The following is a 57671-nucleotide window of genomic DNA, read 5'->3' as shown; positions in this document are numbered from 1 at the left end:
TGCTGACGAGCCCCGCCGTGGCGCAGGACGAGGCGTCGCTCACTGCCGACGTCGTCATGCGGGTCGAGGACGCCCGCGCGCTGGCCACCCCCAGCCTGGTCTGGATGCTGCCGGCAATCTTCCTGTACGGGGACGAGCTGGGCTGGTGGAACGCGGTCGCGCTGGCGCTGGTGGTGGCGGGCGCGGTCACCCTGGGCCTGCTCCAGTCCCGGACCATCGCGGTCGGGAGCGCCGCCCGGCAGGCCCTGGTCGCCCGATGATCGTCATCGACGCCGCCTCGCCGACGCCGCCGTACGAGCAGCTCCGGGTCCAGCTCGCCCGGCAGATCCAGGACCGCACGCTCGCCGTCGGCACCCGGCTGCCGACGATCCGCCGGCTCGCCGCCGACCTCGGCCTGGCGGTGAACACGGTCGGCCGGGCCTACCGGGAGTTGGAGGAGGCCGGGCTGATCGAGACCCGGGGCCGGGCCGGCTCGTTCGTCACCGCCGCCGGTGAGCAGGCCCTGGAGCAGGCCCACCGCGCCGCCCGCGACTACGCGGCGGTCATCACCAGCGTCGGCATCGACCCCACCGAGGCCATCCGGATCGTCCAGGTCGCCCTGGGCCAACCGTCGACCCCCTGATACCTCGTCCGGATCGGCCGGTCTGCCCTGCCTGTTCGGCCCGTGGTGAATGTGCCGGTTGTGGACTGTCGCGTGTTGACGGTGTGTGCCAGGCTTCGTGCTCATGAGTGATGTCGCGGCGCTGGTGCGGCCGGTGCGGTTCGGTGATGTCGAGCTCCAGGTCGAGGCCACCCGGGTGGTGACGGTGGGCGACGAACCGACCGCTACGCCGTCGGAGCGGATCGTCTCCGCGTACGAGGACGCGGAGGCCGCGATCCTGGGGGTCGCCTCGTCGGTGGCGGCGACGATCGGCCGGATGGGGGAGGCGGCCCGGCGACCGCGTGAGGTGCAGGTGCAGTTCGGGCTGAGTGTCTCGGTCGAGGGCACGGTGCTGGTGGTGAAGGGGACGACGGGCGCGACGCTCGCGGTCACGCTGACCTATGACGCGGCCCGCTGAGGTTCCCGGCTACCTGGGCCGGGTGCTGCGCCACGACGATAGCGGTGCCGGCACCTGCTTCCAGGTGGCGCCAGGAGTGCTGGTCACCGCCTGGCACGTGCTCGACGACCTCGGTGCCGGCGGCGTGGGCGACGAGGTGCTTGTCGACCCGCTGGGTGTCGATCCGACGGCGGGCGGGCCGGTGCGGGCGCGGGTGCACGCGGTGGACCCCACCCACGACCTTGCGGTGCTGCTCCGCGACCAGCCGCTGCCGGCAACGGCCGGGGGGCTTGTCGAGTCGGACTCGGTGCGGCCGAACGAGCCGATCGCCGTGACCGGGGTGGCCCACGTCCCGAATACCGCCGGCTACCGCTACACCAGCACGACCGGCGCGTGGTCGGGGCCGGCGATGCGGGACAACCAGGTGCCGCTCGGCCAGTTCAGCGCCGGCGATCTGGTCCGCGGGATGAGCGGCGGGCCGGTGCGCCGGGTCTCCGACGACCGGGTGGTCGGGGTGGTCTCCGGTCGCTACAACAGCGCGGACAACTGGATGCGGAACGCGGTGTGGGTGGCGCGTACCGAGGATCTGGTCGTGTTGTTGGCGGGGGTCGCCGAGGTCGCGCTGACCGGCGGGGTCGGGCGCGGGGCGGCGTTCGACGTCACCCTCGCGGTGTCGGAGACCGAGGTACGGCTCTCCGGCGCGGGGGTGGACGTGACGGCGGCCCACGCCGGGGTGCGGTCGGGGCTTGTCAACGCCCTGCACGACGTACGCCGTGAGCGCTCCCGCCACGGGCATGTCGAGGTTCGCGACGAGGCGACGGCGACGGCGCTGCGCACCGACAGCGTGTCGCTGCGGCAGGCGGGCCGGCTGCTCGCCGAGTCGTTCCTGCCCGACCCGGTCGCGGCGGCGCTCGGCGAACTACTGCGGCGGGCTGAGCGGGCGGACACCCCGGTGCGGCTGGCGGTCCACGTACCCGGGTTGACGATGCTGCCCTGGGAGGCGATGCCGGACCCCGTCGGTCAGCAGCCGCTCGCCCTGCACCGGCTGGTCACCGTCTACCGGCACGGCCGGACCGCGTCGCCGCCGGCCGCGTTGCCGGGTCCGCTGCGGATCGTGGTGGCGATCGCCTCACCGGAGTCCGGCGGCGGCGCGGTGCTGGACTACGAGCGGGAGTTGGCCGCCGTGCTCGACGCGGTGAGGGGCGCCCGGCAGGGCGAGGCGCAGGTCGAGGTGGTGCCGTTCGCGACCACGGGGGCGATCCGGGCCGCCCTGGACCGGGAGGAGGGCGTGCACGTGTTGCACATCTCCGCGCACGGCGGCCCGGGTGTGCTGCACCTGGAGGAGGAGAACGGCGACGCCCGCGCGGTGTCGGCGGACGAGCTGCTGGCCGAGGCGATCCCGGCGGGCAAGCTGCCGCCGGTGATCTCGCTGGCCGCCTGCTACACCGACGTGGCCGGCGAGGAGCAGGGCAGCTCGTACGCGGCGCGGCTGGTCGAGTCTGGAGCCGGCGCGGTGATCGCCACCCAGACCTCGGTCACCGACGCGTATGCCACCCGGCTGTTCGCCCGCGTGTATGCGGAGCTGGCCCGGTCCGCGTCGGCCGATGTGGTGCGGGCGGTCGCCGACGCCCGCCGGACCGTGCAGCGGGAGTTGACCCGCTCCGGGCAACCGCTGGACCGGGTGCTGGCCGCCCTGGACGAGTGGAGCGTGGTGACGGTGCTGGCCGGGGCGCCGGCCGTTCCCGTGCTGGACCCGTCCCGGACCGTCGACGTGCGGCCCCGGCCGACGGTGGACTTGGGCGGCCTGCTGGCCCGGCCGGTCGGGCAGTTCGTCGGCCGCCGGCACGCCCAGCGGGTCCTACCGTCGCTGCTGGACACCGAGATCGGCGGGGTGCTGCTGCACGGTATCGGCGGGATCGGCAAGACCACCCTGGCAGCCGAGGTGCTACGCCGGGCGACCGCCCAAACTCCTGCGTGGCGGGTGCTGACCCTGACCGGGCCGCTGACCGTCGACGGCATTCTCGGGGACGTGTCCGCCGCCGTACGCCGGGATCTGCTGCGCCGGCAGATCCTCGACGGGCCGCAGTTCGTCGCGGCCCAGGTCTGCGCCCGGATGGACGTGCCGTGGCAGGACCGGCTGCATCTGCTGCGGCAGGACGTCCTGGCCGAGCTGCCGCTGCTGCTGGTGCTGGACAACTTCGAGGACAACCTCGCCGCCGACGGCGCCGGTGTCTGGCGGTTGTCCGATACCGGGGTTGCCGGCCTGCTCGCCGCCTGGTTGAACAATCCCGGCCGGTCCCGGCTGGTGATCACCTCTCGGTATCCGTTCGCCCTCCCGGAGCACGCCGGTGACCGGCTGCGCGGCTATCAGGTGCCGCCGATGAGCCTGGCCGAGACCCGCAAGCTGCTGTGGTCCCTGCCGCACCTCGACCGTTACGCGGTCGACCGCGACGCCCAAGACAAGATTTGGCGCTCCGTCGGCGGACACCCCCGATCGCTGGAGTACCTCGACGCGCTCCTCGGCGCCGGCCAGGGCCGGTTCCCCGATATCACCCGCCGGCTGCGCGCCGCCGTGGAGCAATGCCTCGGCGCCGCTCGGGTCGACACCTGGCTGGCCGAGGAACGCACCCTCGACGCCGCGATCGCGCAGGTCGCCACCCTGGCCGCCGACGACGTCCTGCTCACCGACCACCTCACCACCCTCGCCCAGGTGCGGGGAGCGATCCGACTGCTGGCCGGGATCAGCGTCTACCGCGAACCCGTCGACCTCAACGCCGCGCTGTTCCAGGTCGGCACCCCCGACGAGTCCGCCGGATCCGCCGCCGACGGGCCTCCCCGGCCGCCGCTGGCCGCGCCACCACACCTTCCCGCGCTCCTACAGCGCCTGCGGGACGCCAGCCTGATCGGCGCCAGCGCCGACGGTCGTCTCGTGATGCACCGGTGGACGGCCACCGAACTCCACGACCACTGGACCACCGCCGGCAGCCCACACCACGAGCCAGACCTCGTGATGCAGGCCCATCACGCCGCCGCCGCCTACTGGCTGTGGCGGGTAGACGTGTGGCCACAGAACCGGTTCGCCGACGTGCAAGACCTGCTGGAAGCCCGCCACCACCTCATCGCCGCCGGGGACCTCGACACCGCCGGCACCCGCACCGAACACATCTGCGACCAGCTACACCAGTGGGGCGCCTGGGACCGGGAAGCGAGCCTCATCCACGACACACTCCGCTGGCTGCCCGCCACGTCCCCCCGCCGGCCTGCCTGGTATCACCAGCTCGGCATTCTCGCCCAAGCCCGGGGTGACTACCCGGAGGCCGAACGCCGCTACCAGCAGTCCCTCACCATCTTCGAGGAGCTCGGCAACCGCGCCGGTGCGGCCACCGGCTACCACCAGCTCGGCATGCTCGCCCAAGCCCGGGGTGACTACCCGGAGGCCGAACGCCGCTACCAGCAATCTCTCACCATCAAAGAGGAGCTCGGCAACCGCGCCGGTGCGGCCAACAGCTATCACCAGCTCGGCATGCTCGCCCATGACCGGGGTGACTACCCGGAGGCCGAACGCCGCTACCAGCAATCTCTCACCATCAAAGAGGAGCTCGGCAACCGCGCCGGTGCGGCCAACAGCTACGGACAGCTCGGCATGCTCGCCCATGACCGGGGTGACTACCCGGAGGCCGAACGCCGCTACCAGCAGTCCCTCACCATCTTCGAGGAGCTCGGCAACCGCGCCGGTGCGGCCAACAGCTATCACCAGCTCGGCATGCTCGCCCATGACCGGGGTGACTACCCGGAGGCCGAACGCCGCTACCAGCAGTCCCTCACCATCGAAGAGGAGCTCGGCAACCGCGCCGGTGCGGCCAACAGCTATCACCAGCTCGGCATGCTCGCCCATGACCGGGGTGACTACCCGGAGGCCGAACGCCGCTACCAGCAATCTCTCACCATCAAAGAGGAGCTCGGCAACCGCGCCGGTGCGGCCAACAGCTATCACCAGCTCGGCATGCTCGCCCATGACCGGGGTGACTACCCGGAGGCCGAACGCCGCTACCAGCAGTCCCTCACCATCGAAGAGGAGCTCGGCAACCGAGCCGGCACGGCCACCAGCCTGAGTCAACTCGGCAACCTACGCTCGCAGTCTGGCCGCCCTGTCGACGCCGTCCCATTGCACTGCCAGGCTCTCGCGCTCCGCCTCGCCCTCGACGTCCCGCAAGCACGATACGACCTCACCGCACTACACAAGCTTCGCACCGAACTCGGACCCCGAACTTTCACCCAGGCCGCCGGCACCGTACTTGACAACGAATCCCTGGCGACGCTCGCCAGCATGCTCGACGAGTTGGAGCTGTCCGAGTAGGCGAGCCAAACAGGCTCGACAAAGGATCGTCAGGTCGATTGCGCTGGTTGGTTGATGCCGGTCGGGGTTGGCGACCCGCCCCCGGGGCAGCCGACGGCACGTGTGGCGGTCCCGGGGACGGGTCTGGGGTGCCCGTGGCGGACGCGGTTCGGCAGGGGGGTCGCGTACGCGCGGGGCCGGCAGAAGGGCTTATCGGCCGCCGCGCTGGTGTCGCTCGTGTTATTGTGCCAGTAGTGCCATCAACCCGCGCTGTGCCGACCGGCCGTACCAGCACAGCCCGGTCTCCTCGCCGAGGGCGGCGCCGCACACGCAGTGCGTGGCGCTCGCCGGCTCGTGGCGGGCCAGGATCATCCGGAACGTGTCCGCCTGGACACTGGCCGGGACGGCATCCGAGGTGGAATCGAGGCATGCGCCCGACAGCGTCCCGGTCGGAAACGGCGGTGCGGTCCAGCCGGCGCGGGGGGTGTCCGGTTCCGGCTGGTCGTCGTCCGGCGGGCCGGTCACGACGCCTGCTCGCGCGGGGGAGCGGCCCGCAGGACCTTGATGCCGGTGGTCCGGGCGAGGACGGTCCGGGTCTGGACCTCCCGGCCGCTGCGGGGCTGGATCTCGACGCCGGTCAGCTCGGTCCACTCGATCCGGTTCCAGAGGGCCTGGACGTTCGGCGTTGCCGTGAGCCTCAGCTGCAGGTCACCCAGGCCGTACAGGTAGTCGGCCTCGGCCAGGACGAGCAGGGCGTCCTTGTCGATGTCCGCCGGGTGGAACGGCAGGTCGGGGGGAGTGGTCATCGTCGCTCCTCCGCCGCTCTCGGATGGGCGTCCGGCGCCATGGCGCCGAGCCGATCGGGGTACGACGGGCCACGGTTCATCGGCCGGGGGTGCACCGGGTAGGGCATCCGGACCTCCGCCGGATAGCTGTCCGGGCAGCGCCAGCGCAGTCCGCAGCGGCAGTACCGCCAGAGCTTTCGCCAGTCCCTGCGGTGCGTCGGGGCAAAGGGGACCAGTGCCTGCCGTCGTATTCGCATTTCGCCTTCCCTGCTTTTCCGCTCGGCCGGCGCCCGGGGTGCGTCACCACCCATTGGCTGCACCCCGGGCGCCGGGGTCTGACCCGCCGGGGCCACCGGCCTGGTAGGGGAATTCCCCGGCGGGCGGTTCACGCGCGGCGCCCGGGGACTGATGGAACCGCACGGATGGACAACTCCCGGACGCCGCGCCAACTCCACCCTGGACTATCGAACGGCTTTCGGATGAGGATGGGTATGCAGTTCCGGAACCATTGAATTGGGGGTGGCCAGTTGGCGGACGCGAATGAGTTTCGGCATGCGCTCAGGCGGGAGCGGCAGGCGCGAGGTTTGTCGCAGGACGCGGTCGGTGCCGCAGTCCACATCAGCGGATCGCAGATCGGCAATTACGAATCGGGGCGTTCGGTCCCGCCGGACGACGTGGCGGGTGGGCTCGACGCCTTCTTCGGCACCGGCGACCAACTCCGCAAGTCCGCGACCACGGCACGCGGCGAGGCGGTGGCTCCATGGCTGCGCTCATGGAACGAGAACGAGGAGCGCGCGATCCTGCTCCGCACCTTCCAACACTCGGTGATCCCGGGCCTGCTCCAGACCGAGGCGTACGCGCGGGCGGTCATCTCCGTCGGCCCACACACCGAGGACCAGGTCGAAGAGGCGTTGAAGATCCGGATGGCGCGGCAGGCCGTGACCCTGGACCGGGTCAATCCGGTGGAATTGACCGCGATCATCTGCGAACCTGCTCTCCGGCATGGCGAGGACGTCATCATGAAAGATCAGCTCGAACACCTGGTTGACGTCGGCCACCGCCCGAACGTGCACATCAGAGTGATTCCGTCGCGAGCCGGCCTGCACCCCGGCCACGCCGGAGCATTCGCGCTCGCGACGCTGCCCACCGGGGCGCCGGTCGGCTATATCGACGACCAGTACGAGGGAAAGGTGATCGAGTCGGTCAAGGCGCTCCGGCACACATTGATCGTCTGGGAACGCCTCTGCGGGCAGGCACTAACCTGTGAGCAGACCCGCAACCTCCTCCTGAAGGTGTTGAATGACTACGAACAGCCCTGACTGGCGCAAGTCCAGCCGCAGCAGCTCGAACGCCGGAGAGTGCGTGGAGGTCGCCGACAACCTCCCCGGCCGGGTGCTGGTCCGCGACAGCAAGGACCCCGACGGCGGCACCCTGACGTTCGAGCCGGCCGCCTGGTCGTCGTTCGTCGCCCACGCCAAGGAGCGGTAGTCCCGGACCGCTCAACCGGGAAGTCGTCAGCATGTGTTGACGCGGACATGGCCGTCAGCATATGCTGACGGCCATGTCCGCGATCGTTGATCTCGACCACGCCGTCCACGGCACCGACCCCGACGTCGGACTGCGCGCCGTCGCCCGGCTGCGGCGGCTGGTGGAGCAGGTGGAGGCCGAGCAGGTCGCAGCGGCGCGACGCGCCGGCTGGTCCTGGCAGGACATCGCCACCCGGCTCGGCGTCACCAAACAGACCGTGCACCGCAAGTACCACCGCATCCAGGAGGGCTGATGTTCCGAGGCGAGCACCCCGAACTCGGCCGTGTGCTGGGCCGCGCGCTGGCCCAGGCCCGACAGCTCGGGCATCCCCGCGCCGGCAGCGAACACCTGCTGCTCGCCCTCACGGAGACCAGCGCGGTCGGCACCGTGCTGGCCGGGCACGGCGCGACGACGGCAACGCTGCGGGAGGCGGCCGGCCGCGCCGCGCCGGCCGGTGCGGGAGCCGCCGCCGACCGGGACACCCTGGCGCCGCTCGGGATCGACATCGACCGGATGCTCACCGGCTCCTGGCCGGCGCTGGCGGACCGGCCGCCCGCCCGGGAGCCGCTGCTTCCGTTCGGCGCGGCGAAGGCGCGGCGGCGATGCGCCCGGCTCAGTCCGCCCCTCGGGCTGGATGCGCAGGCGGCCTACGAGGCATCCCTGCGACTCGCGCTCGCCCGCCGTGAGCGCGAGCACCGGCCGGAGCACTTGGCGCTCGCGCTCGTCGCGCTCGATCCCGGCGCCGCCTGGGTGCTGACCACCGCAGGCGTGAATGCCCAGGCACTGCTCACCGACCTGGCGGCGGCATTCCCACCGCCGCACCGCAATTCGCTGCTGCGCGCCGAGCGGCGGTTCGGTAGGCGAATCCGGCACCATGACATCGTGCGGCGCTATCAGCACACGACGGGCCGCACCGCCACCGCCGGCGCCACCGTCGCCGCACTCATCAGCGGCTGACCGCGACGCCGGCAACCGGCCCGTCGAGCCGGCCGCCAGGGCGGCGTTCGTCGCCCTGGCGATGACGCCGCCGACCGAGCCGGCAGAATCGGGACCGTGCCCTTCGAGCAGATCACCGACCCCGGCGACGAGCGGATCGCCGACTACCGTGCGCTCACCGACGTGGAGCTGCGGACCCGGTGGGAGCCGCCGCACGGGCTCTTCATCGCCGAGGGGGAGCTGGTGCTGCGGCGGGCGCTGCGGGCCGGCTACCGGCCCCGATCGTTCCTGGTCGACGCCAAGCGGGTCGACCAGCTCGCCGACCTGGACACCGGGGCCGCGCCGGTCTACGCCGCCGGGCAGGACGTGCTGGAGAAGGCGACCGGTTTCCACGTACACCGTGGGGTGCTGGCGTCGTTTCACCGGGGTGAGCCGCTGACGGCGGAGGCGGTGCTCGCGGCCGCGCGGCGGGTGGTGGTGTTGGAGGACGTCAACAACCACACCAATCTCGGGGCGATCTTCCGGGGGGCGGCGGCGCTCGGGGTGGACGGAGTGCTGCTCTCGCCGTCCTGCGCCGACCCGCTCTACCGGCGCAGCGTACGGGTCAGCATGGGCGAGGTTTTCGCGCTGCCGTACGCCCGGTTGGAGCCCTGGCCGGGCGGGTTGGCGCAGGTCCGGGCGGCCGGGTTCACGGTGCTGGCGCTGACGCCGGCCGCCGACGCGGTGCCGATCCAGCGGCTCACCGCCGCCCAGCGGTCCCGGGCCGCGCTGCTGCTGGGCGCCGAGGGGGCCGGGCTGTCGGCGGCGGCGATGGCCGGCAGCGACGTCCGGGTGGTGATCCCGATGCGGCGCGGCGTCGACTCGCTGAACGTGGCCGCCGCCACCGCCGTCGCCTGCTGGGAACTCGGCCGCGACGACCCGCTCTGACCGTGCTCATGCGCGGCGATCCGGTCCAGCGCGTGACGGACCCATCACCGGGTCAGGGTCAGCAGCGGGGTGAGGCGGGGGCGGTTTCGGTGGGCGAGGCGGTGCGGGAGGATCAGGGTGGTGATGCCGATCGCCGCCGCGCCGCCGTCCTTGTTGGGGCGGTCGCCGACCATCAGGGTGCGCTCCGGCCGGGCCCGCAGCTCGCGCAGGGCGGCCCAGAACAGGTCCGGGTCGGGCTTCTGCCGGCCGTGCTCGTTGGAGAGCACGTAGCCGTCGATCAGGTCGCCCGCCCCGTGGAAGCCGAGCAACGGCCGCAGGTCCAGGTGGGTGTCGCTGACCACCACGGTACGCAGACCGGCCGCCCGCAGCCGGGTCAGCACGTCGAGGACGTCCGGGAAGAGCGGCCGGTTCATCGGGTCGCCGTCGAAGCCGTACAGCTCGACGGCGAGGTCGGCGTCGAGGCCGGCGCGGTCATACCAGAGCAGCTCGCCGAAGCGGTGCCGGTCGGCGTCGCAGGCGTGGTCGCGCAGCGCCTCGGCGACCTGCGGCGCCAGCGCGGCCCGCTGCAGCCGGTGCAGCAGGCCGAGCACCGTCCCGTCGTCCGGGGTCCGGCCCAGCCGGCGCAGCGCCCACCGCAACCGGTCGGCCGGCTCGGGATCGAGGACCAGCGTTCCGCTCCAGTCGAGAAGGACACCGTCGTATTCGGACACCAGATCATCTTGTCAAACCCGACCGGCCACCGCTTCCCGCCGCGCGCGGTTGCCTGTCGTCAGTCCGTCGCGGGCACCGCGAGATCGGTGAGGGCCTTGGCGTACGCGGCCGGAACATGGTGCGGGCCACCCGGGGTGAACACATCGGACTCGGCCGCCGCCGCCCACCCCGCCGCCGGAACCGCCGCCGCCAGCGCCCGGACCACCGGTGCGTCATTCCACTCCGGACGCTCGGTGAGCAGCCGCAACGCCACCACCGACTCCTCCACCTCGCCGACGCACTCGAACGGCTTGTGCGCGTCGATGCCGAGCAGCTCCAGATAGCCCGGAAGCTGCTCCGGGTCGGCGAGCAGGTCGGAGCCGAAGATCCGCACCACCCGCTCCCGGGGCATGAACGGCGCCATCGCCAGGAAGACGAACCGGCACTTCGGGCAGTGCCCGCACCAGCGGGCGGTCGGGTCGTGCAGCTTGAACGCGGCGTTGCAGCTCGTCACCACGTCGTCGTAGCGGGTGATCCCGGCGAACAGCCGGGCGATGTGCAGCTCCGACAGCGGACGCAGCAGCGAGAAGTACGGCTCGACCAGCCCGGCGTGCGCCCTCAGCGCGTCCCGCAGCAGCCCCTCGGCCACCACGCCCTTGGACCACTGGTGGTTGATCTCGAACCCGTGCCAGCTCAGGTTCGGGTCGCTCGCCGACCGCTCGTTCGACATCACCACCGGCCCCAGCCCGTGCAGCACGGCGGTGGCGACCGCGATCAGCGAGTTGATCGCGGTCACCGGGATGTGGCCGTTGCGGGCGCCGGCCGCGTTCAGCTCGAACAGCAGCGGGTCGATGCGGCGGCGGGCGGCCAGCGCGGTCAGGCCGCTGGCCTCGTTCACCGACCCGATCACCGGGTTCGGGTTCACCGAGAACGGCACCGGGTCGAACCCGGCCCGGCGCAGCGCCTCCAGGCTGACGATCGAGTCCTTGCCGCCGCCCACCGCGCTCAGCGGCCGACCGTCCCGGTCGTCGACCGGCGCCGGGTCGGCGACCTCGCCGGCCGGCACCTCAGGCACCAGCTCCAGTACGTGCGGCAGGTCGTTGCGGTACGCGTACTCGGCCAGGCCGTGCGTGTAGACGGCGGTGACCAGCTCGACGGCGGCCGACCCCAGCGGCGCCGGCAGCACCAGCCGGCGCGGCGCGGCGGTCTTGTAGTAGCTGACCCCGGCCACCAGGTGCAGCAGCTCCAGCACCCGGTCCAGGGTCGCCAGCGTGGCGGGAGTGGGCGCCTCGGGCGGCAGCGGGAGCGTGATCACCTCGGTGAACCGCAGCTCGCCGTCGGGGCCGGTCAGCGCGTAGTCGAGCGACACCGTGCCGGTGGCCAGGTCGATCCGTCGGCCGCCCGCCGGGGCGGGGAAGGAGAAGGTCTCCGCTGTCCGGAGTTGTCCGTTGAGCACAGGCAATACTAGGCCGCCCGGCGGGACGTCGCCGCCGGGTCCGCCGGCCGGTTCCGCCGCCGGGCCGGCCGCCGGGTCCGCCGGCGCGGTGCGTCGCCGGCCCACCGCCGGGTCCGCCGCCCGACCGACATTTCGGGTACGCGGTACGCGCAGCACGGCGGCGCCGACGAGCCACGCGGCCAGGGCGACCAGCGGCAGTCCGAGCGGTTCCGGCCGGTCCCGTGGCGCGGCACTGTTCACGATCAGCCCGAGGATCAGGGCGGCGTAACCCGCCACGGTGAGCGGCCCGGCCACCGCCGACACGCCGGCCGACCGGGTGCCCGCTCCGGCCCCGGCCGCGGTGCCCGCTCCGGTCCCGGGTCGGGTGCCGGTCGCGGTGCCCGCTCGGGTGCTGGGCGAGCGCCATTCGAAGCGGCCGAAGATCGCTACCAGCCCGGCCAGCACCACGGTCAGCAGGGCCAGCCAGGGCAGTCGCCACAGCCACCAGCCGGCGGTGCCGACCGGCGGGTCGGGCAGCAGGTCGAGCGCGGCCAGCCCGCCGGCCACCAGGATCGCGGCGGTGACGTGCCAGAGGAAGATCGTCAGCACCACTGCGTTCACCGCCACCACCGCGAGCCACGGTCGCCGCCGCCGCAGCCAGCGTTCGGCCGGCTCGCGCAGCAGCAGGATCAGGCCGAGCTGGGCGACGGTCAGGGCCAGTAGCGCCAGGCTCGGCGGCGACATGTTGTGCAGCCGCTCGCCGGGCAGATTGATCATGCTGACCGGGTACGGCCCCCACCGCGTGAGCGCCACGACCGTGACCAGCCCACCGACAAGCATCGCAACGGCGGCCCGCCACCCCATCGGCAGCGCCGCCGGGAACCGCGCCACCCCACCGGCCGCCGGCCCGGCCGGGTTGTCGGCCGAAGGTCCGGCGGTGTCGCCCGCCTGCCCAGTCGGGTTGCGGTTGGTAGGCGGCCCGGCGGTGCTGTCCGGCTGCCCAGTCGGGGTGCGGTCGGTAAGCGGGCCGGCGGTGCTGCCCGGCTGCCGTGCCTGGTTGCGGTCGGTGGGCGGGCCGGCGGTGCGGTCGCGCCAGGCGAAGCCGAGTTGGTGCACGGCGAGCCAGCCGAACAGGAAGTTGCCGGCCGCCAGCTCCGCCGGGCCGGTCAGCCGGGCCAGGTCACCGGCCGCGACCGCGCCGGCCAGCACCACCGGTACGGCGAGCCCGTAGCGCCGGTGCAGCGCGTACATGATCGGGGTGAGTGCGACGACGGCCAGATAGCCGGCGAGGAACCAGAGCGGGACGGTGGCGAACCAGGCCGCCGCGCGTACCTCGGTGGCAGGTGCGCCGAGCGCCCGGGCGGTGCCGGCGGCGCCGGCCAGCACCACCAGCAGGACGGTGGTGGGGCGGACCAGCCGGCCCGCCCGGTTGCGCAGCCATCCGGTGGCGTCGTCGCCGCGCCGGTACGCCGACGTCAGCGAGGCGGCGTTGGCGTACCCGCCGACGAGGAAGAAGATCGGCAGGACCTGGACCAGCCAGGTGACCGGTTGCGCCCAGGGCAGGTCCGGCAGGGCCGAGCGGCCGGTGAGCCGGCCGTCCGGGTCCCGGCCGATCACGGTGACCAGCCAGTGACCGAGCACCACGGCCGTGATGGCGACCGCGCGCAGCAGGTCGAGGTAGCGTTCCCGGCTGGCCGGGGTGTCCCTGGCGAGTCGCCCGAGCCGGCGCATAGGCCCAGGCTATGGGGAACGTTCGGGGCCGGTCCGGCGAACGGCCCAGGCCGTCCCATGACCGGAAAAGATCAGCGGGGGAGCGGCCGGCGACAGGTAACAGTTTGAAAACTTCACCCACCGTCTTGACAAGGACCGCCCTTTAGTAAGAACTTTTACCACTAACAGTTAACTTCCTTTCCCGAAGGCGGGCCAATGGTCGAGCACGAGGCGGACACCGGCGCGTACACCGCGGTGGTCGAGGCTGAGCCGTTCGACCGCCGGTCCCGCGACGGGCTCGGCGACCCGGAGAGCGTGCTGGTCCGGGTCCGCACCCAACTGCCGGAGTTCACCGGGGCGCTGCAGCGGGTCGCCGAGCAGGTGCTCACCGACCCCGCTGCGGCCGCCCGCGCCACGATCGTCGAACTCGCCGAACGCAGCGGCACCTCGCCGGCCACGGTCACCCGATTCTGCCGGGCGCTGGGCTTCGAGGGCTACGCCGACCTGCGACTCGGCATCGCCGCCGAGACCGGGCGGGCCCGCTCCGCCGGCTGGACCATCGACATCGGTCGCGAGATCCAACCGTCCGACCCGCTACAGCGGGTGCTGGACCAGATCATGGCCGCCGACACCCGCGCCATGCAGGACACCGCCAGCCTGCTCGACCTGAACGAGGTCGAACGGGCCGCCGACGCCATCGCCGGCGCCGCCCGGGTGAACATCTTCGGCGCCAGCGGCAGCGCGCTCGTCGGCGGCGAGATGCAGTTCAGCCTGCACCGCATCGGGGTGGCCGCCTGGGCCTGGAACGACGTACACGAAGGGCTGGCCAGCGCGGCTCTGCTGCGCGGCGGCGACGTCGCGCTCGGCATCTCACACACCGGCCAGACCCGGGAAACCATCGAGACCCTCGCCGAGGCGGGCAGCCATGGCGCCACCACCGTGGCGCTGACCGGCTTCCCCCGCTCGCCGCTGGCCGAACTGGCCGACGTCGTCCTGCTCACCGCCAGCCAGGCGACCACCTTCCGCCCGGACGCGCTGTCGGCCCGGCACCCGCAGATGGTCGTCCTCGATCTGCTCTACATAGCGGTCGCCCAGCGCACCCACGACCGGGCGCACTCGGCGTTCCAGCGCACCGCAAAGGCCGTCGACGGACACAAGGCCGCCCGGGAGGCGCGGTCATGACCGGGCGACGGCACCATGTCGCGGGAGAGGTGCCCCCTATCCACCTCTCTCCGGGTGCCCCGGGCCGCCGGGGCACGCACCCACTGAAACCCATTCGCTGCCTGACCGGATTCACCGACTGATCCGATTCCCATCGAGGAGACGCAGATGTCCGCAACCTCCGACCGCCCGTCCGACCGGGCCGACTCGTCGGCCCTCGACTCCCGCCCGACCGGGTCCGCCGAGCCCGGCGCGCTCGCCGGCCTGACCAGCCGGCGGACCGTGCTGCGGCGGGCCGCCGCCGTCGGATTCCTGGCCACCCCCGCCGTCGGACTGCTCGGCGCCTGCGCGACAAGCGGCGACGACGGCGGTGACACCGACCAGGCCGCCGGCGAGAAGACCGCCGAGAACCCGCTCGGCGTGGCCGCGGACGCCCCGCTCGAGGTGGTCATCTTCAACGGCGGCTACGGCGAGAAGTACGCCACCGACGTGCACCAGCCGCTCTACAAGTCCAAGTTCCCGGACGCCGAGATCAAGCACCAGTCCACCCAGGCCATCGGCACCATCCTGCAGCCCCGGTTCGCCGCCGGTGACCCGCCGGAGTTCGTGAACAACTCGGGCGAGAAGCTGATGGACTTCGGCGCCCTGGTCGGCGACGGCCAGCTCCAGGACCTGACGGAGCTCTGGGACGCCCCGTCGGTCGACGACCCGAGCAAGAAGGTCCGCGACACCGTGGTGCCCGGCACCGTCGACGTCGGCTCGTTCAACGGCAAGCCGTACGTGCTCTACTACGTCTCCACCGTCTTCGGCCTCTGGTACTCCGGCAAGCTGTTCAAGGAGAAGGGCTGGGCGCCGGTCACCACCTGGACCGACTTCACCGCCCTGCTCGACCAGATGAAGGCCAGCGGCATCACCCCGTACGCCTACGCCGGCGCGAACGCGGCCTACTACCAGTGGAACGTCATCCTCACCCACGCCGCCAAGATCGGCGGTAAGGACGTGCTGAAGAACATCGACAACCTGGAGGACGGCGCCTGGCAGGTCGACGCCGTCAAGCAGGCCGCCGAGGCGTGGGCCGAGGTCGGCGCCAAGTACATGGACAAGAGCTTCGAGGGGCTCAAGCACACCGACGTGCAGCTCCAGCAGAACCAGTACAAGGTCGGCTTCTACCCCAGCGGCGACTGGATCGAGGGAGAGCAGGCCAAGGACACCCCGGAGGGCTTCGAATACCAGCTCATGCCGGTGCCGAGCCTGTCCGGCTCGGACGCGCTGCCGGCCACCGCGGTGCGGGCCACCGCCGGTGAGGGCTACTTCGTCTCGGCCAAGAGCAAGAACCCGCGCGGCGGCATGGAGTACATGCGCCAGATGCTCTCGGTCGCCGGGGCCAAGGGCTTCACCGAGGTGGTCAAGGCACCGACGGTGGTCACCGCCGGCTCGGCCGGGTACGCCTTCCCGCCCGGGGTGGCCAGCTCGCAGGCCGCGCTCGCCGCCGCCGGGGAGAACGTCTTCAACATCTTCTTCGACGGCTGGTACAAGGAGCTGGACAACGAGGCCCGCACCGCCACCAACGAGCTGATGTTCGGCCGGATCGACGCGAACGCGTTCGTGGAGCGGATCCAGCAGCGGGCTGACGCCATCAAGAAGGACGATTCCGTCATCAAGTTCCAGCGCTGATCGGAGCCTGAAGGTCATGCGGCACGGCAAGTATCCGTTCGTCATCGGTTTTCTGGCCGCCCCGGTGGCGCTGTACGTGGTCTTCGTGATCGCCCCGTACGCCCAGGCGTTCCAGATCTCGATGACCGACTGGCGTGGGCTCTCCGCCCCGCAGTGGATCGGCTTCGACAACTATCAGCGGTTGTTCGACGACGACAAGTTCTGGAAGGCGATCCAGCATCACGGAGTACTGCTGCTTGCCCTGCCGCTGATCACGATCGCGATCGCGTTGTTCTTCGCCTTCCTGCTCAACGTGGGCGGCAAGAGCAGCGGCGGCGTACGGCGGGGGGTCTGGGGGTCGAAGTTCTACCGGGTGGTGTTCTTCTTCCCCCAGGTCCTCGCCGTGGCGATCATCGCGGTGCTGTTCCAGACCGTGTACCGGCCCAACGAATCCGGCCTCATCAACGGCGTACTGATGAAGTTGGGTTTCGATCCGATCCTGTTCCTGGTCCGGCCGAACCTGGCGCTCTGGTCGATCCTGGCGGTGCTGGTCTGGCAGGCGGTCGGCTTCTACGTGGTGCTCTTCTCCGCCGGGATGGCGTCGATCCCGGGGGAGATCTACGAGGCCGCCGAGATGGACGGCGCGACCCGGATCACGCTCTTCTTCCGGGTCACCCTGCCGCTGCTCTGGGACACCCTCCAGGTCGCCTGGGTCTACCTGGGCATCGCCGCGTTCGACGCGTTCGCCATCGTCGCGGTGCTCTCGGTGGACCGGGGCGGCCCGGACGGGGCGACCACCGTGCTGGCGATGGAGATCTACCGCAACGCCTTCGAGTACTCCCGGTACGGCTACGCCTCGGCGATGGGGGTCGCGCTCTTCTTCCTCACCATCACCTTCGCGGCGCTGACGCTGCGGGTGTCCAAGCGGGAAAGCGTCGAATACTGATGGGGTCACCGATGACGACGACGAACACCGCCCGGCCCGGCACCGACCGGCCGACCAGCCCTCCTCCGGGTGGGGCCGACGGCCGACCCCGCGGCAAGGGCCGCAAATCCGAGGTGCGGTTGATGTCCAGCCTCGGTCACGTGGCGCTGGTGGTCTGGGCGGTGATCGTCATCGCCCCGATCCTCTGGACCTTCCTCGCCTCGTTCAAGAACACCACCGAGATCTTCAGCAGCCCGTGGACGCTGCCGGCCGAGCTGCGCTGGGAGAACTACGTCCGGGCCTGGAACACCGCGAACGTCGGGCGCTACTTCCTCAACAGCGTGATCGTGGTGGCCTGCAGCACCTTCGGCACCATGCTGCTCGGCTCGATGGCCGCCTACGTGCTGGCCCGGTACAAGTTCGTCGGCAACCGGTTCATCTACTTCCTGTTCGTCTCCGGGCTGGCGTTCCCGGTGTTCCTCGCCCTGGTGCCGCTCTTCTTCGTGGTGCGCAACCTGGGTCTGCTCGACACCCACACCGGGCTGGTGCTCGTCTACATCGCGTACTCGCTGCCGTTCACGGTCTTCTTCCTGTCGGCGTTCTTCAAGACGCTGCCGACCTCGGTGGCCGAGGCGGGCATGATCGACGGCTGTTCGCACACCCGGCTCTTCTTCCAGGTGATGCTGCCGATGGCGAAGCCGGGCCTGATCAGCGTCGGCATCTTCAACATCATCGGGCAGTGGGCGCAGTACCAGTTGCCGCTCGTGCTGCTCTCGAACGCCAAGGAGAAGTGGGTGCTCACCCAGGGCATCGCGGACATCTCGGTCAACGCCGGCTACGAGGCCGACTGGTCCGGCCTCTTCGCCGCCCTCACCATCGCCATCCTGCCCATGATCGTCGTCTACGCCATCTTCCAACGCCAGATCCAGTCCGGCCTGACCGCCGGCGCGGTCAAGTAGGGATCTTGGTAGTTTTCGGCCCCCCGGGGGCCATCGGCTGCCAGGATCTGGTGCCCCTGGTTGTCGTACCCGGCCGGCAGAATTCGGTGGGTGCAGGTGCTGGTCGAGGCGGAGGCCGACGGGTCCGGGTGGCTGGTGCCGCTGGGGCCGGACGGGGTGCCGGCCGGCCCGGTGCGGCGGGTCGCCGACCTGGCCGCCGCGGTTGCCGAGCGGGAGGCCGCCGACCGGCCCCGCTGGGTCTGGCCGGCCACCGCCGGCAGCTATCCGGCGCTGCTGCGGGCCGGCGTCCGGGTTGCCCGCTGCCACGACCTTGAGCTGACCGAGGCGCTGCTGCTCGGCCACGCCGGCCGGTGGGGCGAGCCGCGCTCGGCCGCCGCCGCGTACGCCCGGCTGACCGGCACCCCGGTCCCGCCCGACCCCCCGCCCCGCCCGGCCGCCCCGCCGGGCACCAGCCAGGGCGCGCTGTTCGAGCTGGCGGCGGGTCCGCCGCCGGTCGGCCCGCAGACCCTGACCCGGGTGTACGCCGACCAGCTCGCCCGCATCGCGGCCACCGAGCACCCCGGCCGGTTCCGGCTGCTGGTGGCCGCCGAATCGGCCGGCGCGCTGATCGCCGCCGAGCTGGGCGTCGCCGGCCTGCCCTGGCGGGCCGACGTGCACGACGCGCTCCTGCTCGACCTGCTCGGCGAGCCGTCGCCGGTCGGCGGCCCGCCCCGCAGACTGGCCGAGCTGTCCGCCCGGATCGCCGCCGAGTTGGGCACGCCGGGCCTGCACGCCGAGTCGCCGGGCGAGGTGCTGCGCGCGTTCAACCGGGCCGGCATCCGGCTGCCGAACACCCGGGCCTGGGTGCTGCGCGAGGTGGATCATCCGGCCGTCCCGCTGCTGCTGCAGTTCAAGGAGCTGTACCGGATCTGGACCGCGCACGGCTGGGCGTGGCGGGACGCGTGGGTGCACGCCGGCCGGTTCCGGCCGGAGTTCGTGCCGGCCGGGGTGGTCTCCGGCCGGTGGGCCACCCGGGGCGGCGGGGCGCTGCAGATCCCGAAGGTGGTCCGTCGGGCGGTGCGGGCCGACCCGGGCTGGCGACTCGTGGTGGCCGACGCGGGCCAGTTGGAGCCGAGGGTGCTGGCCGCCGTCTCCGGCGACCCGCGGCTGGCGGCGGCCGGCGGCGCCGGGGACCTCTACACCGCGCTGGCCCGGGACTCCTTCGGCGGCGACCGGGCAAAGGCCAAGCTGGCCCTGCTCGGCGCGATGTACGGGCAGACCGGCGGCGCGGCGCTGCCGGCGCTGGCGGTGCTGCGGCGCAGCTACCCGACCGCGTTCGACTACGTGGAGGCGGCGGCCCGGACCGGCGAGGCCGGCGGTCTGGTCCGGTCCTGGCTCGGGCGCACCTGCCCGCCGTCCTCGATAAGCGTCCGCGCGGCGGTGGGGGACGGGGCCGGGTTCGACGCGGTGGTCGCGGCCGATGCGGGCGGCGGCGGGGCCGGCCCGGGGTCCGAGTTCGGTGCCCGGGGCGCCGGCGGTCCGGAGTCCGCCGCCCGGGGCGGGGACGGGTTCGGGTCCGAGTTCGGCGACCGCGCCGGTGGCGGACCGGACGGCGGTGCCCGGGGTGGGGCCGCCGCCCGGGCCCGGGGGCGGTTCACCCGCAACTTCGTGATCCAGGCGACCGCCGCGGAGTGGGCGTTGACGTTGCTGGCGGGCCTGCGGGGCCGGTTGGCCGGTGGCCCCGCCGAGCTGGTCTTCTTCCAGCACGACGAGGTGCTGGTGCACTGCCCGGCCGAGGTGGCCGACGCGGTCGCCGAGTCGGTGCACGCCGCCGCGGCGGAGGCCGGCCGGCTGCTCTTCGGCGACACCACGGTCCGGTTCCCGCTCGACGTCTCCGTGGTCGAGTGCTACGCCGACGCGAAGTGATCCGGCGGCGGTCCGCGCCGACCCGCCCCGGGATCCCAACGGCCGGGCGACCCGGGCGGTGACTGATCCCGCTTGGGATTGGTCCCCGGCAGCCGGGTGGGGCGATTCGCCGGATTGGTGGCTTTAGCCCGATACCTGATCGTCGGCCGCGTCGTTGGGTCCGTAGTGCGTGCGACGGGGTCGACGCCGGTCGGGGAGAGGGTGACGGAGCTGAGCCGGATCGCGGGAATGATCATTGCAGCGGGCGGTGGCCGCCGGATCGGCGGCCCCGAGGCGCTGTTGCGCCAGGGCGACCGCCCCCTGGTGAACCAGGTGCTCGACACCCTCCGGGAAGCGGGGTGCGGTCCGGTGGTCGTGGTGCTCGGAGCGGCGGCCGACGAGGTTCAGGAGGCAACCGACCTCTCGACGGCCACGGTCGTGGTCAACCGGGCCTGGGGGACCGGCATCGGCTCGTCGATGCGCAAGGGGCTCGACGCGCTGACCGACCCGCAGACCGAGGCGGTGGTGGTGGTGCCGGTGGACATGCCCGGGCTGACGGTGGCGGCGATCCGCCGGGTGACCGCCCTGCCGTTCTCGGACGCGCTGGTCTGCGCCACCTATGACGGGCTGCGGGCGTACCCGATGTTGTTCGGGCGCCGGCACTGGGCGGGAATCGCGACGCTCGCGAACGCCGACGTGGGCGCCCGGCCGTACCTGATGGCGCACAAGAACGAGATCGTCGACATCGCCTGCGACGGGGTCGCCGACGGCCGCCGGGTGGACACCCCGGAACTCATGGAGTTGTTCGGGCTCACCGTCCCGGCCCAGCGGGTGGCGGTCTGACGGCCGACTCCTGTGGGGGCAGGTCGCGGAGTCGGCGGATCGGCGAGGGCAGGACCCAGAGAACGCCGGCGAGCGCGCCGACGGTGGCGATCCAGAGCGTCGGCCGGACGCCGAGGGCCGCCCCGAGCCCGCCGCCGATCAGCGCGCCGATCGGCCGGATGCCGTAGTTGATCGTGCGTTGGGCGCCGGCCACCCGGGCCCGCAGCGCGTCCGGGATGACGGCCGTCTGCAGCGAGCCCACCGTGATGTCGAGCATCATCACCCCGAGGCCGGAGAGGAACTCCGCCGCGAACAGCATGGCCAGCACCACCGGCGTCGGTCCACCCGCGAGCGGCACCAGCAGCAGCGGTCCGGGGAAGGCCAGGAAGCTCAGCAGGACGGTCGGCCCGATCCCGGCGCCGCGGACCAACCGCCCGGTCACGGCCGCGCCGAGCAGCGCGCCGAACGCGCCGGCCCCGATCAGGGCACCGAGCACGCCCGGCGACACCCCCAACTCGGTGCTCACGTAGAGCACGAACAGTGCGGCGAACATGTAGTTGAAGAGATTGAGCGTGGTGGTGCCGACCAGCGCCGCGCGCAGGATGCCGGACCGGAAGATGAACCGCAGCCCCTGCCCGAGACCGAGCCCCCGGCCGCTGGCCGGCGGCGGCTCCACCGGCCGGATCCGGGCCAGGAAGACCGCCGAGACCAGGTACGACAGACCGTCCACGAGCAACGCGAACGGCGCGCCGACCACCTGCACCAGCAGACCGCCGACGCTGGGGCCGGCCACGAAGGACATCGCCCGGCTGCCGTTGAGCAGGGCGTTCGCCTCGACGTAGTCCCGCCTCGGCACCAGCGACACGAACAGCGTGCTGTGTGCCACCTCGAAGAGCACCGCGAGCGTGCCGGTCAGGAACGCCACCAGGTAGAGGTGCTCCAGGGCCAGGCCGCCGAGCAGGAAGACGGTCGGCACCGCCGCCAGCAGCACCGCCCGCCCGAGGTCGGCGATGACCATGATCCGTCGCCGGCTGGTGGACCGGTCGATCCAGGCCCCGGCGACCAGCGAGAAGAGCAGATTGGGAATCAGCGCGGCGGCCGTCAGGTAACCCATCTCGGCGGGACCGGCCCCGGTGCCGAGCACGGCGAGCAGCGGGAGCGCGAGCAGCGAGATCTGGTCGCCGAACAACGACACGGTCTGGGCCGACCAGTAGCGCCGGAACGGCGTCTGCCGCAGCAACCTGGGCAGCAGTCGCGAGCCGCCGCCCGGCGGCTCCACCGGACCATCGGCGCCAGCCGGGCCGAGATTGCCGTGCGGGTGATCGGAGCCGGCAGGCCCGTCCGAGTTGTCGGCGCCGTTGGTGCTATGAGGGCCGGTGGGGGCGGGGGTCTCGATCTGGTTCATCGGTCCGGTCGGTCCTGGGCGTGGTGCGTCGGGCCGGGTTGGTGTGTCGGGCTTGAGTACGGCAGGACGAGCTGGATGAAGCCGATGCCGCGGGCGTCCGCCGGCCGGGCCGCCGGGTCGGTCGCGCGATCGTCGAACTCGGCCAACAACTCGTCGATCCGGCGCCGTAGGGTGGCCAGCTCGTCCGGGGTGACGTAGACCAGCGAGTCGCCGAATCCGGTGACGTCGCGCCACCGGGCCGGCTCCGCGCTGCGCCGGGCCAGATATGCCTGTGCCCGACGCAGGTAGTGGTCGAGGATCGTCGTGTTGAGCTGGTCGGTCGCGGCCTGGACGGCCGGATCGTCGGAGCCGCTGTCCCACGAGGTGACCCGCGCGGTGGCTCGCCAGGGGCGTTCCCGGGCGTCGGCGCCCTCGACCCGCTCGGCGAGCCCGTACTTGGCGAGTTGCCGCAGGTGGAACGAGCAGCTCGGCACGCTCTCGCCGAGCTGCTCGGCCGCCTGGGTGGCCGTCATCGGCCCCTGCACCCGCAGCAGCCCGACCAGTGCCATCCGCAGCGGGTGGGCGTAGCCGCGCAGGGCGCGCGGATCGGTCAGCCTGATCTCAGATGCCACCATGACTCTAAAGCTATCTTTATAAAGACTCCTTTAGCAACCCCGGGACCGGATGGCACCCGGGTGCTGAGTAGCGTGGGCGCATGCCAGACGCGTTGCTCCTGCTCATCGCCATCGCGCTGATCGCGGCCGGAACCCTGGCGGTGATCCTGATCCGCCGTCGCGGTGGGGGATCCGATCTGGTGCCGCCGGACCTGTCCACCCGGTCGCCGCGCATCGGTTCCCCGCCGGCCCGGCGCGCCGGACCGACCGGAGCTCCGGCGACCTCTCCCGACGGCACGGGACGGTTGGGCGACGGCACGGGCCAGCCGGGCGACGACGGGGTGGCCGAGCGGGCCGCGCTCGTGGCCGAGGTGCAGGCGCTGATGCGGGCCGGCAGGGTGGTGAGCGCCGTCAAGGTGGTGCGCGAGCGGACCGGCCTGTCGTTGGTCGACGCGAAGGCCGTGGTGGACGAGGTGGACCGGTCCGGTCAGCTGCCCGCGCGACTGGGTCCACCGACGGCGGCGGACCAGCTCGCAGCCCAGCCGGACCTCGCAGCCCAGCCGGACCTCGAAGCACAGCTTCGACACCTCAAGCAGCGGGGCCGGACGATCGAGGCGATAAAGCTCCTGCGCTCCCGCACCGGCAGCTCCCTCCGAGCGGCGAAAGACGCCGTCGACCGGCTCTAGTGCCCATGATCAAATGATGAGAACGGTTGCCAGCGGCGGGCTGAGCGACCGTTTTCAACATCTGATCATGGGAGTCGGGGTTTGGGCGGCGGTCAGGGGACGGTGGAGCCGCGGAGGAGGAGGGTGCGCAGTTGGGGCTCGTCGAGTGGGCGGGAGAGCGCGTAGCCCTGGCCGAAGTCGCAGCCCAGGGCGATCAGCTCGGCGCGCTGGTCGGCGGTCTCGATGCCCTCGGCGACGGTGCTCAACCGCAGGCCCCGGCTCATCGCCATGATCGCCCCGACCACCGGCAGGGTCGTGGGGTCGACCCCGTCCAACCGGTCCACGAAGAGCTTGTCGATCTTCAGCTCGTCGATCGGGTAGCGGTGCAGGTGGCCGAGCGAGCTGAACCCGGTGCCGAAGTCGTCCAGGGCGATCCGCACGCCCCACTCCCGCAGCCGGGCCAGCTGGGCGCCGATCGCGTCGTGCTCGCTGGCGAGCGCACTCTCGGTGATCTCCAGGGTCAGGGTGCCGGGCGGCAGGCCGGAGCCGTCCAGCGCGGCCCGGACGTCGGCGACAATGTCGCCCAGGACGAACTGGCGGATGCTGACGTTGACGTTGATCTGCAGCGGTTGCCCGATGAGTCGCTGCCAGATCGCCCCCTGTAGGCAGGCCTGCGCCAGCACCCAACGGCCCAGCGGGACGATCAGCCCGCTGCCCTCGGCCATCGGGATGAACTGGTCCGGGGCGATCAGCCCCCGGTGCGGGTGCCGCCAGCGCACCAGCGCCTCCACCCCGCGTACGGTGCCGCCGACCAGCTCGTGGATGGGCTGGTAGGCGAGGAGGAACTCGCGCCGGTCCAGCGCGTCCTGGGAATCGACCTGCAGCCGCAGCCGGTCGACGGCGGGCTGGTGCAGCTCGCTGCGGTACAGCAGCCGCCGGTCCCGGCCGGCGCTCTTGGCCAGCCGCAGCGCGATGTCGGCCTCGCGCATCAGCCGGTCGGCGTCCGCGTCGCCGTCACTGACCGCGATGCCGACCCGGGCCGAGACGACCCGCAGGTTCCCGGCGACCTCGATCGGGCGCTCGAAGACGGCGAGCAGCTCGTCGGCGGTGCGCTCCGCCGTGCGTACCCCGGCCCGGTTCTTCACCAGCAGCACCGCGAACTCGTCGCCGCCGAGGCTGGCCAGCAGATCCTCCGGTGCCAGCCGGCGCCGGATCAGGATGGCGACCCGGATCAGCAGGTCGTCGCCGGCCAGGTGTCCGAGGGCGTCGTTGACGACCTTGAAGGCGTCGAGGTCGACGAGGAGCAGCGCGACGTCGGTGGTGGTGGCGAGGGCGTCCGCCAGCCGTTCGCGCAGCAGCGCCCGGTTGGCCAGGCCGGTGAGCGGGTCGTGGTACGCCTGATGGCGGAGCCGCTCGATCAGCAGCACCCGCTCGGTGACGTCCCGCAGGGCGAACAGCAGCCCGCGTACGTTGGGGTCGGCCGTCAGGTTCTGCGCGCTGATCTCCACGGTGGTCAGCCGGCCGCTGCCGGGCACCGGGACCCGGCACTGGATGGTGGCCGCCGCACCGGGCTCGGCCAGCAGCCCGGCGAGCCAGCCGCGGACCGCCGGTCGGTCGTCCTCGGCGATCCAGGCCAGCAGCCGGTTGTCGGGCAACCCGTCGTGGAGCTGGAAGACGTCGGCGATCGCCGGACTGACGTAGCTGGCCACCGTGTCGGCGTCGGTGATGACGATCACGTCGCGGGACGACCGGACCACCGCCTCGAAGCGGGCCGCGGTGCCGCTCTCGTAGCGCCGCACGGCGACCAGGACCAGCCGCAGCGCCAGCGAGGAGAGCAGCAGCCCGGGGCCGTACTGGCCCAGCTTCACCTCGGCCAGCGACCCGCCGGCGGCCAGTACGCCGGTGGTCATCGCGGTCAGGGTCAACGCGACCGACACCAGGGCGCCGGGCAGCCGGCCGTAGAGCGCCCGGAAGGAGGTGCCGACGAAGAGCACGCCACCGGCCGGCAGCGCGCCGACCGCCCAGATGACCAGCCCGACGCCGAGGGCGGTGAGCAGGTCACCGACGAGGGTCGGCTCGCCGCGCCGGTAGAGCCGGACGGCGAGCACCATCAGCAGGGCGACCGCGAGCAGCACCGGCCAGGACCGGTCCCGGGCCACCACCGGCGAGATCAACCACTGCGGCCCGATGATGGCGAGGCAGACCAGCAGAAAGGCCAGAAAGGCCCGACGCACCACCGGCAGCAGCGGTTGGTCGCCGGCGACCTTCGCCCAGGAGCGCAGCGCGTCGGACCAGCGGTTGGGCCAGGTGTCCGCCGGTCGGGCCGGATCCGTCACCGGCACTCCAGGACGCTCACCCGCGCCCGGGATCGCCTACCGTGCCCACCGGTCATGTCGTCAGCCTACGGGGTCCGTCCACACCGGGCAGCCGGCGTCGCGTACCAAAGGTCTGGTTTGGACTGTCTGTCACACCTCGATGTTGAACCTGCGCAGTACCGAGGGGGCCAGCAGCCCGGCGGCCGCGAGCAGTGAGACCACGGTGAAGATCCCCCGCAGTACGACGATCTCCGCGGTGCCGCCGGCCTTGATCGCGATCGCGTCCGGAACGCTGATCATCGTCCACATCCGGCGCCTGATCGGGATCGGCCAGAGCAGCGGTACGCCGTTTCGGGTGATCATGTCCCCGAGGATGTGCACGAAGGAGCCGACCCCGACCGCCAGGCCGAGCATCGGATATCCCCGGTCGCCGGGCAGGGTGAGGAAGGTGAAGTAGGCGGCGCCCGCGGAGACCAGGGTGACGATCACCCAGCCGGCCCGTTTGGCCCACTCGTCGAAGAGTCCGCGCAGGGCCAGGCCGATCATGAAGAAGAGGATGCCGATCACGGCCCATTTCCCGTACGCGGCGCAGAGCGCGGTGGTGCCCCAGCCGACCAGCACGGTGAACGGGATGGTGTGGGTCAGGGTGCGGTGCCCGTTGGTGCGGTTCGGGTCCCGGCCGGTCTTGGTGGCGTGGTAGACCCCGAGCGAGACCTTCTCGATCACCTCGGCGATGAAGAGCGAGAACACGCCGAAGGTCCGGGCCACGGTGGCGCCGCCCCGGTTGCGGGTCACCCGGCCGGAGAGGTCGAGGTCGGGGAAGAGCGCGCCGCCGGCGCAGACGGCGGTGCCGACCGCGATCGCCAGCGGCGACTGCTCGTAGTCGGCGAAGTGGTCCAGCGCCCAGGACCCCGCCAGCCACACCGCGGCACCGGAGAGCGCGTGCGACGGCCCCATCATCGGCGATGTCCTCTCCCCAGGAAGATGCCGCGCGGTGTCCACCTCCGCGCGGCCGGTGACACCATCGCAGAGCACCCGAGCATGATCAATCACCATGCCTCCACAGTGGATCTAACGAGGGCGGGACCTCGGCGGACGCGCCGCCGCCCGCGTGTCGTCCCCGGCGCGTCGGCCGGCGGTGGCACCCGCCGGCCAGCCGGCGCTCAGAGCGCCGGGCGGAAGCTCTGCCGGATCATCGGCAGGTAGGCCCGGTTGACCTGCCAGTCGAACTCCGGGGTCAACCAGGAGACGGTGTACGCCTGCCGCGCCGAGGTGTTCACCACCATCCGCCAGGTACGCACCCGCTGGCCGGCCGGGTTGGTCCAGCCGCACTCCCATTCGGCGCCGCCCTGGTACATCTCCAGCGGCGCGATGCTCACCTGCTCGTACCCCGGTAGTGCGCCGCCGTCGGTCAGCCGGGCCTCCTCGGCGCGCAGGTAACCGACCGGGTCCGGCGCGGGCGGCGTGCCCGGGTCGACGGCCAGCACCCGACCGCCGCCCGGCTCCCGGAAGCAGACCGCCCCGCCGTCGGTGTAGTGGCGCCAACCGACCGGCGCGGCGATCCGGAAGCCGGCCGGATCAACGTGCCAGGTCCAACCCCGGACCAGGCCGTACGGTTCGTCCGGCGGGACGGCGGTCGGCGTCACCTCGGCCGTGTCGGCGGGCGCGCGGGTGCACGGGAAGGCCGGCGCGGCGGCGATCCCGCCCTGCCCGGACGGGGTCGGCCCGGCCGCCGGCCCGCCCTGCCGCCGCTGGTTGGCCACCAGCCCGGCACCGGCCGCCCCCAGTACCACGGCGGCGGCCGTCGCCGCGGCGACCAGCCGCCAGGCGCGCCGGTGCCGCCGGCCGGGCGGCGCCGGCTCCACCACCCGGCGCAGCAGCCGTTCCGCCTCGACCGCGGTCAGCCGGGCGGCCGGGTCCCGGCGCAGCAGCCCGGCCAGCACCGGGCGCAGCGGTCCGGCCCGCTGCGCCGGGTCCGGCGGGGCGACCGCGAGCGCGGTCAACGTAGCCATGGTGGTCGGCCGGTGGTATGGCGAGCGCCCCTCCACCGCCGCGTACAGGGTGGCGCCCAGCGACCAGAGGTCGGCCTCCACGGTCGAGGCGCCCTCGGCGGCCCGCTCCGGTGCGACGTACTGCGGCGACCCGAGCACCACCCCGGCCCGGGTCATCGCCCCGTCGCCGCCGTCGACCGTGGCCAGCCCGAAGTCGGTGAGCACCACCCGGCCGTCGTCGGCGATCAGCACGTTGTGCGGCTTGACGTCGCGGTGCAGCACCCCGGCGCTGTGCGCGGCGCGCAGCGCGGCGAGCACGGCCAACCCGATCTCGGCGGTGCGCTCCGGCGGGAACGGACCGTCCGACGCGATGATCTCCTGCACCGACCGGGACCGGACGTACTCCATGACGATCCACGGGGTCGGGCCGGCGTGCACCACGTCGTAGATCTGCACCACGTGCGGATGGTTGAGCCGGGCCGCGCTGCGTGCCTCGCGCAGGGTGGAGATCCGCAGGTCGTCGCGTTCCTGCTCGGTCATCCAGTCGGGCGGGACGACCTCCTTGATGGCGACGTCGCGGCGCAGCATCTCGTCCCGGGCGAGCCAGACCCGGCCCATCCCACCGCTGCCGACCGTCCGCAACAGCCGGTAGCGGCCCGCGACCAGTTGCTGTTGCACCGGCAGGATCCTCCTCCGTCACCCGCTGTACACGATAGCCAGCGGATTCCGGATTCTGCATCCTCCGTGCGTGGTGTTGTATCCGATAACCGCTGGTCGCGGCCCTGCGCGCCGATCAGCAGGCGGCCCCGTCGAGGGCGAACAGGTTCCCCTCGGGTACGACGATCCTGCGGCCGCGGGCGCCGACGGGGTTGCCGACCGGCGGGCCGGCCCGGCGCACCCCCGCCGAGTCCCGGACGGCCGCCGCGTAGCCGGCCGCCGTCCGCCCGGCGATGGTGGTCCAGCCGTAACGCTCGCTGACCATGCTGCGCGCCCGGCGGGCCACCCGGCGCGCGAAGACCTCGTCGGCCAGCAGCGAGCCGACCGCCCCGGCCAGCGCGTCCGGGTTGCTGTGCGGGAAGGTGACCCCGGTGACGCCGGGTTCGACGATCTCGGCCAGGCCGCCGGTGGCGGCGACCGCGAGCGGGGCGCCGGCGGCGGCCGCCTCCAGGGCGACCATGCCGAACGGTTCGTAGAGGCTGGGCACCACCGTCGCGTCGGTGGCGCCGAGCACCGCCGGCAGCTGGCTGGCCGTCATGAAGCCGGCGAACCGGACGGTGCGTTCCAGCTTGAGCCGGCGCGCCTCCTCCTGCAGCTCCGCCCGGTACGGCCCGTCGCCGGCGATCACCACCCGCAGCCCCGGGTGCCGGTCGCGCAGCTGCGGCACCGCGTGCATCAGGTGCTGGACGCCCTTCTCGTAGACCAGCCGGCCGGCGTAGCCGATCAGCGGGCCGTCGCCGGCGAACCGCTTGCGGGCCGAGGCGACCGCCCGGGGCCGGGCGTGCCAGGCCCGGTCGTCCACCCCGTTGGGGACCACGTCCACCCGCTCCGGCGAGACGTCGAAGAGGTGTCCGACCTGTTGGCGCATGTATTCGGAGCAGACGATGAGGCGGGTGGATTCGTGGCTGAGCCAGTGTTCGACGGAGTGGATGGTCTTGTTGAGGTCGTCGGGGAGCCAGCCCTGGTGTCGGCCGGCTTCGGTGGCGTGGATGGTGGTGATCAGGGGGAGGTTGAGGTGTTCTTTGAGGGTGACGGCGGTGTGGGCGACGAGCCAGTCGTGGGCGTGGATGATGTCGTACCCGCCGCTGGTGTCGGCGGCGCGGAGGGCGGCGCGGGTGAGGGTGTGGTTGAAGGCCATGGTCCAGGCGAGCAGGGTGGGGGTGGCCAGGGCGAATCCGACGGGGTCTTCGGGGGCGCGGATGACGCGGACGCCGTCGGTGTATTCCTCCAGGGGGGCGCCGTCGGCGTGGCGGGTGATGACGGTGACGTCGTGGCCGGCGGTGGCGAGGCTGGTGGCAAGGGCGTGGACGTGTCGGCCGAGTCCGCCGACGAGGACCGGCGGGTACTCCCAGGAGAGCATCAGCACCCGCTGCCGGCGGGCCTGCTGGATGTCGAATACCTCGGCGTCAGGTGACAATGCCCGGCCCCCTTTAGTTGTCGCATGGCACGCAGCGGCAGGCACCGCGAGGTGCGGGTGCCGGTACGTCGTTGGGTTGTGGCCCATCCTGCCGGTAGCTGGATAACCAGGGAAGACATGGCCGTTGCAGGTATGTAACGGGCACCAATCAACTCGGCCGGACGCGTAGAAGTTCCGCCACCGACCAGGCCTGGAAGGGGCATCCGGTGGCCCCGTGCGGGGCCGCGCCGTCGGCCGTCTCGCTCACCGAGCCGAGGCCGTACTCGGTCAGGTGCGCCTCCAGACCGGCGAGCAGGTCGCCGGTCGGCAGGCCGGCCCGCCGGGCGGCGTCGACGTACGGGCCGATCAACCACGGCCAGACGGTGCCCTGGTGGTAGGCGCCGTCCCGCTCCGCCGGCCCGCCCCGGTGCCGGCCGGCGTAGCCGGGGGAGTCCGGGGCCAGGCTGCGCGGCCCGAGCGGGGTCAGCAGCGCCGCCGCGAGCTGGCCCAGCGCGGCCGGGTCCGGCCGCAGCGGGGCGTGCGGCAACGACCAGGCCAGCAGCTGGTTGGGGCGGACCAGGTCGTCGTCGTGCAGCGGCGCACCCCCGAGCGGGTACGCCGGGGCCGGCGCGTCGACCACGTCGTGCAGCAGGCCGCCCGGTGCCGGGAACCGGCGCCGGAACGACTCGACGGCCCGGCCGTGGGCGGCCGGTGCGGCGCCCGGGTCGCCGCCGACCAGGGCGGCCAACTCCGCGACCGCGGCCAGGCCGTTCACCCAGAGCGCGTTGACCTCCACCGGCTTGCCGGCCCGCGGCGTCACCGGCACCCCGTAGACCCGGGCGTCCATCCAGGTCAGCGCCTCGCCGGTGGCGCCCTGGGTGAGCAGCCCGTCGGCCGGGTCGGCGTGGATGCCGTACCGGGTGCCGGCCAGGTGCCCGTCCACGACCGTGCGCAGGGCCGGCAGCAGCTCGTCGGCGAGGTCGGTGTCGGAGGTGACCTCGACGTGCCGGGACACCGCGTGCAGGAACCAGAGCGTCGCGTCAGCGGTGTTGTACTCCACCCGGCCGGTGTCGGCGGTGTTGGCCAGCATCCCCTCCGACAGCGTCGCCGCGTACGCCCGCAGCAGGTCCCGCCCCTCGTCGTGCCGGTGGGTGCGCAGGAACAATCCCTCGTACGCGGTCATGGTGTCCCGCGACCAGGCCCCGAACCACGGGTAGCCAGCCACCACGTCGACGCCCCCACCGCCGCTGCCGGTGCCGCCGCCGAGCGGGCCGGTGCGCACTACGAACGCGTCGGCGGCCAGCGCCAGCGTCGCGTCCACCGCGTCGCGCGGCCGGGCGGCGGCCACCACCCGACGGTTGCGCCGCCGGGCCGCCTCGATCACCTCGGCCGCCGGCGGCGGCGGCTCGGCCAGCCCGGCCGCGTCGCCGGCCCAGGCGAGCACCGCCACCGTGTCGCCCGGCCGGGCCAGCTCACCGGCGAAGCCACCGGCGTACCAGAGGTCCTCCTCGGGGGCCAACCCGCGGGCCGCCTCCGCCCGGTGGTGCACCCCGTGCCACCAGTGCCCCTCGCCGACCCAGCCCGGTCCGGCCAGCCGGTACGCCCCCTCGATCACCGCGCCGTCGGCGGTCGGTTCCACCCGGGGCGCCGGCCCGTCCGCGCGCCGCTCGCCGTGCGCGTCCCGCCAGGTGCAGGCGGCGGCCAGGGTCAGCCGGGCCGGCCCGCCCGCGACCAGCCGGTGCAGCACCGCCACGCCCGGCCGCCCGTGCGTCATCGCCAGCTCCCGCTCGATCACCAGGTCGCCGATCCGCCAGCGCCAGCGCGGCACCCCGTCGACCAGGTCGAAGCGCTCCAGCAGCTCGTACCCGGCGGGATCGACCTCGCCGGTGCGCCACTGGTGGGCGCCGAGCCGGACCCGCGCCCCGGACGGCAGGTGCACCGCCGGGTCGAGGCTGGCCAGGCCCAGCCGCCGGGCCGCCGGGATCTGGTCGGCGACCACCAGCAGCCCGTGGTACCGGCGGGTCCGCAGGCCGGCGACCGTGCCCATCGCGTATCCGCCCAGCCCGTCCGGGACCAGCCACTCCCGGGATGCCGCCGACTCCAGGTGACCGCAGAACTGCGGGCCGAAGCTGATTTCGAGCAACGTTCCTCCAATCGGCGCCCGGTGAGGCTGCCTGTAACACGGTTCGGGGACAATGGCCGGTGTGGTCGAGCGGGAGAGGATGATCGAGGACGCGGAGCGGGCCCGACTGGCCCAGGCCGATTCCGGGGAGTTCAACTGGCGGGGTTGGGGCCCGTACCTTGCGGAGCGGGCCTGGGGAACGGTACGCGAGGACTACAGCGAGCACGGTACGGCGTGGGACTACTTCCCGCACGATCATGCTAGGTCGCGGACCTACCGCTGGAACGAGGACGGGATGGCCGGCGTCTGTGACGAGCGGCAGACGTTCTGCTTCGCCCTCGGCCTCTGGAACGGCGTCGACCCGATCCTCAAGGAGCGGATGTTCGGCCTCGGCGGCGACGGCGGCAACCACGGCGAGGACGTCAAGGAGTACTGGTGGTACCAGGACTCCACCCCGACCCACTCCTGGATGCGCTGGCGCTACCACTACCCGCAGGCCCGTTTCCCGTACGACGAACTGGTCTCGGTGAACGCCGAGCGCGGTCGGGCCGACAACGAGTACGAGCTGGTCGACACCGGGGTCTTCGACGACGACCGGTACTGGGCGGTGACCGTCGACTACGCCAAGGCCACCCCGACCGACATGTGCATCCTGATCACCGTCGCCAACCGGGGTGACCAGCCGGCCCGGCTGCACGTCCTGCCCACCCTCTGGTTCCGCAACACCTGGTCGTGGGGGCTGCCCGGCCGCGACCAGGTGCCGAAGATCACCGCCGACGGCGCCCGGCTGGTCGGTCAGCACTGGGTGCTCGGCCAGCTGGTGCTGGCCGGCGACGGCGAGCCCACCCCGCTGCTCTGCGACAACGAGACGAACACCGAGCGGCTGTGGGGGCTGCCGGGCCGCAGCCGGTTCCCGAAGGACGGGATCAACGACCACGTGGTGGACGGCGCCGACACCGTCAACCCGGCCGGCGAGGGCACCAAGGGTGCCCTGCACTACGTGCTGGACGTGCCGGCCGGCGGCCAGACGCAGATCCGGCTCCGGCTGCGGCTGACCTCCCCGCCGCCGGGCACCGCGCCCGCGCCGGCGCTCGACCTGGGCGCCGGCTTCGACGCCACCGTGGCGGCCCGCCAGCTGGAGGCGGACGCCTTCTTCGACCGCCTCATCCCCGCCGCCGCGAGCCGCGACGAGGCGTCGGTGGCCCGGCAGGCGATCGCCGGGCTGATGTGGGGCAAGCAGTTCTACCACTTCGACGTGCACCAGTGGCTGCACGGCGACCCGGGGGCGGCGCCGCCGCCGGCCGGCCGCCGGCACGGGCGCAACCACGCCTGGTGGCACATGAACAGCTTCGACGTGATCTCCATGCCCGACCCCTGGGAATACCCCTGGTACGCGGCCTGGGATCTGGCCTTCCACTGCGTCACCATCGCCCGGGTCGACCCGGGCTTCGCCAAGGACCAGCTCCTGCTGCTGCTGCGCGAGTGGTACATGCACCCCAACGGGCAGGTGCCGGCGTACGAGTGGGCGTTCGGCGACGTCAACCCGCCGGTGCACGCCTGGGCGGCGTTGAAGGTGTTCGAGATCGACGGCGGCCGCGACTACGACTTCCTGGCCCGGGTGCTGCACAAGCTGCTGCTCAACTTCACCTGGTGGGTGAACCAGAAGGACACCGGCGGCAACAACGTCTTCGAGGGCGGCTTCCTCGGACTGGACAACGTCGGCCCGTTCGACCGGTCGGCGGCGCTGCCGGTGGCCGGCACGCTGGAGCAGTCCGACGGCACCGGCTGGATGGCCATGTACGCGCTCAACCTGCTCGACATGGCGCTGGCCCTTGCCGTACACGATCCGTCCTACCAGGACGTCGCGACGAAGTTCTTCGAACACTTCGCCTACATCGCGGCGGCCGCCTACCACCAGGGGCTCTGGGACGAGGACGACTCGTTCTTCTACGACGTGCTGCGGCTGCCCGACGGCAGCCAGGTGCCGCTGAAGGTCCGGTCGGTGGTCGGGCTGCTGCCGCTGGCCGCCACCACCCGGATCACCTCGGCGACGCTGAACCGGCTGCCGGAGCTGGCCGCCCGGCTACGCTGGTTCCTGGTCAACAAGCCGGAGTACGCCGAGGTGATCGGCGCCCGCCGGCTGGCCGGCGACGGCCGTCAGCAACGCCTGCTGTCGATGGTCGGCCCGGACCAGATCGTCCGGCTGCTGGCCCGGATGCTCGACGAGGACGAGTTCCTCTCCCCGTACGGGCTGCGGACGCTGTCGCGGTATCACCTCGACAAGCCGTTCACGGTCTCGCTCGGCGGCCAGGACTTCACCGTCGGCTACGAGCCGGCCGAGTCGACGAGCGGCCTGTTCGGCGGGAACTCCAACTGGCGTGGCCCGATCTGGATGCCGACCAACTTCCTGCTGATCTCGGCGCTGCGCGACTACGCGGCCTTCTTCGGCGACGACCTGCTCATCGAGTATCCGACCAGGTCCGGCACGAAGCAGACCCTCACCGCGATCGCCGACGACCTGTCCAACCGGCTCATCTCCCTGTTCACCCGGGACGACTGGGGCCGGCGGGCGATCTACGGCGCCTGCGACCTGTTCCAGCGGCACCCGGACTGGCGGGACCTGATCGCCTTCCCGGAGTACTTCCACGGCGACAACGGCGCCGGCCTGGGTGCCTGGCACCAGACCGGCTGGACCGCCCTGGTCGCCGACCTGATCCTCACCGTCCGCCGCTGACCGGATCGGGGGAGGGCCCGGCCTCCCCCTGAGGCCGGGCCCGGATGGCTACCCGCCGCGCCCCCGTTGGCGGCCGGCGCCTCCCGATCGAGGGTAGAAACCACCCGGCTCGGGACGTAGAGCCAATTCACGGCCAGTTGGCCGGTGCCACTCGCCGATGACCGCGAGCCGGGCCGCGCCGATCGGTCGTCCGAGCCATAGGGCCAATTTCGGCCGATCTGTTGTGGGCCATTTAGGATCGACGGGTGGATCTGCATGTCCGGCTGACCGGACGGACCAATCTTGTCGCGCAGATCCGTGAGCAGCTGCGCGCCGCCGTCCTGGCCGGGCGGTTGCGCCCCGGCGACGTCCTGCCGGCGAGCCGGACGCTGGCGGCCCGCCTCGGGGTGTCCCGCAACACCGTCAGCACCGCGTACGAGCGGTTGGCCGCCGAGGGTCTGCTGACCACCCGGACGGGCGCCGGCACCTTCGTGAGCGGTCCACCGCCCGCGGGGGAGCGGCCCGGGCCGGCCGTCCCCGGTCCTGAATCGGAGCCGGCACCACCGACCGATCCCGGGACACGCGGAGCACTGGCTCCCCGGGCGGTCTGGAATCGGATTCCGCCCGCGCCGGACCTGTCCCGCTCGCCCCGGTTCGACTTCCGGCCCGGCATGCCGGACGTGCGGCAGTTCCCGTTCGCGACCTGGCGGCGGCTGTTGAACCAGGACCTGCGGGCCTCGCGGGTGGGTAACGGCCTGCCCGACCAGCCGAGCGGGCACGCCGGGCTGCGGTCGGCGATCACCCGGCACATCGGGCTGTCCCGGGCGGTCCGGGCCGAACCCGATGACGTGCTGGTCACCAACGGCACCCAGCAGGCGGCCGACCTGGTGGGCCGGGTGCTGCTGACCGCCGGCGACACGGTGGCGGTCGAGGAACCGGGTTACCGTCTGATCCGCCTGCTGTTCGAGTCGCTCGGCGCCCGGGTGGTGGGGGTTCCGGTCGACGACCAGGGGCTGGTGGTCGACGCGCTGCCGCCCGAGGCGCGGCTGGTCTACGTCACCCCGTCGCACCAGATGCCGACCGGGGTCGCGATGTCGCTGCCCCGGCGGCTGGCGCTGCTCGGCTGGGCGGGCCGGCACGACGCGGCGATCCTGGAGGACGACTACGACAGCGAGTTCCGCTACACCGATCAGCCGCTGGAGCCGCTGCAGTGCCTCGACGTCGAGGGCCGGGTCGTCTATGCCGGCTCGTTCTCGAAGGTGCTCCTGCCCACCCTGCGGCTGGGCTTCCTGGTCGCCCCGCCGACCCTGCGACACGCCCTGCGGTCGGCCAAGTTCGTCACCGACTGGCACACCAGCCTGCCGACCCAGGCCGCGCTGGCCCGCTTCATCGACGAGGGCGGGCTGGCCCGGCACCTGCGCCGCAGCCGCAACGTCTACCGGCGGCGGCACGAGCTGGTCGCCGCGGCGCTCAGCGGCGACCTGGCACCCTGGCTGGAGCCGATCCCGTCCGCGGCCGGGCTGCACCTCGGCGCGTTCCTGCGCGACGGAGTCGCGGACCGGATCGGCCGGGTCCTGGCCGACGCCCGCGCGGCCGGGGTCGAGGTGCTCACGTTCTCGCACGTGGCCGCCGCCGGGTCCAGCCGGCCGGGCCTGGTCTTCGGGTACGGCGCGATCCCGGCCGAGCGGATCGAGGAGGGGCTGCACCTGTTCCGCCACCACCTGCGGAACGCCTCCGCCGCCTGACCCCCCAGGCCCTGTCAACCCCACCCAACGCCCGTACACGCCCGCACTGCCGACCGCCATGATCATGGCGCACCCAGCCGTGTATCTCGTCCATTTTGAACGACTGAGCGCGACATGATCATGAGGACAATGGCCGGTACGCCCCCGATCAGCGCGCCTTCTACTCGCCGGTCTTGCCGTCGATGAGTTCGCGGGCGATGTCGAGGTGACCCAGGTGGCGGGCGTACTCCTGCAGCAGGTGGAACAGGATCCGGCCCAGCGCCGGCGCCTGGTCGGCGGTGGGGAACCGCCCGCCGACCCGCGCCTGGTCGGTCAGGTCCGCGGCGGCGATGATCGCCCGCGACCGCTGCACCTCGTCCAGGTAGCCGGCCAGCACGGCCCGGGTGGTCTGGCCGCTGACGTCCCACTCGGCGGCGTCCCCGCCGGGCGGGTAGCCGGCGATGTCCTCGGCGGTGAACCCCCACCGCAGCCAGCGCCGCTCGACCCAGCCGAGATGCTTGACCAGGCCGAGCGGCGACCAGCCGAACGGCTGCACCGGGGTCTGGAGCTGCTCGTCGGAGAGCCCGGAGATCTTGCGCCGGAGCGCGTCGCGGTACCAGTCGAGGTAGCCGGTCAGCAGTTCCCGGGGGTCGGTGACGTCGACTGCGGGGCCGTCGAGGAGAGCGGGCACCCGCTCCGATGGTGTCTGCACGCCCCAGACCGTACCGCCCATAATGGATCCACGGGTGCCGCCGTCAGGTTCAGGCCCCGGTGACACGGCGTACGCTCCCGGGCACCCGCAGCGCGGCCACCCGGATCAACGCCGCCCGCTCCGGCCCGGCCGGGCGGCTGCTGACCAGCGGAGTGCCGACCAACTCGACCCATTCCAGTCCGGGGATCTGCGCCGACGCCGGCACGACCGTGATCCGCATCCGCAACTCGCCGATCCCGAAGCAGTAGTCCTGTTCGGCCACCCGGATCACGTCGCCGACCTGGACCAGTGGCCCGCTCACCGCTTGGCGCGGTCATCGGCGCGTAGCGGAGCCGGCGCGGAATCCATCGGCCCGTGGTTCGTCCGCCCGTCCCGGCCCGTCCCCGCGCCGGCGGGACCCCGGTTCGTGGGTCGCACGCGCGGCGGCCGGGGCGGCAGGCCGGTGACCATTTCCCGAACCGGGTACGCCCACCGCGTCCCGCCATCAGCGGAGGCGGTCGACGGGTACCGAGGTACAGCCACCCCTGATGCCTTAACAGTCAGTGCGGGTTGGTGCGTCTGGCTGACCTTCGTGCGTTCGGGCCTTCCGAGTCGGGCGCGCCAGCGTTCCTCGATGGCGGAGTCGGGCCGGTCGGGGCAGCCTTGCCAGCGCAGGCCACAACTGCACCAGCGGCCCCTGCGCGACCAGTCCCGCCGGTGCCGCAGCTTCGTCGGCACCGGACCGGAGTCGCGGCGCGGACGCCACCACGGAATGCGAAACATAATTCCCTCCCGATATATCGGACCGCGTCGTCGGGAAATGCGCGGCGGTCTGGATGCGGCGCGACGGGCACGGGCTTGCCGATGCTCGCGTACCCGCCGCCCCGCTACCCGTGATGCTTTGTCGTCTTCAGCGGTCTCAACAACCCCGCCGCCAACGGAATCGCCCACAAATATTGACTTGATCTCTTATTCCGAAAAGGATTACGAGGTGCTGAGACATCGCCTCCGCCACCTGCAATTCCCGGTCTTCCAGAATGGAAGGGAAGTGATCATGACGACGGAGGTCGGATCGACGGTTCCGCGTCGACAACTCGGTCGGCACCTGCGCCTGTTGCGTGAGCGGGCGCATGTCACCGTCAAGGACGCCGCCGAGCGGTTGGAGATCTCCCCGCAGAAGGTCTGGCGGATCGAGACCGGCCGCGGCCAGGAGCGCATCCGTTCGCTGGACGTCGAGGGCATGTGCCGCGTCTACGCCGCCCCGCCGGACCTGACCGGCGCCCTCGTGGCGCTCGCGAAGGAGACCAAGGCCAAGGGCTGGTGGCAGTCCTACCTGGATGCCATCCCCGAGTGGTTCGAGCTCTACGTCGGCCTCGAAGCCTCCGCCAACCACATCCGCAAATACGAGCAGGTGCTGATCCCCGGCCTGCTGCAGACCCGGGCCTACGCCGAGGCGCTGTTCAGAATGCATCAGCCGGCCATCACCGCCGAGGACCTCGACCGGTCGGTCACCGTCCGGCAGGAGCGCCAGGCGCTGCTGGTCCGCGCCCTGCCCGCCCCGCCGGTGTTGCGGGTGATGCTCTCCGAGGCCGTGCTGCGGCAGCCGCTCGGCGGGGCCGCGACCATGACCACCCAACTCCGGGCGCTGCGGGCCGCCTCCGAGGCGCCGCACATCTCGATAAGGGTCCTGCCCTTCGCCGCCGGCCCCACCCGCGCGGCGGTGGCCGGAGCGTTCACCATCCTGGAGTTCCCGACCAACTTCGCTGGCGACCCCACCGAGCCACCCACCGTCTACAGCGAGGCGTTGACCGGCGCGCTCTACCTCGACCGGCCGGAGGAGATCGCCGCCTACGAGACGGCCTGGCAGGACCTGGAAATCGCCGCGCTCGGCGAGGGAGAATCGCGGGAGATGATGGGATCGATCATCAAGGAGCTGTCATGACCGATCTGACCGGCGCCGTCTGGCGCAAGAGTTCCCGCAGCGGCGGCAACGGCGGAGATTGCGTGGAGGTGGCGGACGGACTGGCCGACCTGATCGGCGTCCGCGATTCGAAGGACCCGACCGGCCCGGTGCTCGTCTTCACTCCCGCCGCCTGGTCGACCTTCGTAACCGACCTGCGTCACCCCCCGTCGACCTCCCCCTGAATCCCGTCCATCCGCAGGTACCCGTCGCCCCCTGACACAGCGCTTCCGCCACGCCCCCACCACCGAAACCGCCATCACCTGCCCGGGCAACACCAGCACGCCTACAACCCCGGAGCACCACCGCACCCGTGTCCTGGCGGCGCCACCGCTCCCGTGTCCTGGCAGCGCCACCGCTCCCGTGCCCTGGCAGCGCCACCGCTCCCGTGCCCTGGCAGCGCCACCGCTCCCGTGCCCTGGCAGCAGACTGTGGTCGCATTTGGCAGTGCCACTGCGGCCGTGCCCTGGCAGGACTGTGGTCGCGCTTTGGCGGCGCCGGTGCGTGGCCCCGCTTCGGGAGCGCCACTGCGGCCGTGCCCTGGAAGCACGACTGCGGCCGTGCTCTTGGTAGTCCCAGCGCTGCGGCGTCCTGGAGCGTCGGTAGAACCATGCGTCGTGCCGGCGGTCGAGGCGCCCAGCGCAACCGGAGCGCCGGCCAGCGGCCAAGGCACCCAGTTGCGCTCCTACGGTTGGAGCGCGTCATCCAGAGAGCCGATTCGACCTTGCGCATGTTTCGACGGGCCCGAGTTCCGTCAGAATTGCAAGAATCTGTGGAACGTTGCTGGCTGCCAGAAGATGGCGCCCAAGCGGCGGTAAAAAATCGCTCCCAAGCCGGTTCGGGACAGCGAAAGTCGCGTCGACGCGAGATAATATCTGCTATGCGGCAGTTGCAATTGTTCACCGGGTCGGAGCTGGCCAGAATGCGGGATCGGAAGGCGTCCCGCAACTACTGCCCCGGTCATGAAGAGTTCCGCCGCGTCCATGAACGGCACCGGGCCTGGGGCCTCAATCGTCGACACGCCGAACGCGCCCGCAACGCCCGAGCCAGGTCACATGCCCTCGCGACAGCGAGCGGAACCGTGCAAATCGACCAGCCGACAGGCCGCGATCGCGCTGGTGCTGCTGCGCCGGTGAACTCGGCTGGCAGCCACCACAACCCTCACGGCACTCGCATCGCCTCGACCTCCACGAGCCTGACTCCGACAACCGCAGCTCCTGTGGGTGGGGTTTCTGCGGGTCGGGCTCCTGTGGGTCGGGCTCCTGTGGGTCGGGCTCCTGTGGGTGGGGTTCCTGTGGGTCGGGCTCCTGCGGGCGGGGTTCCTGCGGGTAGCGCACATGTTGGCTCGGGTGTCGCGGGTCCGGCTTCCGAGAGCGTGGCCTTCCCGAATCGCTGTGGTGGCCCTTGCCTCAGCTCCAGAAGCGGACCGTCCCGCCGACCAACCGCTGCCTGCCGCGATCGACGAATGCCTCGGGTTCGGCCGAACGCGGTGACGTGTCATCCGACAAGGGACAGGAAACAATCAGCAACCGGCATCCGTCGCGCCGTAGCCGGCTGTTGTTCATCCAGGGGCACCGGAACGGTCGCCTCGAAGGTCCGCCGTGGCCGCAGCTCGTCATTGCCGCGCCTCATGACGCGCGCTGGCCGCTACCGGCCTGCGCCGCCGGGGCGATCACCGCCGCGACCAGCATTCCGGATCTTCGACCGTCGGTCCGCCGCCGATCGCCGCCACGTCTACCGAACCCGACGACCCGACGACCTCGGCCGGCGTGTCTTCCTGGATGTTGAAGGGCCGCCCAAAGGTCGGACGGTGCCTGGTGCCTGCGGAGGTCGGGCGGTGTCTCAGCGTCAGGGAGATGGGGCGGTGTCTCAGCGTCAGGGAGGTGGGGCGGTGTCTCAGCGTCAGGGAGTTGGACGATGCTGGGTGCCTTCGGAGGTCGGACGGCGCCTGGTGCCTTGAGAGGCGGGCGGTGTCTCGACGCCGTGGGAGGCGGGCGGTGTCTCGACTCCACGGAAGTTGGACGGCGGCTGACGATTCGGGAGGTTGGGCGGCGCTATGGGACGGCTCGGAGGGCTGTGGTTTGGGGCTCGGGTCGGGGTGGCTGATGCGCGGACGGCGTTAATCCTGGAGGGGTATGTCAGATAGATGCCATAAGGCAACTTGCGGCCCATTGTCCGGCATGGCCGCCTAATGTCCCGGTAGTCGCGCCGGCGCCGGGTCGGCGGGCTGAGAGGACTGTCATGCGGATCAGAAGTGTTGTCCTGGTGGTCGCGGTCGCGGTGAACGTTGCCGTGCAGGCCCTGGCTCCGCCCGCGCGGGCCGGAGGGCTGGAGGCGCCGATCGTCGCCGACCTCAACGGGGACGGGATCGCGGACCGGGCGACGCCACAGGGCCGGTCGACCGACGCGGGTGGCTGCACCATCTCGTTCGAGGCCGGGCGGCCCGGCGGCGGGTATGAGCCGGCGGTGGCCCGCGACTACGTCAAGATGGTCGAGGGCGGCGGCTACTGCCCGGACATGGGCACCGCCGCCGACCTCGACGGGCAGGACGGGCCGGAGCTCGTGCTCGGCTGGTTCGCCGGCAGCCCCACCCGGGACAACCTGCTGATCGTGCGGAACTTCGAGGTCGTCGGCGCGGTGCAGGGCGCCATGTTCCAGCCGAGCTTCATCGGCACCGCCGACTTCAACGGCGACGGCCGCCAGGACATCTACCAGTACACCGACCAGGGCGAAGGGTTCGCCAGCTACCTCAGCGACGGCGCCGGCGGGTTGGTGCCCGGCCCGGTGGCGTGGTGTGCGTGGTGGGTGACGCCGACCGTTCGCGACTTCAACCACAACGGTGCCGCCGACCTGCTGGTGGCCGGCGTCTCCGAATGCGGCGGATTCGCCAACGGGGTGGCGGTGGTCCGCGACGATGGCCACGTCAGCCGGCTGGAGAACGACCCGGACGGGGAGCACCACTGGACCGCACAGGTCGTGCACGCCAACGGCGACCGGGCGCCCGACGTGCGGACCCGCAACGCGATCAACGGTCGCGTCACCCACCACCTCAACCGGGGTGACGGCACCTTCCAGGCCGCGCCGGCGGCGGTCGCCGACTGGGCACCGTGGACCGACGCCGAACTGATCAGCATCGACGTGCTCGCCAACGACTGGGTGACCAGCCAGGCCACCCTCACCATCACGGTGGCGCCCCGCCACGGACTGGCGACGGTGACCCCGGACCGCCGCATCAGCTACCGGCCGAACCCTAACCACCTAGGCACCGACCGGATCGTCTACCAGATCACCGAGCCCGGCGGCCGGAAGGCCGCGAGCTCGGTTCAGATCCGAAGCAGGTATTCGCACGCCGGGGCGGGCAGTTAGGTTTCACTCAGCCGCCGTTGGTGTTCCGTCCAGCTTGCCTGGGCAAGGTAAGGCCATGGAATCCGACAGCCGGCCCCGGCTGACCCGCCGCCGCCTGCTCACCGCCGGCGGCGGCCTGGTCGCCGCCGGGGCGGTCGGCGCCGGCGGGTACGCCCTGGGCCGGCAGACGACCACAGCGGAGACCGGTGCCGCCCCGGCGGGCGGCCAGATCCACCAGTTCGCCACCCGGGCCGACCTGCGGGTGCCGGTCGTCTCGGTGACCGTCTCGGGTGCACCGACACCGGGGATGACCTTTCTGACCCCGGCCGCCGGGGCCGGTGGCCGGGGTCCGCTGATCGTCGACGACACCGGCGCGCCGGTCTGGTTTCGGCAGGTCTCCGGGCCGGCCGAGGTCGCGGTCGACCTGCGCGTCCAGACCCTCGCGGACGAGCCGGTGCTGACCTGGTGGGAGGGGGTGATCGCACCCGGACTCGGGGTGGGAGCCGGCGAGTTCGTGATCGCCGACACCTCGTACCGGGAGATCACCCGGATCCGCGCGGACGGCGCGGTACCGGCGGACCAGCACGACTTCGTCCTCACCGACCGGGGGACCGCACTGTTCTTCGTCTACGAGCCGGTCTCGGCAGACCTCTCGGCCGTCGGCGGGGTGGCCGACGGGGCGCTCTACGACGGCGTGATCCAGGAGGTCGACATCGAGACCGGTGAGGCGGTGCTGCGGTGGCAGGCCCGCGACCACGTCGACCTGGCCGAGTCGTACGCCCCGGTGCCGACCGGGGAGCAGGGCCGCCGGCCGTACGACTTCTTCCACGCCAACTCGGTCGCCGTCGACCACGACGACCACCTGCTCGTCTCCGCCCGCCACACCTGGACCATCTACAAGATCGACCGGTCCACCGGCGAGGTGCGCTGGCGGCTCGGCGGCAAACGCGGCGACTTCGCCATCGCCCCGGGCGCCGAGTTCTCGTGGCAGCACGACGCCCGGCGACGGGCCGACGGCACCCTCGGACTCTTCGACAACCGGGCCGGCATCACCACCGAGGCCGACCAGTCCCGCGGGCTGATCCTGGCGGTGGACGAATCGGCGCGCACCGTGGCCCCGGTCCGTGAGCTGCTGTACCCGGAGCCCGCACTCGCGCCGACCCAGGGCGGGGTGCAGGAGCTGGCCGGCGGTGCGTCGTTCGTCGGGTGGGGACAACAGCCCTACTTCTCCGAGCACGCCGCCGACGGGTCGGTCCGGCTCGCCGGGCGGTTGCCGGCCGACAACGGCTCCTACCGGGCGTACCGCTTCGGTTGGAGCGGCCGGCCCACCGACCAGCCGGCGGTCGCGGTCCGGGCCGGCAGTGGTGCGGCGGTCACCGTTCACGTGAGCTGGAACGGCGCCACTGAGGTCGCGAGCTGGCAGGTACGCGGCGGGCCGCAGCCGGACCGGCTCGCCGTGCTCGGCGAGGCCGACCGGACCGGCTTCGAGACCGCGATCACCGTCGGCGGCCCGCTGGCCTTCGTCGTCGCCGACGCCCTCGACGGCACCGGCCGCCCGCTGGCCTCCTCACCCGTCGTCCCGGTCCCGCCGCCGACCGCCGACGAATAGCCGCGTGCCAACGAGCAGCCGCGCGCGAACGAGCAGCCGGGCGCCAACGAACAGCCGGGCGCCGAGGAACAGCCGGGAGCAGCCGCCGGTGGTGGCGGCGCCCGCGCCGGGCGGCGGCCGTCCTATGCTCGGCGGATGGACTTGCGGATCTTCACCGAACCTCAGCAGGGCGCCAGCTACCAGCAGTTGCTCGCGGTGGCCCGATGCGCCGAGGACGCCGGCTACGACGCGTTCTTCCGCTCGGACCACTACCTGGCGATGGGGGACGGGTCGGGGTTGCCGGGGCCGACCGATGCCTGGACGACGCTGGCCGGGCTGGCCCGCGACACCAGCCGGATCCGGCTCGGCACCCTGATGACCGCCGCCACCTTCCGGTTGCCCGGGCCGCTGGCGATCGCCGTCGCCCAGGTCGACGAAATGAGCGGCGGTCGGGTCGAGTTCGGCATCGGAACCGGCTGGTACGACGCGGAGCACACCGCGTACGGCATCCCGTTCCCGCCGGTGGGGGAGCGGTTCGATCGGCTTGCGGAGCAGTTGGCGATCATCACCGGGCTGTGGGAGACCCCGGCCGGCGCCACCTTCGACTACGACGGCCGCTACTACCAGCTCACCAATTCGCCGGCCCTGCCGAAGCCGGTGCAGCGGCCTCGCCCACCGGTCCTGCTCGGCGGCAAGGGCGCCAAGCGGACCCCGAAGCTGACCGCCCGGTACGCCGACGAGTTCAACGTGCCGTTCGTCGGCCTCGACGGCTCCGCCACCCTCTTCGAGCGGGTCCGCGCCGCCTGCGCGAGCGGCGGGCGGGACCCGGACAGCCTGCGGCTGTCCAACGCGCTGGTGCTCTGCTGCGGGCGCGACGACGCCGAGGTCGCCAAGCGGGCCGAGGCCATCGGCCGGGACCCGGCCGAGCTGCGCGAGAACGGTCTGGCCGGCACGCCGGCCGAGGTGGTCGACAAGATCAGCCGGTACGCCGAGATCGGCTCCGAACGGATCTATCTGCAGGTGCTGGACCTGGCCGATCTCGACCACGTCGAGCTGGTGGCGGCCGAGGTGGCCCCGCAACTGCGCTGACCGTCCCGCCCCCAGCTCCTTGGGGCACGGCGCCCCGGTTACCGGTGGCCACCGCCGGGGTGATGTAGGAGGCAATATGTCGTCGTCGGGTGCCGGGGCGGCCGCCCGAGGGCCGCTGGGCGGTTTGCGCGTCGTGGAGCTGGCCGGTCTCGGACCGGCGCCGTTCGCGGCGATGCTGCTGGCCGACCTCGGCGCCGACGTGGTGCGGGTGGACCGGGTCGACCCGGTGTTCCGGCTGCCGGCCGACCCCCGGGTCGACCTGCTCAACCGGGGCAAGCGCTCGATCGCCGTCGACCTGAAGCAGCCGGCCGGCGCCGAAGTGGTGCTGGCCCTGGCCGAGCGGGCGGACGTGCTGATCGAGGGCTGGCGGCCGGGGGTCGCCGAACGGCTCGGGGTCGGGCCGGCCGAGGTGCTGGCCCGCAACCCGGCCCTGGTGTACGGCCGGATGACCGGCTGGGGGCAGGACGGGCCGCTGGCCGGCACCGCCGGTCACGACATCGACTACATCGCGGTGGCCGGGGCGCTGCATCCGATCGGCCGGGCCGGTGGGCCGCCGCAGATCCCGCTGAACCTGGTCGGCGACTTCGGTGGCGGCGCGCTCTATCTGGTGGTGGGCGTCCTGGCCGCGCTGCGGGAGGCCGAGCGCAGCGGGCGCGGCCAGGTGGTGGACGCCGCCATCGTCGACGGGGTGGCCCACCTGACCACGATGATCTCCGGCCTGCTCGCCGGCGGGGCGTGGCGGGACACCCGGGGCGGCAACCTGCTCGACTCGGGCACGCCGTTCTACGACGTCTACCGGACCGCCGACGACGAGCACATGGCCGTCGGCGCACTGGAGCCGAAGTTCTACGCCGAGTTCCTCCGGCTGCTCGGGCTCGCCGACGCGGTGGCACCCGACGACCAGTACGACCCGGCCGGCTGGCCGGCGCTGCGGACCCGGATCGCGGCCGCCTTCGCCGGTCGTACCCGGGCGGAGTGGACGGACGTCTTCGCCGGCAGCGACGCCTGCGTGTCGCCGGTGTTGGCGCTGACCGAGGCGCCGGACCACCCGCACCTGGCCGCCCGTGGCACCTACGTCGACCGCGACGGCGTGCGGCAACCGGCGGCGGCGCCCCGGTTCTCGGCCACCCCGACCGCGCCGGGGGGCGCCCCGCCGCTGCCCGGCGAGCACAGCCGCGCGGTGCTCGCCGACTGGGCGGTGGCCGACGCCGAGAGCTGGCTGGCCACCGGCGCGGTCGTCACGCACCACGACTGAGCCGTAGCCGGCCGCGCCTCGTCGCCGCCGGCGCTCAGTTGTCGTCCTGAGCTGCGAAAATGTGAAAGGCGGCGGGGGTAAACCGGGTGGGCGTCCGGCGCGTCGGACCGGTATGAGAACTCATCGCCCACCGCTGTCGTGGGCGGCCGTCCTGGTCGCCGGGGCCGCCGTCCTGCTAACCGCCGGCTGTCCGGCGTCCGTCGAACGGAGGTCCGACGGCCCGCCGGACACCACCGTGTCCAGTCCCGCCGCCCCGCCCGGCCCGACCGGTTCCGGACCGCCGATCGTCGAACCGGCCGGCGGGTCGTCGCGCGATCCGGGGACCACCCCGGCCGGCGGGCGGGACGACCCGGTGACCTTCCGGACCGCGTACCCGTGGGGGGTGCCGGCGGAGCCGGTCCTGATCCGTCACCCGGTACGCCCGCCGGTGGCGTCCCCGCCGGCACCGCCGCTGCCCTGGCTGGTGGCGATCAACGCGGCCGACCACGGCGGCCAGCGGCCCGCGTACAGCCGGATCTCCTTCTATTTCCGGGGCGGGTTCCCCTCCTACGAGCTGGGCTACGTCGACCGGGTCCGGGCCGAGGGGACCGGCGACACCGTGGAGTTGCCGGGCAACGCGTTCCTGCGGATCCGGTTCGTCCAGGCGCAGGCGCACGACGAGCGGGGCCGCTGGACCGTCGCCGACTCGCCCGACCCGGCGCTGAGGTTCCCGACCCTGCGCGGCTACGGCTTCGGTGGCGACTTCGAGGGCTACCTGACCTACGGTCTGGGGCTGCGGGTCGCCGCCGGCTCGGACCAGGCGCTGCGGGTCCGGGTCCTGGAGCTGACCCGCAGCGACGGCAGACACGTGATCGCGTTCGACGTCCGGCACGGCTGACGGCGGGCGCCGCCGTCAGTGGGTGAGCTTGAGACCGATCACGCCGGCCACCACCAACAGCAGGCAGAGCAGCCGGGCCAGGCTGGCCGGCTCGTCGAGCACCAGCATGCCGACCAGCGCGGTGCCGGCGGCGCCGATGCCGACCCAGACGGCGTAGCCGGTGCCGACCGGGATCTCCCGCAGCGCGTACCCGAGCCCGGCGATGCTCAGCAGCAGCGCCACCCCGAAGACGGCGGACGGGACGGGGCGGGTGAAGCCGGCGCTCTTGGCGAGCGCCACCGCCCAGATGGTTTCCAGCATGCCGGAGATGACAAGAACGGCCCAGAACATGACGAATCATCCTCGCGCGCGCCGTCTTTGCGGGGCCGGGTACGGCACGCAACTCGTCCGGGACGGTCGCGGGACGGCGGCCGTCTGATCCCAGGCTAGCCGCCGGGGGGCCGCGGACAAGCGTCGGTGGCCAGGGTCACCAGCCCCGGGGTCAGCCCGCCCGGCCGTCGACGATGGCGGCCGCCACCCGGCAGAACTCGTCCATGTGGGGGGTGAAGCCGTGGGCGATGTCGGGGTGCAGCCCGCGCCGGGTCTCGTCGAGCAGTTGCTGGCAGACCTGCTCGACCGGTTCACCGGCGTACTGCTCGCGGACCCGTTCGGTGGCGGCCCGCAGCGCGGAGGTGAGCTGGTCCTCCAACGGCCCGTGCAGTTTGCGCTCCGTCGGCCCGAGCCCGTCCGGGTCGAGCGTGACGTGTGGTTCCGACATGGCACTCCTCGGTCGCGTCCGGCGCCGCCCGCCGTCGTGGCTGGCGATACCCCCGCCCGGCGCCAGCTCAAACCGCCGGGGCCGGCTGTCAGCCCGGGCGCAGCGCGGCGACCCGGACCAGGTACGACGGGGCGTCGGCCGGCTCCTCCCGGTAGGTGAGCTGGCGGATCTGTCGGTCGTCGAGGTAGAGGGCGACGTCGGCGAGCGCGCCGAGGTGGGCCAGCGCGACGCTGGCGACCCGCCGCTTGTCCTGCAGCACCGCGCCGATTCCGCCCAGCAGGGTGACGGCGTCGTAGCTGTGGTGTTCGGCTGGGCAGCGCAGCACCACGTCGAGTTCGACCGGCTCGGCCAGCGGGATCCACCCGGTCTGTTGGGCCGCCGCGCAGGCGGCTTCGAGCAGGGTCCGGACCCGGCCGGCCTGCCGGTGCCCGGCGGAGAAGATCGACAGCGCCTCGGTCCGGACCGGGGGCAGTCCATTGACCTCGAACGACAGCGTGAGGGCCTGGGTGTCCTGCACGACGGCACCTCCTCAAACATGAAGAGCTTGTCGGCGGCGACGGCGACCTGCTGGGCCGGAAGGTTACCGACCACCGTAGCGGACCCGGCCGGCCTGCCGGAATCCCACTGTGGATCGAGGATTCGGTCCGGGAGTACCACCCCGCCGCGCCAGGGCGCGTCCGGCGGCGACGGCCCGTCGGCAATCACAGTAATCAGAGTATATACGGCTACATGTCGTTATAACTGGCTTCGTTACCGCCAGGTTTCGTCACCTGGGCGTTTGGGCAGTGGTTCCGCACGACACGCTGCGGCGCCGGCCCGGTCACCGGGCGCGACGGCCGAGCGGTCGCCGTGCGCCGGGGCACGGACCCGCCCCGGCTGTGCTCGGAGGAGGGCTAGGCGAACATGGGCGAGGATCCGATATGAGGGCCCGGACCGCCATGGCGGCCGGGGTCGCGGCTCTGGTCGTCGTACCGCTGGGGGCCTGTGGCTCCGGCGGGGACGGCGGCGTACCCACCATCAACCTCTACTACCCGCCGGAGCAGAACCTCCAGCAGGTGGTCGACAACTGCAACGCCGAGGCCGGCGGCCGGTACGAGATCGCGTACCGGGTGCTGCCCCGGCAGGCCGACGACCAGCGGGTGCAGATGGTCCGCCGGCTCGCGGCCGAGGACACCGGCATGGACGTGCTCGGTCTGGACGTGACCTGGACCCAGGAGTTCGCCAGCGCCGAGTGGATCCTGGAATGGACCGGCGAGCGGGCCGCCGCCGTCGAGGAGGGCACGCTGGAGGGCCCGCTGGAGACGGCGCGCTACTCCGACAAGCTCTTCGCGGCGCCGAAGAACACGAACGTGCAGCTGCTCTGGTACCGCACCGACCTGGTCGAGCAGCCGCCGACCACCTGGGACGAGATGATCCAGATGTCGCTGGATCTCAAGGCGGCGGGCCAGCCGTACCAGGTGCTCACCATGGGCGCTCAGTACGAGGGCCTGGTCGTCCTCTACAACACCCTGGTCGCCAGCGCCGGCGGCGAGATTCTCAACTCCGAGGGGACCGAGGCGGTCTTCGACGAGGGCGCCGTGCGGGCCCTGGAGCAGCTGAAGCGGTTCGCCACCGCCGGCGTCACCGCGCCGTCGTTTTCCAACGCGGTCGAGGACGAGGTCCGGCTGGCGTTCCAGTCCGGCGCGGGCGCGTTCCAGCTGAACTGGCCGTTCGTCTACCCGGCGCTGCAGGAGGCCGACCCGCAGCTCGCCGAGCAGGTCCGCTGGGCGCGCTACCCGGGCATCGAGGCCGGTACCCCGAGCAAGGTCACCATCGGCGGGGTCAACCTCGCGGTCAGCAGCTACTCGGAGCACCCGGAGGAGTCCTTCGAGGCGGCCGCCTGCCTGCGTAACGCCGAGAACCAGAAGTTCTCGGCGATCAATGACGGGGTGCCGCCGACCATCGAGAGCATCTACGCCGACCCGGAGATGACCGAGGCGTACCCGATGAAGGACACCATCCTGGCGGAGCTGCGGGATGCCGCGGTGCGGCCGCGGACGCCCGCGTACCAGAACATCTCGACGGTGATGTCGGCGACGCTGTCGCCGCCGTCCGCGATCGAGCCCGAGCAGACCGCCGACGAGTTGCGCGAATCGACCCAGGACGCGCTGGAGTCGAAGGGAGTGCTGCCGTGACTCAGAGTGGGACGCCACTGGGGTCCGAGGTCACCATCGAGGAGACCGAACGGACCGAAAACACCGACCGGACCACCCCGACGAAGCGGGGCAAGGCGCCGCTGAGCGAGGGGAAGCGGGCCGAACGCCGGCTCGGCTGGCTGCTCTGCGCGCCGGCCGCCTTCGTGATGGTGGCGGTCACCGCGTACCCGATCCTGTATTCGGTCTGGCTGTCGCTGCAGCGCTACGACCTGAAGTTCCCGGACGAGCGCGAGTTCGTCGGGCTGGCCAACTACGTCACGGTGCTGAGCAACGAGTACTGGTGGACCGCCTTCGGGGTCACCATGTTGATCACCGTGGTCACGGTGGCGGTCGAGTTGGTGCTCGGCATGGGCCTCGCGATCATCATGCACCGCACCATCGTGGGGCGCGGCCTGGTCCGCACCTCCGCGCTTATCCCGTACGGCATCGTCACGGTCGTGGCGGCGTTCTCCTGGCGGTACGCCTGGACGCCGAACACCGGGTATCTGGCGAACCTGTTCAGTGACGGCGCGCCGCTGACCGAGCGGGCCAGTTCGCTGGCGATCATCATGCTGGCGGAGATCTGGAAGACCACCCCGTTCATGGCGCTGCTGCTGCTGGCCGGCCTGGCACTTGTTCCCGAGGACCTGCTGAAGGCGGCGTCGATGGACGGCGCCACCGCCTGGCAGCGGTTCGTCAAGGTGATGCTGCCGGTGATGAAGCCGGCGATCCTGGTGGCGCTGCTGTTCCGGACCCTGGACGCGTTCCGGGTCTTCGACAACATCTACGTGCTGACCGCCGGGGCCAACGAGACCTCAAGTGTGTCGATGCTGGCCTACAACAACCTGATGCGCGGCCTGAACCTCGGCATCGGCTCCACCATGTCGGTGCTGATCTTCCTGACCGTGGCGATCATCGCGTTCATCTTCGTGAAGTTGTTCGGCACCGCTGCCCCGGGCAGCGCCGATGAAGGGAGGCGCTGATGGCCGCGCTGGACACCACCTCCGCCACCAAATGGCGCTGGGGACTGCTCGACCTCGTGGTGGTGGTCTTCGCGCTGATCCCGGTGCTCTGGATCGCCTCCCTGTCGTTCAAGACCCCGGGCACCCTGACCGACGGCAACTTCATCCCCCGCGAGTGGACGCTGGAGAACTACCGGGCGATCTTCGACACCGACCAGTTCGTCCGGGCACTGATCAACTCGATCGGCATCGCGCTCATCGCCACCACGATCGCCGTGGTGCTCGGCACGATGGCGGCGTACGCGATCGCCCGGCTGGATTTCCCCGGCAAGCGCGCGCTGGTCGGGGTCTCCCTGCTGATCGCGATGTTCCCGCAGGTGTCGCTGGTGTCGCCGCTGTTCGAGATCGAGCGACGCCTGGGGCTCTTCGACACCTGGCCCGGCCTGATCCTGCCGTACATCACCTTCGCGCTTCCGCTGGCGATCTACACGCTGTCGGCGTTCTTCAAGCAGATCCCGTGGGACCTGGAGAAGGCGGCGAAGATGGACGGCGCCACCCAGGCGCAGGCGTTCCGGCGGGTGATCGCCCCGCTCGCGGCGCCGGGGGTGTTCACCACCGCGATCCTGGTCTTCATCTTCTGCTGGAACGACTTCCTCTTCGCGATCTCGCTCACCTCGACCGAGCGGTCCCGCACGGTGCCGGTGGCGCTGTCGTTCTTCACCGGCGAGTCGCAGTTCGAGGACCCGACCGGGGCGATCTCCGCCGCGGCCGTCGTGATCACAATTCCGATCATTCTGTTCGTGCTGTTCTTCCAGCGCCGGATCGTCTCCGGCCTGACGTCGGGCGCAGTGAAGGGTTAGGTGGGTGAGTCGTGGCTGACATCGTGCTGGACAAGGTGAGCAAGAAGTTCCCGGACGGGACCATGGCCGTCCGCGAGGTGGACCTGGAGATCGCCGACGGTGAGTTCGTGATCCTGGTCGGCCCGTCGGGGTGCGGCAAGTCGACCACCCTGAACATGATCGCGGGGCTGGAGGACATCAGCTCCGGCGAGCTGCGCATCGGCGGTCAACGGGTCAACGACAAGGCCCCCCGGGACCGGGACATCGCGATGGTGTTCCAGTCCTACGCCCTCTACCCGAACATGACCGTGCGGGAGAACATGTCGTTCCCGCTGCGGCTGGCGAAGCTGGACAAGGCGACGATCGAGCAGAAGGTCAGCGAGGCGGCGAAGGTGCTGGAGCTGACCGCGCTGCTGGACCGCAAGCCGGCCAACCTCTCCGGCGGGCAGCGGCAGCGGGTGGCGATGGGGCGGGCGATCGTCCGCAGCCCGAAGGCGTTCCTGATGGACGAGCCACTGTCCAACCTGGACGCGAAGCTGCGGGTGCAGATGCGGACGGTCGTCTCCCGGCTGCAGAAGCAGCTCGGCACCACCACCGTCTACGTGACCCACGACCAGACCGAGGCGATGACCCTCGGCGACCGGGTCGTGATCATGAGGGGTGGCGCGGTCCAGCAGGTGGGCCCGCCGCAGGAGCTGTACGACAACCCGCGCAACCTCTTCGTCGCCGGCTTCATCGGCTCGCCGTCGATGAACTTCCTGCACGCCGCGGTGGACGACGGCAGGTTGCGCACCGCCGTGGGCGAGCTGCCGATCGACGACCGGGTACGGCAGCAGCTCTCCGGTGCCGACGCGCCCCGGGAGCTGATCCTGGGCATCCGTCCGGAGCACTTCGAGGACGCGTCCCTTGTCGACGACGAGACCCGGGCCCGCGGAATGGAGTTCGAGGCGCCGGTCGACATCGTCGAGTCGATGGGCTCGGACAAGTACGTCTACCTGACCGTGGAGGGGGAGCGGGCCAGCGCCGCCGAGTTGGAGGAGCTGGCCGCCGACGCCGGGGCGGACGAGTTGGGGGGCAGCGGATCCAATCTGGTCACCCGGCTCTCGGCGGAGTCGTCCGTGCGCGAGGGGGAGAACCGGCGGGTCTGGTTCAACCTGGAGAAGATTCACCTGTTCGACCCGGCCGACGGCCGCAACCTCACCCTCGCGGAGGGGGTGGACCCGACCGGCTGACTCGCACCGTACGGCATGAGTGAAAATGCCTTCACCTTTGTCCGGCGTCGCTTCCGGGACATTAAGTGATCAACCGGATACCATTATTGGTCCGAGTTGAAGGTGGTGGTGGTCATGCCGGCGGTGGGGATGTCCGCGCAAATTAGCACAGGTGTTCGATAGAATGGCTGGCGTGTTCAGCAACCAGAGCCACGCCACCGCCCGCCGGGCGACCGTCAGCCGTCTGTACGACATCACCGCCGACCACGCCGGTGGCCTTCGGGAGGGCTTCACCAGGTCGCAGGCCCTGACCGAGCTGGCCCAGGTCTCGACGGACCCAGAGCTGCTCGCCGAGGCCGCGGCCCGGCACGCCACAGCCGACAACTGGTACGCCATCAACGCGGTCGACCTGCTGCTGGCGGCCGGCGCGGACCAGGAGCTGATCGACTGGTACGTCGACGACCTCGGGCCGGCCGGCGCGGGCCTCCCGGCGGTCGACCTGGCCGCACCGGAGCACCGGGCGAGCTGATCGCGAGGCAAGCGGGCCGTTCGGTGAAGACCGGGCGGCCCGCTTGTTTGTCACCGCAAGGATCGGGTACGTGCTTCCCGGGACAAAAGGGACGTGAACTCGAGAGGGGTGCCCGATGGCTGACCGTACCAAGGCTGCGGTGATCTACTACAGCGCGACCGGCACGACGTACCAGATGGCGCGGGCGGCCGAGGAGGCGGCGTCGAAGGCGGGCGCCGACGTACGCCTGCGCAAGGTCCGGGAGTTGGCACCGGAGGAGGCGGTCCGCTCGAATTCGGGCTGGCACGCCCACCGCCTGGAAACCCAGGACGTTCCGGAGGTCGAGCTCGACGACCTGGACTGGGCCGACGTGGTGATCTTCGGTACGCCGACCCGCTACGGCGTGATGGCCGCCCAGCTCAAGCAGTTCATGGACAGCAGCGGTCCGCTGTGGGGACGGGGCGCGCTGGTGAACAAGGTGTTCGCCGGGTTCTGCTCGACGGCGACCTCGCACGGCGGGCAGGAGGCGACGCTGCTGTCGATGTTCAACGTCTTCTACCACTGGGGCGGGATCGTGGTCACCCCCGGCTACGTGGAGGACAGCCAGTTCGTCGCCGGCAACCCGTACGGCGCCTCGCACACCAGCAACAACGGCGAGGTGCCACCGGACGAACTGGCCCTGGGCGCGACGGCGCTCACCGCCCGCCGGGCGGTGGAGATCGCCACCGCCCTGCGGCACGGCCTGCGCCAGGGCTGACCCGCCCGGCGCACCGACCATGGACGGACCGACGGTCCGGGCGAGGGCTCTCAACTCGTCCGGACCGTCGGCGTCTACAGTGCTACCCCGCCGGGTCCCGGCCATGCACCGAATCGGCGGCCGGTCACGACCGCAGCGTGCCCACCGGCAACAGCTCGCCGAGCAGTTCGGCGAGGACCGCCATCCCGTCGGTACTGAGCACCGACTCCGGATGGAACTGCACCCCGGCGAAGAACGGCCCCCGCAGCGCGTGGACCGCCCCGTCGACCGGGTCCCGGCAGATCCGCACCGGCCCGAATCCGCTGGCCAGCTCCGCGGCGTCGGACAGCGGGGTGTAGGTCGAGTAGAAGCCGACCCGGCGCCGGCGGTCGAACAGGTCGATCTCCCGCTGCAGCCCCTGGTACGGCGACCTGCGGCGGTGCAACCGCAGGCCGAGCAGACCGCTGAGGATCTGGTGGCCGAGGCAGACGGCGAGCAGCGGCCGGCCGGCGTCGAGCCGCTCGCCGACGAGCCGGCGCAGGACGGCCATCTTGGGGTCGTCGGTGCGGCCCGGGTCGCCCGGCCCCGGCCCGGCCACCAGCAGGTCGTACCCGGCCGGGTCGCCCGGCCGCTGCCAGGGCCGCACGGCCACCGTCAGCCCGAGAGCCCGCAGTTGGTGGGCCAGCATGCCGGTGAAGGTGTCCTCGCCGTCCACGATCAGCGCGGTGCGCCCGGTCAGCCCCGGTCGGGCCTCCGCTCCCGGCCGCCGCTGCTCCAGCCAGAACCGGGCCAGCCGGTCGTTGCGGGCGGCGAGGGCGGCCCGCACCAGCGGATCGTCGGCCAACCGCGCCACCACCGAGGTCGGCCCCGGCTCCGCCGCCGGCCGGCCGGGGCGCAGGCCGAGCGCGGTGAGCACCCCGGCGGCCTTGGCGTGCGTCTCGGCCACCTCGCCCTCGGCGGTGGAGTGCCGGACCAGCGTGGCGCCCACCGGCACCCGCAGCTCGCCGGCGGGGGAGATCTCCACCGACCGGATCAGGATCGGCGCGTCGAGGGTCTGCCGGCCCGCGTCGTCGGTACCCAGCAGCGCCAGCACCCCCGAGTAGTAGCGTCGCCCGCGCCGCTCGTGCCGGGCGATCACCCGGCAGGCGTTCTCCATCGGGCTACCGGTCACCGTCGGCGCGAACATCGTCTCCCGCAACACCTCGCGGACGTCCAGCGAGCTCCGGCCGGCGAGCAGGTATTCGGTGTGCGCGAGCTGCGACATCTCCTTCAGGTACGGGCCCACCACCTGGCCGCCGTGCTCGGCGACGGTGGCCATCATCTTCAGCTCCTCGTCGAGCACCATGTAGAGCTCGTCGATCTCCTTCGGATCGGCGAGGAAACGCAGCAGGGCGGCCCGGTCCGCCGGCCCGCCCGGGTGCCGGAAGGTGCCGCTGATCGGGTTCATCATCGCCAGCCCGTCCTCGACGCTGACGTGCCGCTCCGGACTCGCCCCGACCAGCGTGCGGGTCCCGGTGTGCACCAAAAACGTCCAGTACGCCCCGCGTTCGGCGGTGAGTAGCCGGCGGAACGCGGCTAACGCACCGGCCAGCGGCGGCCCGTCGAGGACGGCCCGGAAGGTCCGGTGGATGACGAAGTTGGCCCCCTCGCCCCGGCCGATCTCCTCGCGCAGGACCCGGCCGACCAGCTCGGCGTACTCCTCGTCGGAGATGTCGAAACCGGCACCGGGGGCGGTCCGGACCCCGACGTCGGGCAGCGCGGCGAGCACGTCGGCCAGGTCCGCCCGGCCGTGTTCGGCGATGGTCAGGTACTCCATCGGCAGACCGTCGTCGACGCAGGCGAAGCCGCGCTCGGCGATCTGCCGGTACGGCACCAGCGCGAGCGTGCGTGGCCCGGCGCCGGCAGCCGGGAGTGGGAGGTCGGCCAGCCGGCCGGCGGTGCCCACCGGGCCGCGGAAAACCTCGACGTGGTCGCTGCCGTCGCGCCGGATCAGCGCGAACGGGCCGGGATCGGTGCCGCTCAACGCATCGGTGAGCAGCCGGTCGTGCAGGGTCATGGCGTCAGTCCTCGGCTCGGGGCCGCCGGTGGGCGGTCGGCGGGCGAGGAGCGCCCGCGGCCGCCAGAGGCGGCCGCGTGGATGGCTACGCGCGGAGGTTGGCCGCCGGGATGGCGGGCCACCAGAAGTTGAGTCGCGCGAGCATGACCGAAGGGTACGAGATCGGGGGCGGCCGGGGAAGGGGTTCGGCTCGGTAGCCACCCGAAGGCGCCGGTGAGTTCGGACGACCGACCGGCCGGGTACGGTGTCCGGCGATGGACATTCTCGCTCTCGACCTGGGCACCTCGTCGGTCCGGGGCCTGGTGCTCGACCAGGCCGCGGCGCCGCGGCCGGGTGCGCTGGCCCGCCGGCGGGTCCGGGTTCAGCTCGGCGACGACGGCAGTGGCACGCTCGACGGCCCCGGCTACCTCGCCGCCCTGATCGAGTGCCTGGACGAGTTGGCCGCCGGCAGCCACCTGAACAATGTCGGACTGGTCGCCACCGCCGCGCAGTGGCACTCGCTGGTGCCGCTGGACCCCGGCGGCGCGCCGACCGGCCCGGTGCTGACCTGGTTGGACACCCGCGCGACACCGGCGACCGGGGTCGCCGGACCGGCCGACGAGGACGCCTTCCACCAACGAACCGGCGCCTGGTGGCACCGGTTCTACTGGAACATGCGGCTGCCCTGGCTGCGCGAGCGTGGGTCCGGCACCCCGATGCGCTTCGCCGGCCTGGTCGAGTACATCTTCGGTCTGCTGCTCACCGAGTCGCCGATGTCGGTGTCCCAGGCGTCCGGGACCGGCCTGCTCGACCTGCGCCGGCTCGACTGGGATCCGGAGGCCTGCGACCTGGCCGGGGTCCGACCCGGCGAGCTGCCCGATCTCGCCCCCCGACAGTGGCGTGGCCGGCTCCGGCCCGAGTTCGCCCGCCGCTGGCCGGCCCTGCGCGAGGCCGAGTGGGCGCCGCCCGCCGGCGACGGCGCCGCCTCGAACATCGGCTCCGGCTGTGCCGACAGCCGCCGGGCGGCGGTGACGGTCGGCACCTCGGCGGCGGTCCGGCTGGTCCAGCCGGCGCCCGCGCACGCGGACCTGTCGCCGCTGCCGCAGCGACTCTGGCGGTACCGGGTCGACCACGACCACGTCGTCACCGGCTGCGCCTACTCTGCCGGCGGGAACCTGTTCGCCTGGGCGCGCCGGGAGCTGCGCCTGCCCGAAGG

Annotated in this window: 49 protein-coding genes, 1 pseudogene and 1 riboswitch (2 of these 51 cut by a window edge); of the genes and pseudogenes, 32 read left to right on the top strand and 18 right to left on the bottom strand. The window is 72.3% G+C overall.

Annotated features, from left to right (window positions below; all coding sequences use genetic code 11):
• From O7627_RS21270 to O7627_RS21255, 4 genes are all read left to right on the top strand, one after another.
• On the top strand, positions 1-260 hold the final stretch of the coding sequence (locus O7627_RS21270; RefSeq protein WP_278095257.1) for a hypothetical protein. The gene continues 520 nt to the left of window position 1, outside the view; 260 of the gene's 780 nt are visible here — the last part of the coding sequence; the start codon falls outside the window, past its left edge; the stop codon is at positions 258-260.
• The gene (locus O7627_RS21265) at positions 257-622 is read left to right on the top strand and encodes a GntR family transcriptional regulator (protein ID WP_278095256.1); all 366 of its coding nucleotides are present in this window, start codon (positions 257-259) and stop codon (positions 620-622) included. The genes O7627_RS21270 and O7627_RS21265 overlap by 4 nt, the downstream gene beginning before the upstream one ends.
• Before the next feature lie 103 nt (positions 623-725).
• Positions 726-1058 carry a CU044_2847 family protein gene (locus O7627_RS21260; protein WP_278095255.1) on the top strand — a complete coding sequence of 111 codons (333 nt, stop codon included), beginning with the start codon at positions 726-728 and terminating at the stop codon, positions 1056-1058.
• Positions 1042-5394 (top strand): tetratricopeptide repeat protein, encoded by a 4353-nt coding sequence (locus tag O7627_RS21255; protein WP_278095254.1) that lies wholly within the window; start codon positions 1042-1044, stop codon positions 5392-5394. The genes O7627_RS21260 and O7627_RS21255 overlap by 17 nt, the downstream gene beginning before the upstream one ends.
• A gap of 219 nt (positions 5395-5613) precedes the next feature.
• Here O7627_RS21255 and O7627_RS21250 read toward each other — a convergent pair whose 3' ends face one another.
• Together O7627_RS21250 and O7627_RS21245 are read right to left on the bottom strand one after the other, a co-directional pair.
• Positions 5614-5898 carry a hypothetical protein gene (locus O7627_RS21250; RefSeq protein ID WP_278095253.1) on the bottom strand — a complete coding sequence of 95 codons (285 nt, stop codon included), beginning with the start codon at positions 5896-5898 and terminating at the stop codon, positions 5614-5616.
• Positions 5895-6179, bottom strand: a complete 285-nt coding sequence (locus tag O7627_RS21245) for a hypothetical protein (RefSeq protein WP_278095252.1) — start codon at positions 6177-6179, stop codon at positions 5895-5897. The genes O7627_RS21250 and O7627_RS21245 overlap by 4 nt, the downstream gene beginning before the upstream one ends.
• 506 nt (positions 6180-6685) lie before the next feature.
• On the opposite strand from O7627_RS21245, the gene O7627_RS21240 reads away from it, so the two are divergent.
• The 5 genes from O7627_RS21240 to O7627_RS21220 all read left to right on the top strand — a co-directional run bounded on the left by O7627_RS21240 (position 6686) and on the right by O7627_RS21220 (position 9548).
• Positions 6686-7477: a helix-turn-helix transcriptional regulator gene (locus tag O7627_RS21240; protein WP_278095251.1), complete on the top strand. Its 792-nt coding sequence runs from the start codon at positions 6686-6688 to the stop codon at positions 7475-7477.
• On the top strand, positions 7458-7646 hold the full coding sequence (locus O7627_RS21235) for a DUF397 domain-containing protein (RefSeq protein WP_278095250.1): 189 nt from the start codon (positions 7458-7460) through the stop codon (positions 7644-7646). Before O7627_RS21240 ends, O7627_RS21235 begins: the two co-directional genes overlap by 20 nt.
• A gap of 73 nt (positions 7647-7719) precedes the next feature.
• Positions 7720-7938: a helix-turn-helix domain-containing protein gene (locus O7627_RS21230; protein WP_278095249.1), complete on the top strand. Its 219-nt coding sequence runs from the start codon at positions 7720-7722 to the stop codon at positions 7936-7938.
• A complete protein-coding gene (locus O7627_RS21225) occupies positions 7938-8642 on the top strand; it encodes a Clp protease N-terminal domain-containing protein (protein ID WP_278095248.1) in 705 nt (234 codons plus the stop codon). Before O7627_RS21230 ends, O7627_RS21225 begins: the two co-directional genes overlap by 1 nt.
• A 96-nt stretch (positions 8643-8738) precedes the next feature.
• A complete protein-coding gene (locus O7627_RS21220; protein WP_278095247.1) occupies positions 8739-9548 on the top strand; it encodes an RNA methyltransferase in 810 nt (269 codons plus the stop codon).
• Positions 9549-9592: 44 nt separating this feature from the next.
• Here O7627_RS21220 and O7627_RS21215 read toward each other — a convergent pair whose 3' ends face one another.
• The 3 genes and pseudogenes from O7627_RS21215 to O7627_RS21205 all read right to left on the bottom strand — a co-directional run.
• Positions 9593-10258 carry an HAD family hydrolase gene (locus O7627_RS21215; RefSeq protein ID WP_278095246.1) on the bottom strand — a complete coding sequence of 222 codons (666 nt, stop codon included), beginning with the start codon at positions 10256-10258 and terminating at the stop codon, positions 9593-9595.
• A gap of 59 nt (positions 10259-10317) precedes the next feature.
• Positions 10318-11694, bottom strand: coding sequence for a hypothetical protein (locus tag O7627_RS21210; protein WP_278098361.1), 1377 nt, complete (start codon positions 11692-11694; stop codon positions 10318-10320).
• A 483-nt stretch (positions 11695-12177) separates the two neighbouring features.
• A pseudogene (locus O7627_RS21205) lies at positions 12178-13404 on the bottom strand (acyltransferase); the annotation flags it as partial.
• A gap of 195 nt (positions 13405-13599) precedes the next feature.
• On the opposite strand from O7627_RS21205, the gene O7627_RS21200 reads away from it, so the two are divergent.
• The 6 genes from O7627_RS21200 (at position 13600) to O7627_RS21175 (ending at position 20808) form a co-directional block, all read left to right on the top strand.
• Positions 13600-14565 carry a MurR/RpiR family transcriptional regulator gene (locus O7627_RS21200; protein WP_278095245.1) on the top strand — a complete coding sequence of 322 codons (966 nt, stop codon included), beginning with the start codon at positions 13600-13602 and terminating at the stop codon, positions 14563-14565.
• A 147-nt stretch (positions 14566-14712) separates the two neighbouring features.
• Entirely contained in the window at positions 14713-16218 is a 1506-nt protein-coding gene (ngcE, locus tag O7627_RS21195) for an N-acetylglucosamine/diacetylchitobiose ABC transporter substrate-binding protein (protein ID WP_278095244.1), read from the top strand.
• 16 nt (positions 16219-16234) lie between these two features.
• Entirely contained in the window at positions 16235-17143 is a 909-nt protein-coding gene (locus O7627_RS21190) for a sugar ABC transporter permease (protein ID WP_278095243.1), read from the top strand.
• A gap of 122 nt (positions 17144-17265) precedes the next feature.
• On the top strand, positions 17266-18081 hold the full coding sequence (locus O7627_RS21185; protein ID WP_278098360.1) for a carbohydrate ABC transporter permease: 816 nt from the start codon (positions 17266-17268) through the stop codon (positions 18079-18081).
• Between the two features lie 132 nt (positions 18082-18213).
• On the top strand, positions 18214-19986 hold the full coding sequence (locus O7627_RS21180) for a bifunctional 3'-5' exonuclease/DNA polymerase (RefSeq protein WP_347404715.1): 1773 nt from the start codon (positions 18214-18216) through the stop codon (positions 19984-19986).
• A 228-nt stretch (positions 19987-20214) separates the two neighbouring features.
• Positions 20215-20808, top strand: coding sequence for an NTP transferase domain-containing protein (locus O7627_RS21175; protein ID WP_278098359.1), 594 nt, complete (start codon positions 20215-20217; stop codon positions 20806-20808).
• Here O7627_RS21175 and O7627_RS21170 read toward each other — a convergent pair.
• Positions 20777-22192, bottom strand: a complete 1416-nt coding sequence (locus tag O7627_RS21170) for an MFS transporter (RefSeq protein WP_278095241.1) — start codon at positions 22190-22192, stop codon at positions 20777-20779. The two genes, O7627_RS21175 and O7627_RS21170, sit on opposite strands and share 32 nt — an antisense overlap.
• Positions 22189-22806: a helix-turn-helix domain-containing protein gene (locus O7627_RS21165; protein ID WP_278095240.1), complete on the bottom strand. Its 618-nt coding sequence runs from the start codon at positions 22804-22806 to the stop codon at positions 22189-22191. Before O7627_RS21165 ends, O7627_RS21170 begins: the two co-directional genes overlap by 4 nt.
• A gap of 80 nt (positions 22807-22886) precedes the next feature.
• On the opposite strand from O7627_RS21165, the gene O7627_RS21160 reads away from it, so the two are divergent.
• Positions 22887-23471 carry a hypothetical protein gene (locus O7627_RS21160; RefSeq protein WP_278095239.1) on the top strand — a complete coding sequence of 195 codons (585 nt, stop codon included), beginning with the start codon at positions 22887-22889 and terminating at the stop codon, positions 23469-23471.
• A gap of 92 nt (positions 23472-23563) precedes the next feature.
• Here O7627_RS21160 and O7627_RS21155 read toward each other — a convergent pair whose 3' ends face one another.
• From O7627_RS21155 to O7627_RS21135, 5 genes are all read right to left on the bottom strand, one after another.
• The gene (locus O7627_RS21155) at positions 23564-25786 is read right to left on the bottom strand and encodes an EAL domain-containing protein (RefSeq protein WP_278095238.1); all 2223 of its coding nucleotides are present in this window, start codon (positions 25784-25786) and stop codon (positions 23564-23566) included.
• Positions 25787-25915: 129 nt separating this feature from the next.
• Positions 25916-26725: a metal-dependent hydrolase gene (locus O7627_RS21150; RefSeq protein ID WP_278095237.1), complete on the bottom strand. Its 810-nt coding sequence runs from the start codon at positions 26723-26725 to the stop codon at positions 25916-25918.
• A gap of 203 nt (positions 26726-26928) precedes the next feature.
• The gene (locus O7627_RS21145) at positions 26929-28434 is read right to left on the bottom strand and encodes a serine/threonine-protein kinase (RefSeq protein WP_278095236.1); all 1506 of its coding nucleotides are present in this window, start codon (positions 28432-28434) and stop codon (positions 26929-26931) included.
• A 115-nt stretch (positions 28435-28549) separates the two neighbouring features.
• Positions 28550-29890 carry a glycosyltransferase family 4 protein gene (locus tag O7627_RS21140; RefSeq protein WP_278095235.1) on the bottom strand — a complete coding sequence of 447 codons (1341 nt, stop codon included), beginning with the start codon at positions 29888-29890 and terminating at the stop codon, positions 28550-28552.
• 148 nt (positions 29891-30038) lie between these two features.
• Positions 30039-32012, bottom strand: coding sequence for an amylo-alpha-1,6-glucosidase (locus tag O7627_RS21135; protein ID WP_278095234.1), 1974 nt, complete (start codon positions 32010-32012; stop codon positions 30039-30041).
• A gap of 52 nt (positions 32013-32064) precedes the next feature.
• Here O7627_RS21135 and O7627_RS21130 point away from each other — a divergent pair, with 52 nt between their 5' ends.
• Both O7627_RS21130 and O7627_RS21125 read left to right on the top strand, forming a co-directional pair.
• Positions 32065-34725, top strand: coding sequence for a glucosidase (locus tag O7627_RS21130; RefSeq protein ID WP_278095233.1), 2661 nt, complete (start codon positions 32065-32067; stop codon positions 34723-34725).
• 245 nt (positions 34726-34970) lie between these two features.
• Positions 34971-36449: a PLP-dependent aminotransferase family protein gene (locus O7627_RS21125; protein ID WP_278095232.1), complete on the top strand. Its 1479-nt coding sequence runs from the start codon at positions 34971-34973 to the stop codon at positions 36447-36449.
• 160 nt (positions 36450-36609) lie between these two features.
• On the opposite strand, the gene O7627_RS21120 is transcribed toward O7627_RS21125, so the two are convergent.
• Together O7627_RS21120 and O7627_RS21115 are read right to left on the bottom strand one after the other, a co-directional pair.
• Positions 36610-37140 carry a DinB family protein gene (locus O7627_RS21120; RefSeq protein ID WP_278095231.1) on the bottom strand — a complete coding sequence of 177 codons (531 nt, stop codon included), beginning with the start codon at positions 37138-37140 and terminating at the stop codon, positions 36610-36612.
• Between the two features lie 49 nt (positions 37141-37189).
• Positions 37190-37441, bottom strand: coding sequence for a hypothetical protein (locus O7627_RS21115; protein WP_278095230.1), 252 nt, complete (start codon positions 37439-37441; stop codon positions 37190-37192).
• Positions 37442-38173: 732 nt separating this feature from the next.
• Here O7627_RS21115 and O7627_RS21110 point away from each other — a divergent pair.
• The 7 genes from O7627_RS21110 to O7627_RS21080 all read left to right on the top strand — a co-directional run bounded on the left by O7627_RS21110 (position 38174) and on the right by O7627_RS21080 (position 47233).
• Entirely contained in the window at positions 38174-39061 is an 888-nt protein-coding gene (locus O7627_RS21110) for a helix-turn-helix transcriptional regulator (RefSeq protein WP_278095229.1), read from the top strand.
• Positions 39058-39264 (top strand): DUF397 domain-containing protein, encoded by a 207-nt coding sequence (locus O7627_RS21105; RefSeq protein WP_278095228.1) that lies wholly within the window; start codon positions 39058-39060, stop codon positions 39262-39264. Before O7627_RS21110 ends, O7627_RS21105 begins: the two co-directional genes overlap by 4 nt.
• A gap of 2056 nt (positions 39265-41320) precedes the next feature.
• Positions 41321-42445 (top strand): FG-GAP-like repeat-containing protein, encoded by a 1125-nt coding sequence (locus tag O7627_RS21100; protein WP_278095227.1) that lies wholly within the window; start codon positions 41321-41323, stop codon positions 42443-42445.
• A 55-nt stretch (positions 42446-42500) separates the two neighbouring features.
• Positions 42501-44033 (top strand): arylsulfotransferase family protein, encoded by a 1533-nt coding sequence (locus tag O7627_RS21095; RefSeq protein WP_278095226.1) that lies wholly within the window; start codon positions 42501-42503, stop codon positions 44031-44033.
• Positions 44034-44168: 135 nt separating this feature from the next.
• Positions 44169-45101, top strand: coding sequence for an LLM class F420-dependent oxidoreductase (locus tag O7627_RS21090; protein WP_278095225.1), 933 nt, complete (start codon positions 44169-44171; stop codon positions 45099-45101).
• A 76-nt stretch (positions 45102-45177) separates the two neighbouring features.
• Positions 45178-46356, top strand: coding sequence for a CaiB/BaiF CoA-transferase family protein (locus O7627_RS21085; protein ID WP_278095224.1), 1179 nt, complete (start codon positions 45178-45180; stop codon positions 46354-46356).
• Positions 46357-46468: 112 nt separating this feature from the next.
• Positions 46469-47233, top strand: a complete 765-nt coding sequence (locus O7627_RS21080) for a hypothetical protein (protein WP_278095223.1) — start codon at positions 46469-46471, stop codon at positions 47231-47233.
• A gap of 15 nt (positions 47234-47248) precedes the next feature.
• On the opposite strand, the gene O7627_RS21075 is transcribed toward O7627_RS21080, so the two are convergent.
• The 3 genes from O7627_RS21075 to O7627_RS21065 form a co-directional block, all read right to left on the bottom strand.
• The gene (locus O7627_RS21075) at positions 47249-47563 is read right to left on the bottom strand and encodes an SMR family transporter (RefSeq protein WP_278095222.1); all 315 of its coding nucleotides are present in this window, start codon (positions 47561-47563) and stop codon (positions 47249-47251) included.
• 15 nt (positions 47564-47578) lie between these two features.
• Positions 47579-47649, bottom strand: a riboswitch (guanidine-III (ykkC-III) riboswitch).
• 65 nt (positions 47650-47714) lie between these two features.
• Positions 47715-47990, bottom strand: a complete 276-nt coding sequence (locus O7627_RS21070; protein WP_278095221.1) for a hypothetical protein — start codon at positions 47988-47990, stop codon at positions 47715-47717.
• 88 nt (positions 47991-48078) lie between these two features.
• Positions 48079-48507 (bottom strand): hypothetical protein, encoded by a 429-nt coding sequence (locus tag O7627_RS21065; protein ID WP_278095220.1) that lies wholly within the window; start codon positions 48505-48507, stop codon positions 48079-48081.
• A 403-nt stretch (positions 48508-48910) separates the two neighbouring features.
• Between O7627_RS21065 and O7627_RS21060 the strand changes: the two genes are divergently transcribed.
• The 6 genes from O7627_RS21060 (at position 48911) to wrbA (ending at position 54441) form a co-directional block, all read left to right on the top strand.
• Complete coding sequence (locus O7627_RS21060) at positions 48911-50164, top strand: ABC transporter substrate-binding protein (RefSeq protein ID WP_278095219.1); 1254 nt, start codon at positions 48911-48913, stop codon at positions 50162-50164.
• Complete coding sequence (locus O7627_RS21055; RefSeq protein WP_278095218.1) at positions 50161-51147, top strand: sugar ABC transporter permease; 987 nt, start codon at positions 50161-50163, stop codon at positions 51145-51147. Before O7627_RS21060 ends, O7627_RS21055 begins: the two co-directional genes overlap by 4 nt.
• Positions 51147-51986, top strand: coding sequence for a carbohydrate ABC transporter permease (locus O7627_RS21050; RefSeq protein ID WP_278095217.1), 840 nt, complete (start codon positions 51147-51149; stop codon positions 51984-51986). The genes O7627_RS21055 and O7627_RS21050 overlap by 1 nt, the downstream gene beginning before the upstream one ends.
• Positions 51987-51997: 11 nt before the next feature.
• Positions 51998-53197, top strand: coding sequence for a sn-glycerol-3-phosphate ABC transporter ATP-binding protein UgpC (ugpC, locus tag O7627_RS21045; protein ID WP_278095216.1), 1200 nt, complete (start codon positions 51998-52000; stop codon positions 53195-53197).
• Between the two features lie 172 nt (positions 53198-53369).
• Positions 53370-53705 (top strand): hypothetical protein, encoded by a 336-nt coding sequence (locus O7627_RS21040; protein ID WP_278095215.1) that lies wholly within the window; start codon positions 53370-53372, stop codon positions 53703-53705.
• Positions 53706-53820: 115 nt separating this feature from the next.
• Positions 53821-54441, top strand: coding sequence for an NAD(P)H:quinone oxidoreductase (gene wrbA / locus O7627_RS21035; protein ID WP_278095214.1), 621 nt, complete (start codon positions 53821-53823; stop codon positions 54439-54441).
• A gap of 124 nt (positions 54442-54565) precedes the next feature.
• Here the strand turns inward: wrbA and O7627_RS21030 are convergent, their stop codons facing one another.
• Positions 54566-56476, bottom strand: a complete 1911-nt coding sequence (locus tag O7627_RS21030; protein ID WP_278095213.1) for an anthranilate synthase family protein — start codon at positions 56474-56476, stop codon at positions 54566-54568.
• A gap of 254 nt (positions 56477-56730) precedes the next feature.
• On the opposite strand from O7627_RS21030, the gene O7627_RS21025 reads away from it, so the two are divergent.
• Positions 56731-57671, top strand: partial view of an FGGY family carbohydrate kinase gene (locus O7627_RS21025; RefSeq protein ID WP_278095212.1) — the 5' portion only. Its footprint extends 472 nt past the window's final position; only the first 941 of its 1413 coding nucleotides appear in the window; the start codon lies at positions 56731-56733; its stop codon lies beyond the right edge, outside the window.

The sequence above is a fragment of the Solwaraspora sp. WMMD1047 genome, assembly GCF_029626155.1.
Taxonomy (GTDB): Bacteria; Actinomycetota; Actinomycetes; order Mycobacteriales; family Micromonosporaceae; genus WMMD1047.
Note: the sequence above shows the minus strand (reverse complement) of the source record. Positions and strands in the feature narration are given on the sequence as shown.

Excerpts from the sequence above, each read along its gene's own strand:
- O7627_RS21265 (WP_278095256.1), top strand. The coding sequence starts at position 257 with ATGATCGTCATCGACGCCGCCTCGCCGACGCCGCCGTACGAGCAGCTC.
- O7627_RS21260 (WP_278095255.1), top strand. The coding sequence starts at position 726 with ATGAGTGATGTCGCGGCGCTGGTGCGGCCGGTGCGGTTCGGTGATGTC.
- O7627_RS21255 (WP_278095254.1), top strand. The coding sequence starts at position 1,042 with ATGACGCGGCCCGCTGAGGTTCCCGGCTACCTGGGCCGGGTGCTGCGC.
- O7627_RS21245 (WP_278095252.1), bottom strand. The coding sequence starts at position 6,179 with ATGACCACTCCCCCCGACCTGCCGTTCCACCCGGCGGACATCGACAAG.
- O7627_RS21235 (WP_278095250.1), top strand. The coding sequence starts at position 7,458 with ATGACTACGAACAGCCCTGACTGGCGCAAGTCCAGCCGCAGCAGCTCG.
- O7627_RS21230 (WP_278095249.1), top strand. The coding sequence starts at position 7,720 with ATGTCCGCGATCGTTGATCTCGACCACGCCGTCCACGGCACCGACCCC.
- O7627_RS21225 (WP_278095248.1), top strand. The coding sequence starts at position 7,938 with ATGTTCCGAGGCGAGCACCCCGAACTCGGCCGTGTGCTGGGCCGCGCG.
- O7627_RS21200 (WP_278095245.1), top strand. The coding sequence starts at position 13,600 with ATGGTCGAGCACGAGGCGGACACCGGCGCGTACACCGCGGTGGTCGAG.
- ngcE (WP_278095244.1), top strand. The coding sequence starts at position 14,713 with ATGTCCGCAACCTCCGACCGCCCGTCCGACCGGGCCGACTCGTCGGCC.
- O7627_RS21190 (WP_278095243.1), top strand. The coding sequence starts at position 16,235 with ATGCGGCACGGCAAGTATCCGTTCGTCATCGGTTTTCTGGCCGCCCCG.
- O7627_RS21185 (WP_278098360.1), top strand. The coding sequence starts at position 17,266 with ATGTCCAGCCTCGGTCACGTGGCGCTGGTGGTCTGGGCGGTGATCGTC.
- O7627_RS21175 (WP_278098359.1), top strand. The coding sequence starts at position 20,215 with ATGATCATTGCAGCGGGCGGTGGCCGCCGGATCGGCGGCCCCGAGGCG.
- O7627_RS21170 (WP_278095241.1), bottom strand. The coding sequence starts at position 22,192 with ATGAACCAGATCGAGACCCCCGCCCCCACCGGCCCTCATAGCACCAAC.
- O7627_RS21165 (WP_278095240.1), bottom strand. The coding sequence starts at position 22,806 with ATGGTGGCATCTGAGATCAGGCTGACCGATCCGCGCGCCCTGCGCGGC.
- O7627_RS21160 (WP_278095239.1), top strand. The coding sequence starts at position 22,887 with ATGCCAGACGCGTTGCTCCTGCTCATCGCCATCGCGCTGATCGCGGCC.
- O7627_RS21150 (WP_278095237.1), bottom strand. The coding sequence starts at position 26,725 with ATGATGGGGCCGTCGCACGCGCTCTCCGGTGCCGCGGTGTGGCTGGCG.
- O7627_RS21130 (WP_278095233.1), top strand. The coding sequence starts at position 32,065 with ATGGCCGGTGTGGTCGAGCGGGAGAGGATGATCGAGGACGCGGAGCGG.
- O7627_RS21110 (WP_278095229.1), top strand. The coding sequence starts at position 38,174 with ATGACGACGGAGGTCGGATCGACGGTTCCGCGTCGACAACTCGGTCGG.
- O7627_RS21105 (WP_278095228.1), top strand. The coding sequence starts at position 39,058 with ATGACCGATCTGACCGGCGCCGTCTGGCGCAAGAGTTCCCGCAGCGGC.
- O7627_RS21100 (WP_278095227.1), top strand. The coding sequence starts at position 41,321 with ATGCGGATCAGAAGTGTTGTCCTGGTGGTCGCGGTCGCGGTGAACGTT.
- O7627_RS21095 (WP_278095226.1), top strand. The coding sequence starts at position 42,501 with ATGGAATCCGACAGCCGGCCCCGGCTGACCCGCCGCCGCCTGCTCACC.
- O7627_RS21090 (WP_278095225.1), top strand. The coding sequence starts at position 44,169 with ATGGACTTGCGGATCTTCACCGAACCTCAGCAGGGCGCCAGCTACCAG.
- O7627_RS21085 (WP_278095224.1), top strand. The coding sequence starts at position 45,178 with ATGTCGTCGTCGGGTGCCGGGGCGGCCGCCCGAGGGCCGCTGGGCGGT.
- O7627_RS21080 (WP_278095223.1), top strand. The coding sequence starts at position 46,469 with ATGAGAACTCATCGCCCACCGCTGTCGTGGGCGGCCGTCCTGGTCGCC.
- O7627_RS21075 (WP_278095222.1), bottom strand. The coding sequence starts at position 47,563 with ATGTTCTGGGCCGTTCTTGTCATCTCCGGCATGCTGGAAACCATCTGG.
- O7627_RS21070 (WP_278095221.1), bottom strand. The coding sequence starts at position 47,990 with ATGTCGGAACCACACGTCACGCTCGACCCGGACGGGCTCGGGCCGACG.
- O7627_RS21060 (WP_278095219.1), top strand. The coding sequence starts at position 48,911 with ATGAGGGCCCGGACCGCCATGGCGGCCGGGGTCGCGGCTCTGGTCGTC.
- O7627_RS21050 (WP_278095217.1), top strand. The coding sequence starts at position 51,147 with ATGGCCGCGCTGGACACCACCTCCGCCACCAAATGGCGCTGGGGACTG.
- wrbA (WP_278095214.1), top strand. The coding sequence starts at position 53,821 with ATGGCTGACCGTACCAAGGCTGCGGTGATCTACTACAGCGCGACCGGC.
- O7627_RS21030 (WP_278095213.1), bottom strand. The coding sequence starts at position 56,476 with ATGACCCTGCACGACCGGCTGCTCACCGATGCGTTGAGCGGCACCGAT.